The 45,125-nt window shown below is 43.1% G+C and carries 42 protein-coding genes; 22 read left to right on the top strand and 20 right to left on the bottom strand.

The features are described from left to right. Positions 1-456 precede the first annotated feature (456 nt). Positions 457-1,296, bottom strand: a complete 840-nt coding sequence (locus CXF82_RS05325; protein ID WP_257982735.1) for a choice-of-anchor H family protein — start codon at positions 1,294-1,296, stop codon at positions 457-459. A 227-nt stretch (positions 1,297-1,523) separates the two neighbouring features. Between CXF82_RS05325 and CXF82_RS05320 the strand changes: the two genes are divergently transcribed. The 4 genes from CXF82_RS05320 (at position 1,524) to CXF82_RS05305 (ending at position 5,390) form a co-directional block, all read left to right on the top strand. Beyond that, positions 1,524-1,841: a PepSY domain-containing protein gene (locus CXF82_RS05320; RefSeq protein ID WP_101092687.1), complete on the top strand. Its 318-nt coding sequence runs from the start codon at positions 1,524-1,526 to the stop codon at positions 1,839-1,841. Between the two features lie 21 nt (positions 1,842-1,862). After that, positions 1,863-2,564, top strand: a complete 702-nt coding sequence (locus CXF82_RS05315) for a response regulator transcription factor (RefSeq protein WP_102043779.1) — start codon at positions 1,863-1,865, stop codon at positions 2,562-2,564. Positions 2,565-2,596: 32 nt separating this feature from the next. Next, positions 2,597-4,051, top strand: a complete 1,455-nt coding sequence (locus CXF82_RS05310; RefSeq protein ID WP_257982734.1) for an ATP-binding protein — start codon at positions 2,597-2,599, stop codon at positions 4,049-4,051. A gap of 103 nt (positions 4,052-4,154) precedes the next feature. Further along, positions 4,155-5,390 carry a DUF3300 domain-containing protein gene (locus tag CXF82_RS05305; RefSeq protein WP_102043777.1) on the top strand — a complete coding sequence of 412 codons (1,236 nt, stop codon included), beginning with the start codon at positions 4,155-4,157 and terminating at the stop codon, positions 5,388-5,390. Positions 5,391-5,443: 53 nt separating this feature from the next. On the opposite strand, the gene CXF82_RS05300 is transcribed toward CXF82_RS05305, so the two are convergent. Further along, complete coding sequence (locus tag CXF82_RS05300; protein ID WP_102043776.1) at positions 5,444-6,817, bottom strand: leucine-rich repeat-containing protein kinase family protein; 1,374 nt, start codon at positions 6,815-6,817, stop codon at positions 5,444-5,446. A 213-nt stretch (positions 6,818-7,030) separates the two neighbouring features. Here CXF82_RS05300 and CXF82_RS05295 point away from each other — a divergent pair, with 213 nt between their 5' ends. Beyond that, positions 7,031-8,380, top strand: a complete 1,350-nt coding sequence (locus tag CXF82_RS05295) for an ABC1 kinase family protein (RefSeq protein ID WP_102043775.1) — start codon at positions 7,031-7,033, stop codon at positions 8,378-8,380. Here CXF82_RS05295 and CXF82_RS05290 read toward each other — a convergent pair. Beyond that, positions 8,364-9,086: a DUF599 domain-containing protein gene (locus CXF82_RS05290; protein ID WP_101092681.1), complete on the bottom strand. Its 723-nt coding sequence runs from the start codon at positions 9,084-9,086 to the stop codon at positions 8,364-8,366. The two genes, CXF82_RS05295 and CXF82_RS05290, sit on opposite strands and share 17 nt — an antisense overlap. Positions 9,087-9,158: 72 nt before the next feature. Further along, complete coding sequence (rsmS, locus tag CXF82_RS05285) at positions 9,159-9,323, bottom strand: pleiotropic regulatory protein RsmS (RefSeq protein ID WP_101092680.1); 165 nt, start codon at positions 9,321-9,323, stop codon at positions 9,159-9,161. Positions 9,324-9,921: 598 nt separating this feature from the next. On the opposite strand from rsmS, the gene CXF82_RS05275 reads away from it, so the two are divergent. Then, a complete protein-coding gene (locus CXF82_RS05275) occupies positions 9,922-10,149 on the top strand; it encodes a hypothetical protein (RefSeq protein WP_101092678.1) in 228 nt (75 codons plus the stop codon). Positions 10,150-10,267: 118 nt separating this feature from the next. Here the strand turns inward: CXF82_RS05275 and CXF82_RS05270 are convergent, their stop codons facing one another. Together CXF82_RS05270 and CXF82_RS05265 are read right to left on the bottom strand one after the other, a co-directional pair. Continuing rightward, positions 10,268-11,029 (bottom strand): outer membrane beta-barrel protein, encoded by a 762-nt coding sequence (locus CXF82_RS05270; protein WP_145991656.1) that lies wholly within the window; start codon positions 11,027-11,029, stop codon positions 10,268-10,270. A 233-nt stretch (positions 11,030-11,262) separates the two neighbouring features. After that, on the bottom strand, positions 11,263-12,030 hold the full coding sequence (locus CXF82_RS05265) for an ABC transporter permease (RefSeq protein ID WP_102043774.1): 768 nt from the start codon (positions 12,028-12,030) through the stop codon (positions 11,263-11,265). A 323-nt stretch (positions 12,031-12,353) separates the two neighbouring features. On the opposite strand from CXF82_RS05265, the gene pepT reads away from it, so the two are divergent. From pepT to CXF82_RS05235, 4 genes are all read left to right on the top strand, one after another. Further along, complete coding sequence (pepT, locus tag CXF82_RS05260; protein WP_102043781.1) at positions 12,354-13,586, top strand: peptidase T; 1,233 nt, start codon at positions 12,354-12,356, stop codon at positions 13,584-13,586. 807 nt (positions 13,587-14,393) lie between these two features. Then, a complete protein-coding gene (locus CXF82_RS05245) occupies positions 14,394-15,110 on the top strand; it encodes a Rossmann-fold NAD(P)-binding domain-containing protein (protein ID WP_102043772.1) in 717 nt (238 codons plus the stop codon). 100 nt (positions 15,111-15,210) lie between these two features. Next, positions 15,211-15,912 carry a tRNA (adenine(22)-N(1))-methyltransferase gene (locus tag CXF82_RS05240; protein ID WP_101092863.1) on the top strand — a complete coding sequence of 234 codons (702 nt, stop codon included), beginning with the start codon at positions 15,211-15,213 and terminating at the stop codon, positions 15,910-15,912. A gap of 171 nt (positions 15,913-16,083) precedes the next feature. Next, the gene (locus CXF82_RS05235; RefSeq protein ID WP_102043771.1) at positions 16,084-16,599 is read left to right on the top strand and encodes an NUDIX hydrolase; all 516 of its coding nucleotides are present in this window, start codon (positions 16,084-16,086) and stop codon (positions 16,597-16,599) included. Positions 16,600-16,670: 71 nt separating this feature from the next. Here CXF82_RS05235 and CXF82_RS05230 read toward each other — a convergent pair whose 3' ends face one another. The 4 genes from CXF82_RS05230 to CXF82_RS05215 all read right to left on the bottom strand — a co-directional run bounded on the left by CXF82_RS05230 (position 16,671) and on the right by CXF82_RS05215 (position 19,884). After that, positions 16,671-17,039, bottom strand: coding sequence for a DUF6768 family protein (locus CXF82_RS05230; protein WP_102038786.1), 369 nt, complete (start codon positions 17,037-17,039; stop codon positions 16,671-16,673). Position 17,040: 1 nt separating this feature from the next. Then, positions 17,041-17,577 carry an RNA polymerase sigma factor gene (locus CXF82_RS05225; protein WP_102043770.1) on the bottom strand — a complete coding sequence of 179 codons (537 nt, stop codon included), beginning with the start codon at positions 17,575-17,577 and terminating at the stop codon, positions 17,041-17,043. Between the two features lie 247 nt (positions 17,578-17,824). After that, positions 17,825-19,054 (bottom strand): sodium/glutamate symporter, encoded by a 1,230-nt coding sequence (gltS, locus tag CXF82_RS05220; protein ID WP_101092671.1) that lies wholly within the window; start codon positions 19,052-19,054, stop codon positions 17,825-17,827. 263 nt (positions 19,055-19,317) lie between these two features. Beyond that, entirely contained in the window at positions 19,318-19,884 is a 567-nt protein-coding gene (locus tag CXF82_RS05215) for a DUF4136 domain-containing protein (protein WP_101092670.1), read from the bottom strand. 163 nt (positions 19,885-20,047) lie between these two features. Here CXF82_RS05215 and CXF82_RS05210 point away from each other — a divergent pair, with 163 nt between their 5' ends. The 4 genes from CXF82_RS05210 (at position 20,048) to ruvX (ending at position 21,874) form a co-directional block, all read left to right on the top strand. Continuing rightward, on the top strand, positions 20,048-20,368 hold the full coding sequence (locus tag CXF82_RS05210; protein WP_101092669.1) for a hypothetical protein: 321 nt from the start codon (positions 20,048-20,050) through the stop codon (positions 20,366-20,368). 141 nt (positions 20,369-20,509) lie between these two features. After that, positions 20,510-20,839, top strand: coding sequence for a stress response translation initiation inhibitor YciH (gene yciH, locus CXF82_RS05205; RefSeq protein WP_101092668.1), 330 nt, complete (start codon positions 20,510-20,512; stop codon positions 20,837-20,839). A 24-nt stretch (positions 20,840-20,863) separates the two neighbouring features. Continuing rightward, positions 20,864-21,424, top strand: a complete 561-nt coding sequence (locus tag CXF82_RS05200; protein ID WP_101092667.1) for a YqgE/AlgH family protein — start codon at positions 20,864-20,866, stop codon at positions 21,422-21,424. 27 nt (positions 21,425-21,451) lie between these two features. Continuing rightward, positions 21,452-21,874: a Holliday junction resolvase RuvX gene (gene ruvX, locus CXF82_RS05195; protein WP_101092666.1), complete on the top strand. Its 423-nt coding sequence runs from the start codon at positions 21,452-21,454 to the stop codon at positions 21,872-21,874. A gap of 116 nt (positions 21,875-21,990) precedes the next feature. Here the strand turns inward: ruvX and CXF82_RS05190 are convergent, their stop codons facing one another. Beyond that, entirely contained in the window at positions 21,991-22,212 is a 222-nt protein-coding gene (locus CXF82_RS05190) for a hypothetical protein (protein ID WP_102043769.1), read from the bottom strand. Positions 22,213-22,425: 213 nt separating this feature from the next. Beyond that, positions 22,426-25,221: a S9 family peptidase gene (locus tag CXF82_RS05185; RefSeq protein ID WP_180961172.1), complete on the bottom strand. Its 2,796-nt coding sequence runs from the start codon at positions 25,219-25,221 to the stop codon at positions 22,426-22,428. A gap of 656 nt (positions 25,222-25,877) precedes the next feature. Between CXF82_RS05185 and CXF82_RS05180 the strand changes: the two genes are divergently transcribed. Then, positions 25,878-26,888, top strand: coding sequence for an isocitrate dehydrogenase (locus CXF82_RS05180; protein ID WP_101092663.1), 1,011 nt, complete (start codon positions 25,878-25,880; stop codon positions 26,886-26,888). Positions 26,889-26,977: 89 nt separating this feature from the next. On the opposite strand, the gene rlmM is transcribed toward CXF82_RS05180, so the two are convergent. From rlmM to CXF82_RS05160, 4 genes are all read right to left on the bottom strand, one after another. Beyond that, positions 26,978-28,060: a 23S rRNA (cytidine(2498)-2'-O)-methyltransferase RlmM gene (rlmM, locus tag CXF82_RS05175; RefSeq protein WP_102038790.1), complete on the bottom strand. Its 1,083-nt coding sequence runs from the start codon at positions 28,058-28,060 to the stop codon at positions 26,978-26,980. 396 nt (positions 28,061-28,456) lie between these two features. Beyond that, positions 28,457-28,843 (bottom strand): DUF423 domain-containing protein, encoded by a 387-nt coding sequence (locus CXF82_RS05170; RefSeq protein ID WP_101092661.1) that lies wholly within the window; start codon positions 28,841-28,843, stop codon positions 28,457-28,459. A 67-nt stretch (positions 28,844-28,910) separates the two neighbouring features. Next, entirely contained in the window at positions 28,911-29,546 is a 636-nt protein-coding gene (locus tag CXF82_RS05165; protein ID WP_257982736.1) for an alpha/beta family hydrolase, read from the bottom strand. Between the two features lie 91 nt (positions 29,547-29,637). Next, on the bottom strand, positions 29,638-30,546 hold the full coding sequence (locus CXF82_RS05160) for a transcriptional regulator GcvA (protein ID WP_102038791.1): 909 nt from the start codon (positions 30,544-30,546) through the stop codon (positions 29,638-29,640). Positions 30,547-30,728: 182 nt separating this feature from the next. Here CXF82_RS05160 and CXF82_RS05155 point away from each other — a divergent pair, with 182 nt between their 5' ends. Further along, entirely contained in the window at positions 30,729-30,962 is a 234-nt protein-coding gene (locus tag CXF82_RS05155) for a hypothetical protein (RefSeq protein WP_101092659.1), read from the top strand. Between the two features lie 262 nt (positions 30,963-31,224). Here the strand turns inward: CXF82_RS05155 and thiI are convergent, their stop codons facing one another. From thiI to pomA, 3 genes are all read right to left on the bottom strand, one after another. Next, positions 31,225-32,679: a tRNA uracil 4-sulfurtransferase ThiI gene (thiI, locus tag CXF82_RS05150; protein ID WP_102043767.1), complete on the bottom strand. Its 1,455-nt coding sequence runs from the start codon at positions 32,677-32,679 to the stop codon at positions 31,225-31,227. A gap of 337 nt (positions 32,680-33,016) precedes the next feature. Continuing rightward, positions 33,017-33,985, bottom strand: coding sequence for a flagellar motor protein MotB (locus CXF82_RS05145; protein ID WP_102038792.1), 969 nt, complete (start codon positions 33,983-33,985; stop codon positions 33,017-33,019). A 4-nt stretch (positions 33,986-33,989) separates the two neighbouring features. Beyond that, positions 33,990-34,757 carry a flagellar motor protein PomA gene (gene pomA / locus CXF82_RS05140; RefSeq protein WP_101092656.1) on the bottom strand — a complete coding sequence of 256 codons (768 nt, stop codon included), beginning with the start codon at positions 34,755-34,757 and terminating at the stop codon, positions 33,990-33,992. Between the two features lie 405 nt (positions 34,758-35,162). Here pomA and xseB point away from each other — a divergent pair, with 405 nt between their 5' ends. Genes xseB through dxs form a run of 3 tightly spaced genes read left to right on the top strand, consistent with a single transcriptional unit; the run spans position 35,163 to position 38,171 of the window. Then, positions 35,163-35,402 carry an exodeoxyribonuclease VII small subunit gene (gene xseB / locus CXF82_RS05135; protein ID WP_101092655.1) on the top strand — a complete coding sequence of 80 codons (240 nt, stop codon included), beginning with the start codon at positions 35,163-35,165 and terminating at the stop codon, positions 35,400-35,402. Continuing rightward, entirely contained in the window at positions 35,403-36,284 is an 882-nt protein-coding gene (gene ispA, locus CXF82_RS05130) for a (2E,6E)-farnesyl diphosphate synthase (protein WP_101092654.1), read from the top strand. A gap of 21 nt (positions 36,285-36,305) precedes the next feature. Beyond that, on the top strand, positions 36,306-38,171 hold the full coding sequence (dxs, locus tag CXF82_RS05125; protein ID WP_101092653.1) for a 1-deoxy-D-xylulose-5-phosphate synthase: 1,866 nt from the start codon (positions 36,306-36,308) through the stop codon (positions 38,169-38,171). A 189-nt stretch (positions 38,172-38,360) separates the two neighbouring features. Here dxs and grpE read toward each other — a convergent pair whose 3' ends face one another. Beyond that, on the bottom strand, positions 38,361-38,963 hold the full coding sequence (gene grpE, locus CXF82_RS05120; protein ID WP_101092652.1) for a nucleotide exchange factor GrpE: 603 nt from the start codon (positions 38,961-38,963) through the stop codon (positions 38,361-38,363). Positions 38,964-39,062: 99 nt separating this feature from the next. Between grpE and nadK the strand changes: the two genes are divergently transcribed. From nadK to CXF82_RS05105, 3 genes are all read left to right on the top strand, one after another. After that, positions 39,063-39,941: an NAD(+) kinase gene (gene nadK / locus CXF82_RS05115; RefSeq protein ID WP_101092859.1), complete on the top strand. Its 879-nt coding sequence runs from the start codon at positions 39,063-39,065 to the stop codon at positions 39,939-39,941. Positions 39,942-40,615: 674 nt separating this feature from the next. Then, a complete protein-coding gene (locus tag CXF82_RS05110) occupies positions 40,616-42,259 on the top strand; it encodes an L-lactate permease (RefSeq protein WP_101092651.1) in 1,644 nt (547 codons plus the stop codon). Between the two features lie 89 nt (positions 42,260-42,348). After that, on the top strand, positions 42,349-45,125 hold a 2,777-nt coding region (locus tag CXF82_RS05105), incomplete at its 3' end, for an FAD-binding and (Fe-S)-binding domain-containing protein (RefSeq protein WP_102043766.1).

Raw genomic sequence — 45,125 nt, 5'->3', positions numbered from 1 at the left:
GACTTGAGTCACACGTTCAAAATGTAACCAGTCAAAATTATTTTCACTCCACATAAGTAGAATGAACAATAATCAAGCAGAATAGTTAGTTGCCGCGAACATATAATGCTTATGTTCAATGCAGCAGTTAGTGATTAATAAGGAAACACCTGCATAGTTTAGTAAAAAAATTAACAAGCATTTGATACCTAAGCCACTTAAAAATATGTATTTCATTGCCTTGTAGCGGAGGGAGATATGTCTGGTTTTGCGGCGTGATGAACTCTTGCATTAGCTATTACAAATAAATAGAGAGAGAGTATTAACAGACTTAAATAGTCAAAATCACTGCCTCATATTGCTAGAAAACCTCGCTAAATGTTCGGTTAACAGCTCAATATTTCGGTTATAACATTGATAGTCAGTCCACAAATCAACTATCAATGTTTATGGTTAGAGGCCCTATCTCCAAACACACTATTTATCGTTATTGTCGTATCGCGTCCTGCGCATAAGAACAACTAACGATATAACAAGCAGTGCCCACCAAGATGTGCTTCCCGCATAATCGCTATCATCCTCAATATAGTCATGATCCCAATCGGTACTTTCCAGCGGTAAGGCGTAGAGACTATCAAAATCATTTGAGCTTACTGTCGCCACAATATCACCGTAGCCGACTTCATAGAGATCGATAAGCACGTCGTAATGATCTGGAGTAAATCCCACATCCAACGTGGTTAAGACCTCAAAGTCATCATCGGTGACATCACCAACAATACTGAATATGTCAGTGGTGTAATAATGCTCCCAAGGACCTCCATTGCGGCTAAGATAAAGCTCCGCAAACACATCCGCTCTTTCATTGAGGTATACCCCACTAACGTCCGCATCAAAGGTCACACTAAAGGTCTGATAAAAACCATCAACGTCATTATCAACAAACAAGCGGCTGTAAGCATCGTAAATATAGAAATCTCGATAGATGCCATTGGCAAATAAAGCGGGTGATGCTGTGGCTTGGCGCTTGATGATAGCCTTCTGCGCTTTATCGATATGCGTTTGGATCACTTGCTCCCTGCTCATTGGGCTTAGTAAACTTGGGCTCACCTGCAAGCGTTGCGCTGATAATAACTCTCGCTGAGCTGCTGATAATTGATGGCTCTGATCTGAGGAGATTGTGAATGCCTTATCCTGCATATATCCCGCAGAGATACTACTAGTTTGGTTATGTTCTTGTGCTACTGCGCCCATCGGCAATAAACACGTACTCAGAAAAAATGGCAATAGCTTGGTTAGGGTTTTTAATTGTTTCATCATCACCTCTAGCGATTCATTTGGTTGAGGTCATTAGAGGCCAACTCAAATGAACACAAGCTGAACGTCAAAATCAGCGACTTAACGGATCCCCATTGGGCAATTCAGGTTGGGTTCATCTTAAAAACGGTATATCTAACAAGCTAAACACGCTCTCGATGCAGGAATGATGACTAATCTAGCGGGATCTTTTAAACTGGTAACATCTCAACCCTTTGGTGCTCTTAATGAAAGCTGTTCTACTGTTGATATTAATACCGCTACTGACGCTAGGCTCCTTACCAGCCTATGCTGGCGGGCATTACGCCACTATTTCGTTAGCCTCCATGGCGATGGCAACGAATAGTGATGCCAAGTCACTTAAAGTGAAAAGTTCACAACAAGCAGCCCAATTAGTTAAAAGCCAGTATCCAGGAAAGATCCTCAAAGTTCAGTCTGCTCGTGTTAATGGTAATCCAGGTTATCGAGTCAAATTACTTTCAAAAGATGGGGTGGTTTTTTACGTCACTGTTGATGCCAAAACAGGCCGCGTGCGCCGTAACTAACTGCAACCAAAAGGAACAAATATGAGACTGTTACTCGTTGAAGATGATCTCGCACTGCAGAGCAATCTTAAGCAGCACTTGATAGCCGCTAACTATACTGTCGATACTGCCGATGATGGCGAGATAGGTCTTTTTCAAGGGCAGGAGTACAACTACGATGCCGCGATTATTGACGTAGGACTTCCCAAACTTGACGGTATTGCGCTTATCACTCAACTCAGAGCGCTAGCGATTGAATTTCCTATTTTAATTTTAACGGCTCGTGATAGCTGGCAAGATAAAGTCGAAGGTTTAGACGCCGGAGCGGACGATTACCTCACTAAACCTTTTCACCCGCAGGAGTTGATAGCAAGACTAAAAGCTTTGATACGTCGCAGCGCAGGAAAAGCCAGTCCAGTGATTAACAACGGCCCTTTATCTCTCAATACCAGTAGCTTAGAACTCACTAAAAATGGTGAACTGATTAATCTTAGTGGCTCGGAATACAAGCTATTTGAATACTTTATGCTGCATATTGGTGAAGTTAAATCTAAAACGGTACTCACCGAGCATATTTATGACCAAGACTTTGATCTCGACTCCAATGTTATTGAGGTGTTTATTCGGCGTCTACGGAAAAAGCTCGATCCTGACAATCAACTTGGAATGATCGAAACTTTACGGGGGCAAGGATACCGACTAACAAAACTAGAACCGCTCCCTGAGCCTAAGAAGTCATCATAACCATGCTCTCAGTAAGGCGGTTACCCAAAGTCATGCACTCGCTCAAAGCTAGGCTAATTGTGAGTGCGCTGCTGCTTATTTTAATATTGATGCCCTTGATTGGTTTCACCCTCAATGATGCCTTTAAACAACAAGTAAAAAGCGCATCAATGAATGAGCTGAAAGCCTATGTTTACGCTATTTTAGCCGTTACAGAAGTGAGCAGTGACGGCGTATTGATGCCTGAAGTACTACTCGAAAACCAATTCAACGTTATTCAATCAGGCCTATATGCCGCCATTAGCACTCCAAATACATCAGTGCTTAAGAGCAAGAGTCGTACAGCCTTTAATGCAAAAATTATTGAAACATCGCCATCAGCAACACCATTAAACGGCACCAATATCACTTCAAAAGACACTCAAACAATCGCTTGGCGCTCAGACTCATTACTGGGTATAGAACTGCCAAATCAGCTGCCTATACCGAATAAAGGGCAAGGCCAATTCAGTGAAATAGAGCTCAATGGCCAACCACACCTGATATACAGCTTTAGTGTCAGTTTCGAACTACCAACGGCAATAAACAGTGAAAGTCAGCACTTAAATAGTCGATTTCCGATCACCATTCATATCATTAAAGATCAAACAGAGTTTCAACAACAGGTAGATCAATTTACTCAGCAACTTTGGCGCTGGTTAATGATCCTTATGGGCTTATTGCTTGCCATACAGATGACTTGGCTATGGTGGACGTTAAAGCCGCTTTCAAGTTTAGAAACCGAGCTCAGTGCCATCGAAAATGGCAAAGCAAATCAGCTTTCTGATCGTTACCCAACGGAACTTCAAGCTGTTGCACTGCAATTAAACACCTTGCTAAGCACCGAACAAAATCAGCGTAAACGTTACCGAAATGCATTAGCAGACCTTGCTCATAGCCTTAAAACGCCGCTAGCCGTTATTCAAAGTCAGACCGATTTAAGCCCTGAGTCATTTGAGCAAGTCACTCACATAAACCGTATTATTGGCCACCAACTGAAACGTGCTCAATCGGCTGCCGGCAGTGCCTGGCATCTTGGAATTCCCGTGGTGAACATTTCAGATAAACTGGTCCGAAACCTACCCAAAATATACTGCCAACCACTCATCACCATTAAGCAGAACGTTGACCGTGAGGCCATTTTTAAGGGTGATGAAGCTGATCTTTCTGAGATTTTGGGCAATGTACTGGACAATGCCTGTAAAGCAGCGGCGAGCACTGTAATGCTCAGCATCACTCAGAATGGGGCGGCGCTAGTGCTGCAAGTGGAAGATGACGGAAGTGGCGTAAATGAAACCCTACAAGCGCAAATATTTGAGCGCGGGATTCGGGCCGACTCTTACAAAATGGGCCACGGGATCGGATTAGCCATAGTGCGTGATTTGGTCGATAGCTACCATGGTCAGCTATCCATTAGTCAATCTCAACGGTTAGGAGGCGCCTCTTTTACCATTATTTTCAAACACTAAATATAACAACACCAGCCTATAACCGCTGTTTTTCTACTTTCAGCTTATGTTCATCTTAGCCTTCCTATAATAACCACATCGTCAATTATCGATAGGAAAGCATATGAACATTTTCAAACAATGCTGTGGCTTGTCTCTGGTTATCCTGTTGCAATGGATAACGCCGACGAGCGTCTGCGCACAAGATTATGATAGTACGATACAAACTCAACTGAGCGAGGGCGAGTTGGCACAAATACTAGCCCCCATTGCACTCTATCCAGACAGTTTACTGACCCATATTTTGATTGCGGCAACCTACCCTTTAGAAGTGGTAGAAGCGCAGCGATGGCAGCAGAAAAATCAACAGCTCAGTACTGAAAATCAAGTAAACAACGCAGAAGCAATGCAATGGGATCCGAGTGTGACAGCCTTAGTCGCTTTCCCTACCGTGTTACAAAAGTTGAGTGATGATCTGCAGTGGACTCAATCACTAGGCGATGCATTTTTACAGAATGAAGCCCAAGTGCTTGCCAGTATTCAAACCTTACGCCTGCAAGCGGATAATGCTAATAACCTTGATGATATGCAAAATATGCAGGTGACTCGCGTCAATAACCAAATCGTTATTGAGCCGGTTAGAAAGGAAGTTGTTTACGTCCCCTATTATGATCCAAGAGTCGTCTATGGCGCTTGGTCTTGGTATAACTATCCCCCCGTTTATTGGGCAATGTATCCTGGTTATATAAGGCCTAGCTATGGCCATTTCTACTGGCATAGTGGCGTGCATATTAGTTTCAACTACTATTTCAGTGCGTTTCAATGGAGCAGACACCAGGTCGTAGTGGTGCATCATAAGAACTCACGCCACTACCGCCATCATGGTCGTATTGTAACCAGTCACGGTGCAAAGCGTTGGGCACATAAGCCGCAACATCGACGCGGCGTCGCCTATAGTAATAATGCATTGAAACACAAGTACAACAGGCATAGTCCGAGCCGTGCACACAGTAAGGTAATTAGAGGTCAAAAAACGCATCATGTGAACAAAAGCCGTGAGATGCAGTTTGCTAACAAATTAAAACAGCAACCCACTCAGCGTAATACTCACTATGCAAATGGCAGACCGGTTAAAAGCCATCAACAGGTTAAGAGCCATCAGCAAGCTAAGAGTCATCAGCAGACTAAGAGCTATCAACCCGCTAAGAGCCATCAGCCTGTTAAAAGTCATCAACAAGCTAAGAGTCATCAGCAAACTAAGAGCCGTCAGCCAGCAACAAACCAGCGAAGCGGCCACCACAAACAGGGTAATAACAACTCAAAGGCGAATCATCATCAGCAGAAAAGAGATAGGAATTAAGACCGAAACAACTCCATAGACCATCACCCGTCTATGGAGTAGAGATTTTGACTTTAGCTAACCATTGCTGCAGTGAACTTATTTTGGAGGGCGTTAAGCGATGCTAGCATCTCACTAAAACGTGGGCGTAATGCCAAATCCATCTGTAGACAATCTTCACTCATTTGCTTCAATCCGGCAACTAAATCAAGTTGTTCCGCTCTTGGTTGTAGTCTGTTTTCAACGAGATCATCGATTAAACATCCCAACGCTCTAATTTCGATACTCTCCATCGCTTCTTTTTGTAATTCTGGCAACAAATTCAAATTTGACGATGCACCGAAATCACCAAATAGCATTGAGCCTTCAAGATTAATCATCGTATTATGTGCATACACATCACCATGACTTACGCCATTTTGATGTAGATGGGTCATGGTGTCAGCCATTTGAGTCAGCACTAATAACACCTGCTGCAATCCAAGCCCTTCGCCGTTAACAAAAGTGTCTCTGATGCACGTATCTAGCGATGGCGGTAAACCTAAGTTAGCAAATGAGCTCGGAATGAGTTCCATCACCAGTCCAAGTTGGTCAGCTTGACTGATTTGAGCGACAACCTTAATAAGATTGTGATGGGTCCCAGATTGTAAACAACACGCAAGCTCATCACTTGGGTAACCATCGCTTGTTACCTCACCTTTAAAGAGCTTCACTGCAATATTGAGATCGCAACCATAGAGTGACTCTGGTTGCTTTAACCATTTGGCACTATAAATGACACCTGAGGCTCCTTGACCAATAACTTGACCCAATTGGATATCGGTTAATGCGACGGTTTGCATCGGCTGCGATTGCAGCTTAGCGCTTATAGGTGCACCCTCACCCTCTTTGGTCAGCGGATTACCTGATAACGCTAACCAAGCAAGCTTTGGTAATTGAAACAACCAATCAGGAAATTGCGTGAAATGATTCGCAGATATTCGCGCTAACGCTAAATGGCTGCAATTAGCCATACTGGCCGGTAAAGCACTTAACTTATTGCCCGCAAGTGCTAATTTTTGTAATTGATGTAACGACCCCATATCGTCAGGTAACGATGTTATTTGATTGTCAGTCAATATCAACCAGCGAGTTTGCAAAGGCAATGCACCTTGCGCTACGGCTCTTAGTTTATTAGATTTAAAGCTTATCATCTCTAAACGAGGACAAGCCGCTATCACTGTCGGGATCTGTTCAAACTTATTATTGGTGAGGAACAACCGTTTCAATTGCTGTAATCGAGCAAAATCATTGGGAAGTTCAGTTAACTGATTATCAGAGAGATCTAACACCTCTAAGGTATCTGCGAGCGAAAAAATAGCCTCAGGAAATACGGTAAAATTCTCTGAAAGGGTTAATCGTTTAATGCCTTTTAACTCGCCTGATGTTAACTGTGCCAATGTCTGCAAAATCTACTGCCCTACCGAATGTCCAAAATGGCGGCAATGGTAATACATCCGAGAAAAATGAGAAAGCGACGATTAACAGGATTATAAATTACCCCCTCTCGAACTGATCCATATTTACTTTCTAACGTATTGCTTTAGCATCAAATAATATTAACGACCTCACTAACGCTATCACTACTATCTGCTTACTGTCAGAGACTAAGGTTAAGTACAATGAAGCATAAACAAACAGCTAAAGTCCCTACCAGTCGCTTATCCCGATTTTCCTCCTTAGGAGGGCTAGCATCTCGCCTTGCTGGTAACGTATTAGTAGAGGGGGCTAAAAGGCTTAGCCAAGGTCAGAAGCCGTCGTTAAATGAATTAGTGATGACCCCCAGTAACATTACTCATATGGCGGACAAACTTGCCGAACTTCGTGGCGCTGCGATGAAGGTGGGTCAAATGCTGTCGATGGACTCTGGTGAGCTATTACCAAAAGAGTTGAGTGATATTCTGTCACGACTGCGCTCTGACGCTAAGGCGATGCCGCACAAACAATTGGTCACTTTATTAAAAACAAGCTGGGGGAACGATTGGCTAGACCCTTTCGCCCATTTTGAACTTAACCCTTTTGCAGCGGCATCAATTGGTCAAGTGCATTTAGCCACGTTAGCATCAGGCGAAAAACTGGCAGTCAAACTGCAATATCCAGGGATCCGTAATAGTATTGACAGTGATATCGACAATGTTGCTGCGATACTTAAATTGTCTAAGCTTATCCCGAGTAACGTTCAGTTTGACCAACTGTTAGCTGAAGCAAAAAAACAACTTCATGTTGAAGCCGACTATCAAAATGAACTCTCCATGTTGCAATGTTTTCAATCTCTTATTGCCAACAATGAGATAAATGCGGATGAATTTATTGTTCCTACTACCTATCCAGTACTTTGTAATCAAAATATTTTAGTGATGGAGTTTATCGATGGACAAAGTATTGAGTCCATCAATACGCTAGAGCAAGTGACCAGAAACAATATCGCCACAAGACTACTGAAACTATTCTTTAAAGAGCTATTTGCTTTCAAGCTCATGCAAACAGATCCCAATTTTGCCAACTACCAATACCAAGCTGAGTCTGACAAATTAGTACTGCTTGATTTTGGTGCTACCCGTGCAATTCCAAGCGCGCTATCTGATCAATATAAGCAGCTTATGGCTGCCAGTATTACTAACGACAGAAAAACGATGGGAAATGCGGCTCAGAATATCGGTTTTTTCCAAGACGCGATAACTAAAGAGCAAAAGTCTCTGGTGTTAGATATCTTCTATCTAGCTTGTGAGCCATTACGCTTTGAAGGGGATTATGATTTTAGTGACAATACATTAGCGAAAAGAATAAAGCAGGCAGGCATGTCAATGAGCATGGATCGTAACGAATGGCATAGCCCACCAGCAGATGCGATATTTATTCACAGAAAGCTAGCAGGCTTGTATTTACTAGCATCAAAAATAGGCGCTAAGGTCAACGTAAAGCAGTTGTTCGAAGCACAGTTACAGGCATCCCCTTTTACGATTGATACTTAATCTGACGCTCCGCTTTGAGCAACTCTTGGCCTTCGGTAATCGCCAATACGGCTTTTGATTTGAATTCACGTCGGTACAAAGTCACCACCACAAATATGCTAGCGGCAATAAACAGTAACGGGTGAAAAAACCAGCACAGCGCTGCCATTGAAAAATAGTAACAGCGTAAGCCGTAATTATATGAGTGAGCGGCTTGGTCTTGCACCACTGCCATCTGTTTTGCATAGCGACGTAGGTTTTCATTACGCCCCTCTTTATCATAAGGCGCGGCGCCAATCATCACATTGAGAAATCCATATTGGCGCATCGACCAAGTAAATTGGAAAAAGGCCATGATAAAGATAAAGGTTAACACCCCCAACTTGACTTGCACCAGTGCATGATTAGGATCTGCTGCATAAGGGATCGTTGCAATAATCACTTCCAACCGCTCAACCTGAGCAAAGAGGGTTAATACACCCGCAAGCACTAACATCGTCGTAGAAGCAAAAAAAGAGATATTACGCTCTAGGTTGGCTAGCAGTGCAGCCTCACCGACTCGGATCTCTCGACTGATCAACTCATACATCCAATGAATACGATGTTGATGCAAACAACGGGCAATACAATTAGTGGTTTTAGCCTTACTTTTAGCAAAGTGGGCATAGCCGACCCAACTAAAAATAAAGGTCATAATTGCAATAACATCTAATACAGAAATAGTCATAACACTCTCATGAGCACCGAATGAAAAATAGAGAACGCCCCTCACTAAACTGGGACATGCGTAGCAGCAAGATTAAGCCGTTAGCTTACTTTCTAGATCTGCACTCACTATTTTTAGCGCTGCAAGTGCAACTTCAGGTGCAATATTATTTGATTCTAAAAGGAAAATAAGGTCCACCGCCAATTTAACTTCAGCTGGCGCAGCTGCCAACCCTGATTCATTATTACCATCACTCACACGTTAGCCTCTGTCATTCTATACCTAGCTTAAGGTGTTCTATTCTATCGTGATTAAGATCAAAAAACAGATTTGATGAAAATGAAATACGTAATATAAATCACGCTGACAGTTACATCTTGCAGACATTCATCATCCCAAAACTAGATGAACGAAGCTAGATGGATTAGAAAGCCTTTTTATTCCAGACAAGACAAGTAACATCTCTAAGATAGCAGCAAAGCTGCCTGCACGCTTAGCGGATATTATCATGCTTGTAAGGCATTCATTCTTGCCAGCATGAGCATCCAGCGCCCTAGAACATTCAAATAAGGCTTTAGTATGTTGACTGCAATAAAAAGCATAATCAAGCGGCCCAATTTCAGGGGCGATGGCAGCCGCTATTTTGTACAAAGACTAAACTCCACGACCTAAAACGTAAAATTAACAGCTAAATTTCTGTTTAATCGTGTAAAAGATTAATCGCTCATAAATATAGGCACCGAGCGCGCACAGAGATAGTATCTTTCGCTTCCACATTACTTGTTGCCTAGATATACTCATTACTAATAAGCACTATCAATCAACAATACCAACAAAATACTTAAGGTGACGCCCGATGGCAAAGATGGATTTCTCAGTAATAAATGACACCACAGCTAAATCTTTTAATGAGCAAAAGAATCTTATTAAGCGAGTGTTCAAGGGAAATACCGTACTTTGTCAGACTTGCAAGCAAGTACTAGAGATGAAGTTACCGGTTAAAGGCCAAGACAAAACCGTTTCAGGGATCCGTTGCAAGAAGGGTTGTACTGATATCGAACTTGATATGGAAATCATTCTATAAAGGGTCAACATCGGCTGAATGAATAAATAGTTAGGCTGCTCTGATCCACGGTTCAATTTGGATTATTAAGCAGCCTAGTTAAACCAACATTTGGATTAGGTTTCTATCTCTTAAAGCTCTAAAACTGGTAAGTGATCCCCAAGCCAAAACCACTAGATGCCATATCAAATATAAAATCGTTATCATCATAATCAACGTCTATATACCTAAAGCTATATTTCAGCGCCCAATTTTCTGATAAATCTTGATTCATGGTTAAGTTTAATGACCAAGAGAAATCAGAACCAACGCCAAAACCTGCTACATCTGCACGGCTTATAAGATAGAATCCGTCACTAAAGCTCCACTTATTTTTAATACCGATAAGCGGATCATACCAATCATCACCAAAACTTGGCTCACGACGCTGTTCAAAAAAACTGACTTCCAACTTATTACTGATATCGATAACCCGAGCGCCAGCAAAAGCATACCACTCAATATTAGCTTGCTTTGAAAAACGGTAAGCAACCACTATATCGAGCATTTTTTGCTTCGCTGTCAGTTCAGCTGAAGCAAAATCAGTCTTGGTATCATATTTAAGTTTCATGTAAACCAAGTCAATCCCAAACTGCCAATTACCTTTGTTCGCTTGAAAATTCAATAACACTGCACCGTCTAGATTTTCAAATATCTCACTAAATGACATATCCATATCAACGATGATAGGGATGCCATTTTCATCGACATAACCGGTTTGACCTTGCTGATTAACAAGCCATAAATAGGGGGTAACTTCAAATGCCCAAGTTTCGGCTTTTGCATTATGACTCGCTAACAAAAGTGACATTAATAAGCATGACATGAGTGATTTAAATATAAGCGACTTAAACATAGACATTCCATTTCCATTCAGTCTGTAATCAAAGATAGCCAATATCACTAAGTCAATAACGGTTTATGAATAGCCTAACCTACTATTCTTAAGATTATGAATTAACGCTGTATTAGCTAGTAACAAGCCTAGTAGAATTTTTAGATATTACCCATATCGCCAGCATTTATTTACGAAAAAATGTCGTTGCCCATGTTTTCCTATTGCCAATCGTTGTTAAAGATCTTAAGTATTAGCATTCAAGACTGCCTTACTCGCCCATTAATGGTGATGGCGGTTTTAATACTCAATAATAGTGAGCTCGATACCGATACCGTCAAGGTGACAAAGATAGCCACTAAAATAACGATTTGGTACTTAATGGCAATAAGAGGATCTACGCCACCTAAAATCTGCCCAGTCATCATCCCTGGTAGTGTCACTAAGCCTGTCGTTGCCATTGACGCAAGTATCGGCGCAAAAGATTGTTGCATTGCTGATTGGACAAAAGGTAGCGCGGCTTGGTAGGCCGTAGCCCCTAATGCTAATGCTCCCTCATATTCAGTTTTTCTATCTTCAAAAGCACCAAACAAACGCTGCAAAGCAACGATATTGCCGCTCAAGCAGTTACCTAACAGCATACCCGCTGCCGGGATCAGGTATTGCGCGCTATAAAGAGGTTCAGGTGCTAGCAAATAAACAATCATCAACCAAAGCACTGGAAATAAGCCTAATGATAAACCGGCTAGAACAGGGAGATAGAGTAACTTACGCGACAACTTTGCCTTGCTCACGATGGCACTGGCACCAATGAGTAGCATCAATAATAACCATAATAGATTGACCGATAAACTATTAAGTTCAAACAGGTATTGCAGATAAACCCCCACTAGGACGAGTTGCACCATCATACGCGCCACTGCACTTAGCATTTCTTTGCTTAGCCCCAGCTTGAAATAACGTTCGATACCAACAGGGACGACCAAAATAATCATAAAACTTGCCAATTGCCACCAGCTAATATCCATACAGCTCTTCTATTAAGTTTTGAAACAGCAATAAGGCAATATAATCGCAATGGACAGTTATAGGTAACTAATTCAATAAAATCATCTAAAAATAATGACTAGGTTTAATATGGGATAATGGCGACGCTTCAACGCTATACTCATTAACGAAAACAACAAACTAGCGGCAAATTAAACACGCATTAACACCATCTCAGTCACACTTTTAACATCGTCAATTTGTATAATTAGTTTTGAATTCAAAAAAACTTGATCAATATCTAATGAATTCGTTTTGCGCCTTGGTAGACTCTGGCCACTTTTCGATATTAAAAAACTTGAATATGAAACAACATCTACGTGAGCGTTTCCTCAAATATGTCAGTTTTAACACTCAATCTGACGGCCAACACTATAGTGTTCCAAGTACTCATAACCAATTTGTATTTGCCCAATTTCTACGTCAGGAGTTAGTCAGTTTAGGCTTTGATGAAGTGCAACTTTCAGATAAGGGATACTTAACGGCCACGGTACCGGCAACGATTGATAACGTCCCCTGTATTGGGTTTATCGCTCATTTAGATACCGCACCAGATTACTCTGGTGATGCAGTTTCTCCACAAATCATCGAAAACTATAATGGTAAAGACATTGATCTAGGCTTAGAGGAAGTTCTTTCTCCAAGCCAGTTTGATAGTCTTAATCAATATGCTGGCCAGACACTCATTACGACCGATGGCACAACATTGCTCGGCGCTGATGATAAAGCCGGAATTGCCGAAATTATCACTGCGCTACATCACCTCATCACTCACCCTGACATCCCTCACGGTAGAATAAGACTTTGTTTTACCCCAGATGAAGAGATTGGGCGTGGTGCAGACCATTTTGACGTCGAAGGTTTTGGCGCTGAATGGGCCTATACCGTAGATGGCGGTCAAGTTGGCGAACTAGAATATGAAAACTTTAATGCAGCAACCGCAGTCATTACCGCTACAGGTAACAATTGTCACCCAGGCACCGCATTTGGTGTAATGATCAATGCCCAAACGATGGCCGCTCGCTTCCATGCTAAAATGCCATTAAAAGACACGCCTGAATATAGTTGCGATTACGATGGTTTTTTCCACCTTATCGGCATGGAAGGTGTCACCGAAAAAGCAACACTTACGTATATCATCCGAGACTTTGATTTAGCCCTTTTTGAGCAGAGAAAACGCTGGTTGGTCGACTTAGTTGAGAAATATAACCAAAACCTCTCCATTGGCCAGCTATCTATTGAGTTACAAGACTCTTATCTCAACATGAAGCAGCAGATCTTACCTCATCCACATATTATCGATATTGCTAAACAAGCAATGAACAACCTTGATATTGAGCCCATCATTAAGCCCATTCGCGGCGGTACCGATGGTGCTCGCCTTTCATATATGGGATTACCCTGCCCCAATATTTTTACCGGCGGGCACAACTTCCACGGCAAGCATGAATATGTCTGTCTCGAATCAATGGAAAAAGCCAGTCGAACGCTCATTGAAATAGCGAGATTGACGGCACTAGAGCAAATGCTAAATTAAAACACCTGCAAGGTGATTTAACACTGTCACGATCAAAACCTAAATGTGGATTAACTCAAGCTTAATCCACATTTAGGTGCTGTATTATCAAACCTCACGATCGCTATCTATACCCGTTCTACCTGAAGATGCAGGATTCAGTGGGGGTTTAATCAAAGCATTGATTACAAGGAATGGTCGCTCCATTGGTAAAATCATTAATGTAGAGTAAACCCCACTCTTAATATAAAAAGCATACCCATCGGAGAAGGCGTTGTGCAAGCCCACTTCGTTGTTGCACTCACTTAAAAGGGAATAAGCCATTGACAATAAGTCAGGCAAATACTCCTGGACACGCATTTAGCGCTACCGTAGTGCAAGTCAATGATATCTTTGCCCAAGGTGCAGTCATGCCATCGGGCATCTAATAAAGCCGGAACAAAATGCTCAAGCAGGGCATAGCTAGTTAAAGTCGAGCTAAATCAGCCAGAGTTAATTGCTGATATGCCTTTATCTGCTGGTACCGATGCACATGTGGCTGTCTACTCGCCTAACTGGAAAGCATTTTCAATTATCCGAAAGTCATTTTGCGTATGCAAAGCTGGCAAGGTTGGTTGTTTGAAGGCTAGCCTAAATTCTACAACACTCAAAGTACAGTGATCTCATCAGGTCTATTCCAATACAAAACTCGTTATTAATTTAATGAGTTTTGTATGGTTGTAGTGACTGATGCATAAGCGTAATCATGCAGACAAGATTAAGGGATTCAAATCCAGCTCGTTTGCCCTTAGACTGCAAGCTAACCATTTACGATAGAGACGTTATTTAATGAATGCTGCAATCATTGGCGCAACAGGTTTAATTGGTCGGCTACTTCTGCAAAAGCTGATCGATTCAGCGGCCTACAACAAAATTTTAGTCTTTGGTCGCCGTGAAGCTACGTTTGCAGCATCATTAGCAACTGAAGTCATATTCATCTCCTGCCAATTATCACAATTACCCACTGTCACTGTCGGCGAAAAAATAGACCATGCTTTTTGCTGTTTAGGCACCACGATCAAACAAGCAGGAAGCCAGCAAGCATTTATCGCCGTAGATAAAACGGCTGTTATCGACTTTGTGCAATTATGCCATGCCAGCACTAACCTCGTAGTGACGGCACTGGGTGCTGACGCCCAATCAAGTACCTTTTATAACAGAATTAAAGGTGAAACCGAATTAGCCTTAGCCTTAGCGTCTACGCTAGCCACTAACGAGCAAGCCAAAGGCGCTATCGCCAAGCTTATTTTATTTCAACCGAGCCTACTTTTAGGGGAGCGCTCTCAACACCGACCGCTTGAATCATTGGGGCAATCTGTTTTCAACCTCGTTTCTCCGCTGTTTATCGGGCCTTTAAAACGTTATCAACCCATCTCTGCCAACAGTGTGGCAAGTGCCATGTTAACGATGGCGCTCAACCCTAAAAAGTTATATCCAGTTAATTCAACTAATTCAACGATGGCTGAACGACAGGTGATAAGAGTTCACAACGAAACCATGCTGTGAATATCTATATTTACAGGTTTTATGGAGCTGATAGGGTTTAAATCAGTACAAGATAGATTAGAATGCTTTCCCATTCTCAAACCTAACATCACACATGCAAATGAAAATAAGCCAGCGACTTAGAAAGATAGCCACCATGGTGCACAAGCACTATGACCACATCTGGGATTGTTGCTGCGATCATGGCTTGTTAGGCGCTAAATTATTGGATAACAACTGTGCTGACACCGTCCATTTTGTCGATGTGGTGCCTGATTTAATGCAGGAGGTTTCAGCAAAGTTAGAGCGCTTCTATCCAGTAACTGACGGCAAAGAAAAGCGCTGGCAAGTTCACTGCATCGATGTCGCTTTGTTGCCAATAGCTGATAAAAAGCAATCCCAACTGATCATTATTGCCGGCGTAGGTGGCCAGCTTTTAATTGAGCTAGTACAGGCCATTTTGGCAAAGTATCCGCAGCATTCGCTTGAGTTTATCCTTTGCCCTGTGCATCACATCTTTGAGGTTCGCAAGGCATTAGCCAAACTTAACCTTGGGTTAATCGACGAACATCTTATTGAAGAGAACCAACGCTTCTACGAAATTTTGCATGTATCGACGCAATCTCAACAAGCGGTTTCGCTGGTTGGCAATAAAATGTGGGATTTAACTCGCCTAATTGATCAACGTTATTTACAAAAAACCTTAGCCCATTATCAACGTACTCAAGTGGGCTTATTAAAAAAACCAAGCCTAGATGAAGTCCAAAAAAATGAGATAACGCAGATCATCAACGCTTATCAAGCATTACAACCTCAAAGCTGAAATGAGCAATATAACGACCATCATTAAGGTCATAATTGATAGTGCATGAGGCTATCATCTGCACTCTTTTGTAATGGTAAGACTCACAACACAGTAGCTGTACATCTTAACCATTAAGCATGACCTGATAATTAATATTATCGGTATTAGCAACCTAACCCTAAGTGAACTATGCGCCTATTAAAATCCACCATTCACCCCGAACTCGCCTCACTTGAGGGCAAGCGATTCCATCGCCAGGCTGCACGCGGCATTATTCTTGATGGCGAAAATATTCTCATGCTATACACCGAGCGCTATCATGATTACAGCATCCCTGGGGGTGGTGTCGATGAGGGTGAAGATCTGCGCCAAGGGCTAGTGAGAGAGCTTGAAGAGGAGACCGGTGCACAACATATCGATATTTTAAGTGAATTTGGCTGCTATGAAGAGTTTCGACCTTGGTACAAAGATGACTTTGATTTAGTGCATATCGAGTCATATTGCTATGTTTGCACCATTCATCCAGAACTGGGTGAAACTCGACTTGAGCAGCATGAGATCCAAAATGGCATGCGCCCTCTATGGATTAATATTCACCAAGCCATAGCTCACAATGAACATACCATTGCCAATAGTCCTAAAAAAGGCATGTCGATAGAACGTGAGACATACCTGTTAAAACTCATTGTAGAAGAATTGCTTTAGGCTTTGAATAACGGTTCTAAATAGCAATGAAGAACCGTCACCTTAACAGTAAGCGCTTAACTTAAGTCAATTTAGCCTTGATCCCGTTTTTCAATCGCCACTTCAAGGCGCTTTATTTCCCGCTGAATGGCGTTACGGTTCATTTCATTGAAGGTCCACATCTTTATCGCTATCTGCATCATACTGCTCAATAACAGTGTCACGCCCCACTTAATTAACGCAGCTTCGCTCTCTACAACGAAAAAGAATTGATAGCCCGACCACAACATTAACCCACTGAGTAACACGGCGATAAAACTCATTAATATCATCCAGCCGCCGAGCCGTCCCTTGTAAGCATCTCCTAGCATCCCAAACAGTGTTGGGTCCTGGCTGCGTGTTGCATTAACTTGCTGTTGCTCTCTTGCCAATTCTTGACGAATTTTTTTGTCGATATTCATATTAGTTCTCCTGCTCTATCTGTTGTTTGAGCATTTTTCTAGCCCGAAATAAACGAGACTTAACGGTGCCTATTGGGACCTCTAGTATTCTTGCAATATCAGTGATGCTAAATTCTTGTAAATAAAACAGGTATAGCACCTGACCTTCTACCAGTGGGATCTGTGCTAATAATGCTTTAAAGCCATCGGTACTATTATTAGCGTTAACCTCATCGCTATCATTCGAAATCGGCGCTACGACCTCAATATTTTCAATGTTTTGATAATGCTTTTGCTGTTTAATTAAATCCAGAACTTGCCAACGTACTAACTTGAACACCCAAGCATTAATCGTGGCTGGGTCCTGAATTTTATGGATAGTTCTCGACAGCTTTAACAGAGCCTCCTGCACCGCATCTTCAGCCAAATTAACATCCCCAGCCACTTTGACTGCAAAGCCTATCGCGCTCGGATAGAAGTGATGACATAAGGCAGAGAATGACTGCTGACTACCCGCTTGAGTTTCAAGTACCCACAACTCAATTTGCGCTTGCTGCATCGTGTGATCATCTCTCCATTAGCCCATTTGTATTAAAGACGATAGATATTGATAAAAGGTTCATTTAGAAGTTGAGAATAGTCTTTCTAGCTGAACAAGATGAAAAGGTATGACAGGGTGAGACATTAGCCCTGTATCGAAAAGATTCGATACAGGGCTGGTTCTTTGATAACCAGCCAGTGAATAAGAAGCTGTAGGTCTGAAAATAAAAAAGGGAGCAAAAGCTCCCTAATCACATAGCATCAGCTTAGAAATAGACAAATAGATTAATAATCATTGCGTTAATAATGTCGATAAAGAAACCACACACTAACGGTACAATAATAAATGCCCTGTGCGCCGCGCCGTACTGTTGCGTTACCGCCGTCATATTCACAATTGCGGTCGCAGTTGAACCCAAAGTCACCCCGCCAAAACCAGAGCAGATCACTGCGGCCTCGTAGTCTTTGCCCATAAAACGAAACACTACAAAGATAGTAAACACCACCGAGAGGAACACTTGCAGCGTCATAATCACCGAAATGTATAATAAACTTCCCTCAAGTTCCCAGATCTTCAGACTCATCAGCGCCATGGTTAAAAACATACCAAGACAAATATCTTGAATTAACGATAACCCTCGCGAAGCATCTTCAATATAAGTTATGTCTTTGTTCTTACGTCGATTCAATATCACTCGACCTAAATTACCGATGATAATACCTGCGAGAAGACAAGCGACGAACATCGGCAGTTTCAGACCCGCTTCTTGCATCGCAAGATCAATAAAGTAACCGATAATAAGCGTCACGTTTAGCCATAACCAAGCACGTAACACACCAAAATAATCGACCTTCATATGTGCAGTATTATTTTGATGGCTGGCACCAATATCGAGTTCATCGTTATTATTAGCTTTAACTTGATGGCGCTTCATTAAGTAAGCAGCAATCGGACCACCAATAACACACGCTGAAATAAGCCCTAATGTATTTGATGCAATACCGAGTTCACTGGCGTTAACAATCCCTAATTCTTCAACAAACGTCGGCGTCCAAGCCATAGCGGTACCGACACCCCCTATCAATGCGATAGAACCTGACATCAAGCCCGCTTTAGGATCTAAACCAAACAAGGTCGCAACACCAACACCGGTAAAGTTCTGCAGAAATATAAACACGCTAGCTAAGACGATTAAGATGAGTAAGGGCTTTCCGCCCTTTAACAGCGTCGCAAAATCGGCTTTCAGACCAATTCCGGCAAAGAAGTAGAGCAATAAGGTATCTCTAACGGCTAGGTTAAATTCAATCTGAATATCAAATGCGTAATACAGTATCCCCACCGTAGCAGCACAAGCAAAGCCGCCAACGACAGGCTCAGGAATACTGTACTTACGTAATAATTCATAACGAGAGATAATTGCCTTACCAATAAATAAAGCAATAATCGCTAATGTGAAAGACACAAAGTCCTTTATTTCAACTAGTTGTGGTTCCATAAAACAGGTTTCCTCCCAACAAACATTCAAATTCTAGACTATAGATACATCGACTCTCAGGCGAGATAAAGTGCTTTAACAAATGGCTCCTCTAAAAAAGGCGCTTAATACCAAACCTAACACGTTTCAACTTGATAACAATAGCAACCCGCAACAAACCAGTAACACTGACCACTAAATGCAACTTTGACGATTAACCTATCCACTGCTATCCCAAAAAAGACCAAAAAAAACGGCCTTGCGGCCGTTTGTTATTGAGTCTTTTATTTCTCAGGTTGAGGTGGATAGTTTTGCAATAACGCACCAATGGCGATATTAACGACTTCCACTCTCTCTTCTGGCGTATCTTTATCGCGCATAGTGTCAGCCACTGAACCACGCCACACCAACTTGCCTGATTTTGTATCAACGAAGTCTAGAATCAGGGTTCCGACTTCATATTCACGGACCGTAGTTTGAGTATGCCCAACTCCGCCCATTCCACCCCGACCCCAACCAGCGCCATAATAAGGGTTGTAGCCATAATTGGTATTGAAGGTGTCGACATTAATCTTCTTGTCGACTTTAGTGAGGTAGTTCACCAACACATCCGCTTTATCAGCACTAACCATGCTCAGCCCTTTTAGCTGCAGCTGATCATTAACCGCAGCGCGCACACGCTGATCCATTAACCCATCGAGGTGATATGTCGCATCAGCGGTCTTTTTCTCAACCCAAGCATAAGTTTTAACATCAGTAAAATTTACGGCTGGATCATAGTCAGAGCTCGTTTTAAGGGAGCTACAAGCACTCAGTGCTAATGCAACGATAATTACCAATAACTTGTTCATGTTTTCTCCATCCACGCTTAAAGGCGTTCAACATTGTTTAAAGAAGCTTACATAGCAATCTATTAATCTACAACTCAATTTTAGAAAATACTCCGCTTGTTCAGCTTGACTTAAGCCTTTAACTTAATGATAATGATTATCAATCACTTTCTTGGGTTTTATTATGCTTTGGTTTATTGTTGCACTCACGGTTGCGAGTATTATGTTTCTGTTAACCCCAGAAAAAGTGGTTGAGCGGACTGAAAGCACCACCTCATTCTTGGATAAGTTCAGTCAGCATTCACTGCTCGTTTTGCCCGTCACCATATTAACCTGGATGGTAGTGGCCATAATGAGTGCTCCTGTGACACCTTTTGCAGGAACAGCCATCGGCTTTGTACTGACCTCATGCGCCGTAGCGCTACCACAACTGCATAAATATCTGGCCGTCATTGCGAGTTTAACCTTTGGCGCATTACTGATAGAACTGGCGTTATATTTGTAGCTGTCAGTAAGTAAACTCTCTTAGTCGATAACGCGTTTTTTGTACTCGTTATCCGCTGAGATAGATATCCTCTTTTTATCACTCCCGCTTCAACGTCATCTTTGTTAAACTAGCTCAATCAGTAAATCACTAATCATACTTATGAAATCCGATCCTAATGTCTCATTAGTTTATAGCACCGATTGCGGTAGAATCACTGCAGATAAAGCCCCTCAAAGCGCACCTCAGGGTGACGGTATTGTCAGGATCCATAAAGACAGTAAGGGCCGAAAAGGCAAAGGCGTTTCAGTGATTAAAGGGCTAGGCCTGTCAGAGAAAGATCTTAAAGCACTCGCACAAAAATTAAAGAAGCAATGCGGTTGTGGCGGCACGGTTAAAGACTTTTGTGTTGAAGTTCAAACTGATAATAGAGAACAACTTAAAACACTTATCGAAAAGCTAGGTTACACAGTCAAGCTAGCTGGCGGCTAGTCGCTTCTGTACAAAGGATGTTTTATGGATAGCTTACAAAACAATTTACTTATCGCGATGCCTTCTTTAACTGACACTTTTTTCGAGCGCTCACTGATCTACATCTGCGAGCATGATGAAAAAGGTGCCATGGGCATTATGATTAATCGACCGAGCGGCATTGTCGTCGATGAACTTCTGCTGCAGATGGAATTAACCGAAGAGCCACAGCCTGTGACATCGCTAGGGAAAGAGGTTCTCGTCGGTGGGCCCGTTAACCCTGAACGCGGCTTTGTTTTGCATACCCATCAAGATTGTTGGAGCAACAGTGAGCAAATTACGGATTCGTTGATGTTAACGACCTCACAAGATGTTCTCAGCTGTTTAGGTTCCGATAAAGCACCTGAAAAGTTTGTTATCGCACTGGGTTATGCCGGCTGGACACGAGGTCAATTAGAGCAAGAGCTCGCCGACAACGTGTGGTTATCGGTTCCTGCAACACCCGCTCTTTTGTTTGATGTTGAACATGAACTCCGCTGGCAGCAAGCAGCAGAATCTTTAGGTTTTGATATCTGGCAACTGTCTAATTTAGCAGGACACGCTTAAGCTGTAACCACAGTAATGGAATGTAATATGAGTTATCAGAGTGTATTAGGGTTTGATTACGGTACAAAAAGTATCGGCATTGCTATTGGGCAAGAGATCACAGCAAGCGCACGTCCGCTAATGTCAATAAAAGCCGTTGACGGTATTCCTAAGTGGGAAGAAATTGGCAAGATTATCACCGAATGGCAACCAGACCTTATCGTCGTAGGCTTGCCACTCAATATGGACGGTACAGAGCAAGAAATCACACTTAGAGCCAAGAAATTTGGCAATCGGCTCAATGGTCGTTTCGGTATAAAAGTAGTGACTCAAGATGAGCGATTAACAACAGCCGATGCCAAAGCAAGGCTGTTCGAGATGGGTGGCTATAAAGCGTTAACTAAAGGACAAGTCGATGCGATGTCTGCTGTGCTCATTATCGAAAGTTACTTTGAGAACCAGCATGGCTAGAGTCATTCATCGCTAGCCACCGAATTAACAGTCATCAAACTCAAATTAATCAAAGTAAAAAGCAGCTCATTAGCTGCTTTTTTCATGGAAGAACCGGTATTAAACACACATTACAGTTACTCTTTTGTGTTAGGTTCTTTGTCTTTTTGGCTCTCTTCTTGCTGCTTCAGCAACAACTCAAGCTTTTCTTTTTCCTGCTGCGCCTTTATCTGTTCCTGAGTTACTTTATTTTCCCACTCAGGCTCCCCTTCCAATGGTGCTTTGGCATTAACAGACATAGACAGGACTAACAGACATGAGGCGCAGATAACATGACTCAAGAATATGACATTTTTCATTATTACTTCCCTGTAGTTTAGAGCGACGTCCTGAAGCTCTTTATTCTGACTTGCCTTATAAACATATCAGGCTTTGCAAGAAAATCAATAACTCCAACTACACCATTTCTTATCGTGCATTCGATTTATCGCCTATGGTTGATGTAGACTCGATAAGACATAAAAAATGCCGAGATAGTTAACTATCTCGGCATTATTATTCAGGGTTAATCACTAGCCAGCTTTTTTATACTCAGTATAAGCTTCACCTTCGGTTAACCATTTTGGCGCGGGCTTACCCTTTAGGTAGTGATCAAAATATTCCATCATGCGAATACTATAATCGAGCTTATTTGGGTATTTTTTAAGATGATGTGGTTCATCTTGGTATTGAAGCAACACCACATCTTTTCCGGCACGGCGCATCGCCAGATACATTTCAATCCCTTGCTCCCAAGGTACCGCATCATCTTTATCACCAAACATAATCATCATCGGCGTTTTAATGCGCTCAACGTAAAATACCGGTGAATTTTCAATATACTTCTGTGGCGACTTAAATAAACTCTCACCAATTCGGCTTTGGCCAGTTTCATACTGGAACTGTCTCGCTAAACCACTACCATGACGAATACCACTATAAGCACTTGTCATATTCGTCACTGGAGCACCGGCTACCGCCGCTTTAAAGATATTGGTTTTAGTCACTGCAAATGCGGTTTGATACCCCCCCCATGAGTGACCTTGGATCCCGACAGCTTGCGGATCCGCAACGCCCATATCAATAAGATGCTGTACGCCTGAGGTTAATGCTTGCACTGAAGAATCACCTGGATAACCCACTTCAAAACGGATATCAGGTAGGAAAATGGCATAACCATTATCAGCAAACCAAGCAAAGTTAGGGCGATGGTTAATTTTCATTTGTGGGAACGCATGCAATCTATCACTCATAAAGCGATAGAAATAAACGAGCACAGGATAACGTTGCCCTTCGACATAGTTGGTTGGCTTAATCAGCACACCATCTAACGGTTTTCCATCGCCATTGGTCCAATGAACCAACTCCGATTTACCCCAGTTAAATGCACGCTTCTGTTTATCAAGATCAGTTTGACGAGTCGCCTTTTGTGGCGATTCGTACTGTGCAGTATAAAGATCTGGGAACAGATCATATCTCTCTTTAGAGAATACAATCGTCTTGGCATCTTCACTGCGTGCAAGCACCTTCAACTTATAATCGCCAGCGATCAGCTTCGTCACACCCGCAGTGCCAACCTGAGCTTGATAAAAGCCATCACCTTTACTGATATCACTGTAACCTTGCAGCAGCACTTGTGCATTATTAGCTAGAACGCTTGGGTAACCTTTATCATCAACTAAGCCCTCTAGACGATATTGGATCCCCGCTTTACGCCCTTTGCCCGCCGTTAAATTAAAGGCCTCATAAGAGAGCGTGTTCAACTGCCAGATATCATATTTATCATAGATTAACAGGCCTGAATCATCTGCAATCCAAGGACCAAAACCATAACCGGGTGCATTAGATGGATAATCGTGATCTTCATCAGCAAAAGAAACGTCTAAGTTTTTAGTGATATTGATGCGTCTGTCATTGGCGACTTCATACAGGAAAACATTTCCTTGCTGGTAGTAAGCAACAAACTTTTCGTTTGGTGATAATTCAGGTTCCGCATCGCTGCTTTGCTGGGTTAACACCGGGATTTTATGCCCCGTATTTAAATCTACCAGATAAAAGTCTCGATAAAATCCCGCCCAGGTGATCATCTTTCGATATGGCAGGTCTGAGCTTGCGAGTACAAAACGAGTCTGTTGTTCAACTTCCATGTCGGGTATTTGAAGATCGGCAAGCTGAACCAAATTGTTCCCAGCCACGTGTAACACGGCAAGATACGTGCGTTTCAGCTCTTTCTTATACTGTTTTACTTCATGAGGTTTTATACGTGGGTCATCACCGTGCCAAACACGTAATTCTCTCTCGCCAGTAATGATATCTTGATTATACAGGTCAGCTTCTTTTTCAACTTTTGCCAATTCAATTTGTTGACTAACTTGTGGCACGCGGCCAAAAAACAAGCGCTGACTATCATCCGAGAAACGCAGTGTTGCGTATCGATTCAAAGTCCATTCTTTCGACGTTGGTGTTGGCGTGACTTTTCCAGACGCGATATTGAATAGAGATAATCGATATTCTCGTCCAAAAGGCGCTTGTCGAGCATCACCCGCTGTGAAACCTAAATACTGTCCATCATCACTCAATGCCACTGAGCCCAGCTGTTGCTGTTTCAAACGGTGTACTATTTTGGCGGTATTGTCAGCCAATGACACCAGTCTCAGTTCGTGCTTATCAACAGCGAAATTATTAATGGCTAATGCAAAGTGTTTACCTGACTTATCAAAATTGAACGCGGTTACATCTTTAAACGTTATGGATTTCAAATTACTAAGCGACACAAGCTCAACAGTGGTGCCTTTATCATAGTCATCGACTTTGCTGTCTTTTTTACTCGTTTTAGGCTTATCTTTTGCTTTAGCGTCTTTTTTCTTATCTTCCGCTTCATACCAAATGGCAATATGTGAGCCCGTATCGTTGAATTTAAACGATTTAACACGTTCATAACGAAGCTCAACGCCAGTGCTAGTATCAACTAACACCATTCCTGACTTTAATTTCTTCTTCTCTTTCGCTGACGCCATTTCAGACGCGAGTAAAGGCACTTTATCAACAAAGGCGACGTAACGACCGTCATGACTCACCTTTGGCTTAGTGCCGCCTTTTACACTAAACTCTTTTTTAGTGCTGAGGTTTTTAACGAGGCCACGGCTATCGCCTCTATCCGGAGAGACTTCTACTGCCAGTGTTTTCCCCGTATCAGAGATAACCGGTTTACTAAGCGATTCAAATCGCATTATATCATCGGGAGTAATAGGAGAGGCAGCAGCAAGCAAACTTGCAGGCAATAAACTCGCTGTAAATAACAGCAATGATTTACTCGGTAATAACGTCAAGGTCTTCCTCATTATTATATTGATATTGGGAGCGATTACTCTTTCGAGTTTAGTTTTTGTTCGTCTCTTTATGATAAAAAATAATGGTTTTAGTACATCATTCACTACCCATTTCTGTCATAAAAGAATAACGGCGTTGAAACGAGCCCGTAGGGCCGCACTTCTTGTTAATTTTCGTGGTGTTGTGGGCCATTGTGGAAAACGACGAAACGACCTAGCCTTCGCCTTGCCAAAATAGCCAATAAACAGCGATAAAGACAACCATGAAAGGTAAACAGCCCTTAGACTAAAGTAGACTTTTTTAACCTTTAGCGATCAATCATCCTCATAAGCAGTGATTTATGCAAGTTACCCTACAGAAAAAAACGTGAGATTGCTCACTAAATCCTGTGAAAAGTGTTTAAAAGTGTTTAAAATACGTCGCACAAAAAGAAAATAATACTAAGGCATGTTGTTCTTCCTTTTTAGGAAGCTGTTGCCCTTGAATAAATGCTGGAGCTATATAGAGGTTATTGAGTCCAAATGGGCCTCAATCGCTGATAAAGCCAGTATTTCTTCAAGTGCAGCATTTACAAACAACAAGTCTTAATTCACTTACTGTGTCTTACGACATGGTCAGACAATTGCAGTAACGCCGCAGCGCGGTAGGACTATCCATGACAAAAAGAACTATAACCGTAATCCCAGGTGATGGGATTGGCCCAAGCATTATCGATGCAGCGATTAAAATTCTCGATAAAGCGGGTTGTAACTTTGAGTATGAATTTGCTGATGCAGGTTTAGTTGCTCTCGAAAAGCACGGTGAGCTATTACCTCAACGCACGTTAGATTTGATTGAGAAAAACCGTATTACGTTAAAAGGCCCTCTAACAACGCCAGTGGGTGAAGGCTTTACCTCTATTAACGTCAGCCTACGTAAGCAATTTAGCTTATATGCCAACGTTCGCCCTGTACTGTCTTTTAAAGGTACTCAAGCACGTTATGACAACATCGATATCATTACTGTTCGTGAAAATACCGAAGGTATGTATTCAGGTTTAGGCCAAACTGTTTCTGATGATGGTGCAACAGCTGAAGCCACAAGTATTATTACCCGTAAAGGTGCTGAGCAAATTAGCACTTTCGCTTATGAACTCGCACGTAAAGAGAACCGTAAAAAGGTCACTATCGTTCATAAAGCTAATATTATGAAATCGACTTCAGGTCTATTCTTGAAAGTGGCACGTGAAGTTAGCTTGCGTTACCCAGACATCACCACTGAAGAGATGATTGTCGATGCAACTTGCATGAAACTCGTGATGAACCCAGAGATCTTTGACGTTATTGTTACCACTAACTTGTTTGGTGATATCTTGTCAGATCTTTGTGCAGGTCTTGTGGGTGGTCTAGGTATGGCTCCTGGCGCAAACATTGGTAAAGATGCCGCTATCTTTGAAGCTGTACATGGCAGTGCGCCGGATATTGCTGGTAAGAACCTAGCAAACCCAACATCGGTGGTCCTAGCGTCTATCCAAATGCTTGAGTACTTAGGCATGTCAGATAAAGCAGAGCTTATCCGTAGCGCAATCACTGCTGTAATTGCAGAAGGCGACCGTACGACTCGCGATCTCGGTGGTACTCACGGTACAACTGACTTCACACAAGCGGTTATCGAACGTCTTTCATAAATAGACTTTTCATGCGCACCGCGCACTAAAAAGGCCCCAAGTGTTAAACACTTGGGGCCTTTTTTATTAAGCAGACTAAACAAAATTAGTTACGAAGATTGGGCCGGCTTTAGGCACAAATGCACGGTGACTTCGTCACGGTCATGATAAAGATGCTTAGCTGCAATACTAAAATCTTTAATACCATTCTCTTTCAAAATATCTGCCATCGTTGCCAATATCGTCGACACTTCTTTATAACGCGTCTTCATTGGCAACTTTAAGTTAAATATTGCTTCCTTAAACCAACCGTTAATCGCCCAAGCTTCAACGAGCTCTGCAACACGTGCTGGCTTTTCAATCATATCGCAAACCAACCAAGAGATGTTCTTTCTCGGAGGTTCAAAACGGAAACCATCGGCTTGATAATGCTTTACCTGGCCTGTTTCCATTAATTTTTCATCCATTGCGCCGTTATCAACAGCAGCAACGAACATACCACGCCTGACAAGTTGATAAGTCCAGCCACCAGGGCAAGCACCTAAATCAACCGCTCTCATACCACTACTAAGACGAGTCTCATGCTCTTCTTTAGGAATAAAGTGAATAAAGGCTTCATCTAGCTTTAAGGTAGAACGGCTTGGCGCATCGGCTGCTACCTTAAGACGCGGGATCCCCATAAAATAAGGAGAACTATTATTACTTAACGACAAACCAACATAGGCTTGTCCTGGTCCGACAAAACAGACATGGATTATAGGCCGTTTAGGATTTTCTTTGTCCAGTAAGGTACCCGACTTTCTCAGCGCCTGTCTTAATGGCACCGTAAACTTACGGCAGAAATTAGACAGCTCTTTTGCTTCGTTAGTATCAGGCGTTTCAACGCGTAGTTCACCCGCGTACTGGATGCCAGCTAAGGCCTCAACAATCGGCGAGATACGGTCTTGCTCTGGTAATCCCTTCAACAGTGCTTTGGCGGCAAACATCTGTCTTGCAAAAATCAATGAATCCAAACTGATCTTCTTCGCCAGTATTTCAGCATCGCCCGCTTGGAAGCACTGAAAAATAACATAGGCATCATTGGTGTTGGTTTTAACAAATCCACCAATATCGTGCTCTGCAGCACGCACTTGGATCTCTGCCGCGCAATCTTTCTCATAACCAGCACGGCAAAATAAAAATAGGTTTATCATTGAATTTCCTGAAGATAACAAATAAAAATAGCGGCCAACAAAGTTGCTGCCCGCTATTTTACACTTTTACGGCCCACTAGTGTACTGCCAGTGTGCTAATGCTTAACGGCCGTCGATTTTTCAGTGCTGTTTGTGCCACTGTTTACGGGCTATTTGGGTAAGGCGATACTATACAGCTTAGTGATTCTGCCCACTAATTCTACAACACAGCAAAAATAGTCAAGTAATGCGGTTCGGAGGCTTGGTTTAAATGCTGCTCATATTTTGCAACCACAATACGTTATGAATGCTTCGATTAAGCCGCTAAGCGAAGCATTCATATTTTTGTACTAAATCATTATTGTCTCTATGAAAATAATCGAATCGAACTCGGTTCGAAAGACCAGCCCCCCTCGCTTAGTCGAGCTCTTTTACTCTGTTACGCCACACGGCCACAGCAATAAGTAACCAGCCCAGTAGCAAGCACACTCCGCCTAATGGGGTAATGGGACCGGTCCATTTAGCCCCTAACAACGCATAGAGGTATAGTGAACCGGAAAACAGCATGGTGCCTACAATAAATAGGTAACCTGCCCAATCAAGCAAACGAGATTTAAGCCAATGACCCGCAAAAGCCACTGCGATTAACGCAAACGTATGGTAGAACTGATACTCCACACCAAGGTTAAAAATCGCAATCATCTCTGCCGTCGTCACATTCTTAAGGCCGTGAGCAGCAAAAGCCCCCAGCGCTACCGACATAAAACCACTCAACGCTGCCAACAATAAAAAACCATTACGCATTTAGCCTCCTAAATATCATCGGCATACAAGCCGAGAGAAAGATTAAGTTTACTGCCATCTCAAAGCATTACGGTTTAATGAATGCCTGAATAAGTGAGATAGCTTGATCTAGGTTAGCGGTTAGCGTGGTGCCTGACGACTTCCTTGGTTTAAAACTATGATCGCCATCCGTTAACCAATGCAATTGTACTTTGTCCATCACCGGCCAAGTCTCAACCAAGCCCTTATGACCAAATTTATCTCGCTCACCTTGAATAACTAATATAGGCGCACTGCACTTCTCGATGGGCTCTAAACGGGGCTCACCGCCTTTTAACGGAATAAATGGGTAACCTAAGCAAACAACGCCATCAACAGCGAGACTCTCAGCCAGGATGGCCGACATGCGGCCTCCCATCGACTTACCGACTAAATAGATTTTTCGAGGCTTAAATTGGTGCTTTAAAATGCTCAGTTGTAACGCATAGTCAGCAATCAGTTTCGGAGCTCTATCTGGCGGACGGCGTTTACCGTCAATAGCATTGGCGCGCATATAAGGGAAATTGAAGCGGGCAATATGTAAATTACCGCCATCACCAAGCGCTAGACCGTTCGCCATGGTGGTCATAAACTCATGATGCATATTGGCGCCAGCACCGTGGATCAATATCACTAGCGTATCGCAATCACTTAGTTTTTCGGTGCTACAATCAGGCTCAAGCAGATATTGGCTAGCATCAAATGCCAGCTCCTCAATACCTATCTCAGCCACCGCGGTTGTCAGTCTGCCATCTAAGTAAGCTTGCTTTAAATTATCATGTAAGGAGCTCACTGCGGGTCTCCTCTTCAAACATGTCTAACATCCACTCTCTAAAAGCAGCAACCTTACCTATCTCGGCATGATTCTGTTGGCTGACTAGGTAATATGCATTTTTACTGACTAGAACCTCAGGGAACGGACATACTAGACGACCGGCTTTAATATCTGGCCTTGCCAGTACACTGAAGCCTAGCGCCACACCTTGACCATGAGCAGCAGCTTGCAACACCAAAGAAGAATGACTAAATATGGGACCTTGGTTCACATTAATATCAGTAATTCCACATTGTCTAAACCATGCCTGCCAAGATTCGCGGCTAGAGTCGTGTAACAAGGTATGATTTTTCAGATCGCTGGGCTTTTCTAACGGCTTAGGACCATTCAATAACATCGGTGAGCAAACCGGAATAAGCACCTCATTACGTAGCTTATCAGCACGCATTCCGGGCCAGTTCCCTAAGCCATAATAGATGGCCACATCGACGTCATCAGTTAAAGAACCGTCTTCATTATCAACCGCTTTAATTCGCACATCGATATCAGGATTTTTCTCGGTGAATTTTGCTAAACGAGGTACTAGCCATTGAATGGCAAAACTCGGCGAAGTCGCTACAGTCAAGGAACCGATGGCACTTCTGGCAAGTAAACGGTCAGTCGCATCGGCAAGCTGTGTAAAGATATCTTTGATATCAAGAAAGTATCCTTGCCCCTCTTCTGTTAACAGCAGCGAGCGGTTTTTACGTCTAAATAACTTGAGCCCTAAATATTCTTCTAATGCCTTAATTTGATGACTTACTGCCGCCTGAGTAACAAACAGTTCCTCCGCCGCGCGTGTAAAGCTCAAATGCCTTGCTGCTGCCTCAAATGCTTTGACAGCATTAAGGGGGGGTAGTCGTCTAGCCATAGTGATCAACGTCTCATTTTTGGATTAGTTTTTCTAATGCTCATTGTTACATTTTATCGTTTGTAAAGACCAGTGATTTTGGTTAAATTCTGCGCCAACGAAATGACACTCGTTGGACAACCTCTACGACGTAATTGGGGAATGTCTAACAACCCAAATTTTAAGCCTGGAGGCTACCGAACATGTTAAACCTAAAATCTGTATTTGTTATCGCTCTTCTGTCAGCTTCTGCCACTGTTAGCGCAGATGAGATCACTATCGATACCACTGGCCTTGAAGCTACATTAACGGCTAACCTCGCAGAAAGCATGGAATTAATGCAAACACAGTTAACGACTGAGTTAAACACTATGCTGGTTGCTGATGAGCAAAAGCAAGAAGATAAAGAAACTGCTTCGATTCAGTTAGCTGATTAATACACTTATTACGCCTAAACATCTGACTTGATATAGTCAGACGTTACACTGTAATAAGCGCAGCATGCGGCTCTCTGGCGCTTTAATTGCACATTAAAGTTAGCGCCATAGATGGAGCCTAGTCTCAGTCTTGCTGTTATCACATATAGAAACCACCGCTTAAGGTGGTTTTTTTGTGTCTATCGAAATACTTTCAGATTTTATTCCATAAAAAAAGCGACTTTAAAAGTCGCTTTTTGATCGGGAAAACTAATGACTATGACTAAGGGCGATAAACTTTTACATTACTGTAACCTTGATCCTGTAGATACAGAGCTTGTAGCTTGCTCATTACTCCACGGTCGCAATACAATAAATAAGTCTTCTCTTTATCAAGATCGGCAAATTGTGTCGACAGCTTATAAAAAGGAATCGCTTTAATTTCTATCCCCTCTATTACAAGCGGATCTTTCTCTTCCTCTTCCGGTGCACGCACATCAATGATGATTTCATCAGCATTGATTGCAGCAACCGTTTCAGCTGCGGTTATTTTAGTGTCCATTTGAGCGGCAATATCTCTAATGTCCATAATAACTGCGTCGTCAATCACTTTATCAAGCAGATCGTCTGAAAACTTAGCTTCTTCAGCTTCAATTTTTGCCAATACAGCTTTCACTGTCGGTTTTTTCGAAATCACGCCACAATATTCAGGGATAGTTTTAGCAAAGTCTTCGGTACCGATTCTGCGACAGGTATCAATAATATCTTGTTTATCCATCGCGATAAGCGGACGCAATATTAATAGCTCTGTGCAACGGTCAATAACATTAAGATTGGTCAACGTCTGGCTAGAAACCTGCCCCATCGCTTCCCCTGTCACTAATGCTTGAATACCCATTTTATCAGCAACACGGGCTGCTGCGCGCATCATCATACGCTTAAGCACAACGCCCATTTGCCCATTATCGACGCGTTCTAAAATTTCTTGTACAACGGGATCGAACGGCACAGAGATAAACTTAACTCGATGTGATTCACCGTATTTCTGCCACAAATGGTAAGCCACCTGCTTAACACCAATTTCGTGTTGATCGCCACCTAAGTTAAAGAAACAATAATGGGTACGAGAACCACGCTTTATGAATTGATAACTCGACACACCAGAGTCAAAACCACCTGAGATTAATGACAACACATCTTCTTGAGTGGCCATGGGGTAACCACCAAGGCCTGGAATACGCTTATCAACAAGGTAAAGTTGCTCGTTATCAATTTCAAGATTTACCGTTATATCTGGATTTTTCAAGCGAACGCCAGCAGCTTCAGTAAATTGGTTTAGCCCACCACCAACATAACGTTCAACTTCAATTGAGTTAAAGTCATGTTTACCAACACGCTTAACACGCACGCAGAACGTCTTACCTGCGAGTTCTTCTTTATAGACTGCCAATGTTTGCTGATAGATATCATCCATAGATTCAAAGGTGCTCACTTCGACTTGCAGCACATGCGCAATACCAGGAATACAAGCGAGACGTTCAGCAAAGGCTTCAACCAAATCGGGTCTATCATCTGGCACCATAACCATGATTTTGTCCCATTGGCGCTGTACTTTCGCAGACTCATCTACTTTTTTAAGTACATTACGAATATTGGTTTCAAGCATTTTGGTAAAGCGCATTCTTACCGGCTTGCTTTTCATCATGATTTCAGGAAACAGTTTTACGATAAATTTCATTGGTCTTCCGCGGGAACAAGTTTAAACAGCAATGGCGAGATTATAACAATATCCAAGCACAATTGCGTATATCAGATCAGACATTATCCACGATATATTGCAAACTGAGACCATGAATATCGCACTTATGCTCAATAAGGATATAAAGCTGACGATTAATGGGGTAGGAAAGTAGCCACTCTGTGTACAGCGCAAACAATAACAGCCATAAAGTGAGCGCTCACTCTTGATGATAAGAGCCCGAACGTTCACAGCCTGCTAAAATCCAACAATGGGCAAAACTACGATTGTTGCCATCGATGTAATAGCAACAATTTATCGAGGATCAGATTGAGTATTACGGGGAAACTTGGATTTCGTCTGACTCTTTAGGCTTACCTTGTTCGATAGCAATTTCAACACGGCGATTACGTGCTCTATTGGCCTGAGAGTTGTTTTCAACTAACGGCGCAGTCGAAGCCATCCCCACCACTTTTAGCCGCTGCTGATCAAAACCTGCTACTTTAATCATTTCATGGGTGACTGCGACGGCACGTTTACTGGATAGATCCCAATTTGAGCTATACAACTCATTTGAGATATTTAAATCATCTGTGTGTCCTGACACCGTTACAATACCGGGAACATCTTTTAGTAACTCGCCAACACGCCTAACAATCGGCTTAAAGCGTGGCTGCAAAAAGCCTGAGCCTGACGCAAATGCGCCTTTCTCACGGATCCGAATAATAATCTGTTGGCCTAGCGACTCAATTTCAATGGCACCGTCAACAATCTCTTTGTTGAGCTCTTGAGCCATCTTCTTAACTTGTTGATTGATTTTATCCTGCGCAGCAGCTTCTGCTTTTTTCGCTTCGCTTTCAGAATCTGCGGTTGATTTAGCTAACGCTTTTGCATCTTCTTGCTCTTGCGCTGTCGACGATGATTCACCGCCTCGCTGTTGACCGCGTTGCTGCTGTACACCGCCGGCACTATCATCTTCACCCGCTTGAAACTCTAGCATGGGCTCGGTCATTTCATTGGTTTGCTGATTAATAATTTCAATTGGAGTCGATTCTGGGCGGCCCGGTCTAAACTCTAATGCAATCACCGATGTCCCTTTGGGAATATCTTTCACTTCGACTTTATTCTGTACCCCAAATGCATACTTCATTGAACCCGCAATCTGCTTGAACTTCATCACGTCCATTTCAGAAAAAGCCAACAGCAACACGAAAAAACACATTAGCAGAGACATTAAATCAGCAAACGTGGCCAACCAAAGCGGCGCACCAGCAGGTGGACATTCACATTTGGCTTTTTTAGCCATCGCGCTATGCTCCGTCCATGGTATTGATGGTACGAGACTTTTCAGAGAGATAATTTTTGAGAAAACCTTCAATGACTCGAGGGTTTTGACCATCTTGAATCGCCAATACGGCATCCATAATCAAATTACGGTTTAGCATTTCTTCGTTCATTCGAAGCGATAATTTATCGGCAATGGGGATCGCCACCATGTTAGCGACCACGGCGCCATACAGCGTCGTCAGTAGTGCAACCGCCATTGCTGGACCAATCGATTTAGGATCATCCATGTTTGACAACATGCCCACGAGTCCAATTAGCGTACCAATCATGCCCATTGCTGGCGCAACATCGCCTATCGATTTAAAAATACCAATCCCGGTTTTATGGCGTTCTTCGGTGAGCGCGATATCTTTTTCAAGTGCGTCTCTGACAACATCGCCATCATGACCGTCGACTAACATATCAATCGCTTTTTGCATAAAGCTGTTGCTAATCTCAGCCTCTTCCAACGCTAAAAAACCACCTTTTCGTGCGGCATCAGCCATCGTAATAGACTGTTCAATCAGTTCTTCAGGTTTATCGATTTTAAAAATAAATGCTTTGGCTGCAATTTTAGCAGAGCCTAAAAATTGCTTGAGGTTATATTTCATCATTACGACAAATAACGAACCAATCATCACAATTAAGATAGAAGGTACATTGATGAAAATACCGATCCCGCCGCCACTTGCCATCGCCATGATAACAAACCCAAACGCGCCAATCAGTCCTATTAGGGTTGCTAAATCCAAAACCGCTCCTCAAATACCAATCTATTCGCTATACAACTTCAATCGAATGCTAACAACATTCAAAACTCACACGCAAGCGTCTACTCAAAAACAATAGCGACAATATTACGCCTTCACTGTGACAGCAAGCACCAACTAAACAAACGGCTAAATAGCGTACAAATTTTCAATATTGCACCTTATATAGCGACCGAAGTTAAGATCTCTTGAGTGATATTTCCCGCAATTGTTGCGCTATTTCCGTTAAAATAGATCCCAACTACATAAACAACGTATTGCAGTAACAAGCCGATAGCGGAATTTATGCACGAAAGCGTGCTTTCACGCAAATACTCAACGGCTTAGTTTGACCCTTGTGCCCTGCTGATATACTTTGTGTATCGCTTAATTCTAGGAATCATCATCGTGGCAAAAAAACCTGAAAATCTCTCTTTTGAAGAATCGCTTTCCGAATTAGAAAAAATCGTTGCGGACTTAGAACACGGCGATGTGTCCCTCGATGATGCGTTAAAACAGTTCGAACGTGGAATTAAACTGGTAAGAAATAGTCAGAGTAAGCTTGAAAATGCACAGCAAAAAGTAGCGGTGTTAATGACGGATGAAGGTGTCGACACCTTAAAGCCTTATGAAATAGAGGGTGAGTAATTGTTAGCAGAGGCACTTGGTAAATACCAACAACGCATTAATCTTCAGCTGTCATCTCGTATAGATGCACTTGCCGATACCGATCCTCGTCTAAAAGCGGCCATGAAACATGGCGCATTAATTGGCGGGAAACGTATTAGGCCATTTCTCGTCTATGCTATTGGCGATATGCTAAAAGTTAAGCTTGAGACCTTGGATGAATGCGCTGCGGCAATCGAATGTGTTCACGCCTACTCTCTCATCCATGACGACCTACCCGCTATGGATAATGATGCACTTCGTCGTGGCCAGCCAACAGTGCATATTGCCTATGATGAAGCGACGGCTATTTTAGCAGGTGATGCTTTACAGGCACTTGCATTTGAAATCATCAGTGAGCCCATCAAAAACATCACCCCATCACAGAATTTAGCGATGGTTAAAGCCTTAGCGAATGCCTCTGGGTATAATGGCATGTGTGGTGGCCAAGCGATGGATTTAAGGGCGACAAATAAACAGATAGAGCTTGCAACACTGATTCAGCTGCATCAGCTTAAAACAGGTGCATTGATCCGTTGCGCAGTCGAATTTGCCATTATTGCCGCTCAAGTTAATGATGAAGAGCGACAAGCTTTACTTGATTTTGCCGATGCCATTGGTCTCGCGTTTCAAGTACAAGACGATGTATTAGATATTATTGCCAGTACCGAAGAGCTTGGAAAACCTCAAGGTTCTGACACAGATTCAAATAAGAGCACTTATCCAAAGTTGCTTGGTTTAGAGGGCGCCCAAAAAACTGCTACAAGTTTGATTGAGGACGCACTATCAGCGCTGGCTAAATTACCATACAATAGCCAGTTAATTGCCGAATTCGCCCGTTATATCATTGAGCGAAGAGTTTAATAAAAGACAAAGAATCTCGTTATGAGTTTTGATATTTCTCAATTCCCTGTGCTTGCACAGGCAAACACCCCTGATGAGCTAAGACAGCTCCCTCAAGCCGTTCTGCCACAACTGGCTGACGAACTTCGAGGTTTCCTTTTGAAGTCAGTGGCTAAATCAAGTGGCCATTTTGCCTCAGGACTTGGCACAGTTGAACTGACTGTGGCCATTCATTACGTCTATAACACACCATTCGATCGATTAATTTGGGATGTAGGCCACCAAGCTTACCCGCATAAAATCTTAACGGGTCGTCGTGAAAGAATGCACACCATCCGTCAAAAAGGTGGGATCCACCCTTTTCCTTGGCGTGAAGAAAGTGAGTACGATACCTTCAGCGTAGGCCATTCTGGTACCTCTGTAAGTGCTGCGCTCGCGATGGCAATTACTGCGGAAAAAGAGCAAGCCGGACGCAAAGTAGTCTCCGTTATCGGTGACGGTGCGATGACTGGCGGCATGGTATTTGAAGCCATGAACCATGCAGGCGATCTTCACAACGATATGCTGGTGATCCTCAACGACAATGAGATGTCTATCTCTGAAAATGTGGGTGCGCTCAATAATCACCTTGCCCAGCTAATGTCGGGGCGTTTCTACACCACTATTCGTGAAAGCAGCAAGAAAGTCCTTAAGGGCATGCCTGTTATCAAAGAGATGGCAAAACGCACTGAAGAACACCTTAAAGGCATGGTCGTTCCTGGCACCATGTTTGAAGAGCTAGGCTTTAACTATATTGGTCCCATTGACGGCCATGATGTTGATGCGTTAGTTGAGACATTGCGTAATATGCGTAACCTCAAAGGGCCACAGATTTTACATATCATGACTAAAAAAGGTCGTGGTTACGAGCCCGCTGAAAAAGATCCTATTGGTTGGCATGCAGTGCCTAAATTTGATCCCTCTACATTTGAAAAACCGGTAAGTAAACCGAGTAACCCAACCTTCTCACAGGTGTTCGGTAAGTGGCTTTGTGATGTTGCCGAGAAAGATGAAAAGCTACTCGCTATCACCCCTGCCATGCGTGAAGGCTCTGGTATGGTTGAGTTTTCACAGCGTTTTCCAGGGCAGTATTTCGATGCTGCCATCGCCGAGCAACATGCAGTGACCTTAGCAGCAGGCTTTGCGTGTGAGGGTTACTCACCGGTTATTGCTATCTATTCAACGTTTTTACAACGTGGATACGATCAACTCATTCATGATGTTGCACTGCAAAAACTGCCGGTGTTGTTCGCGATTGATCGCGGCGGGATTGTGGGTGCCGATGGCCCTACTCACCAAGGCGCGTTCGACTTAAGCTTTATGCGAACGGTGCCTAACATGGTGATCATGACGCCGTCTGACGAGAACGAATGTCGACAAATGCTCTATACTGGCTATCGCTATAAAGCAGGGCCGACAGCAGTGCGTTACCCTCGTGGCAGCGCTACAGGTGCTAAACAGGTTGAAACCATGACCGAGGTACCTATCGGTAAAGGCTTGATCAAGCGCCGTGGCCAGAAAGTCGCTATCCTAAACTTTGGCACAACACTCGCCAACAGCTTACAGGCAGCCGAAACGCTTGATGCCACTGTTGCTGATATGCGTTTTGTTAAACCACTTGATGTCGATCTGGTCAAAGCGTTAGCTGAAAGCCATGATGTATTAGTGACCGTTGAAGAAAATGCCATTATGGGCGGCGCAGGTTCAGCGGTGCTCGAGTTACTGCAAACGCTTAAATTGCCAAAGGCGGTATTGCAGATTGGTCTGCCCGATGAGTTTATTAAGCATGGCGCGCCAGATGAGATTATTAGTGAGATTGGATTGGACGCTGCAGGTATTCAAAAGCAAATTGAAGACTATCTAGCCTAAGATTAACGTCACTAAGACGATGAGCTTAACCGCATAAAAAAGGACTGCATTTGCAGTCCTTTTTAGTTTCAAAATATGACTCTTAAGATGTTAATTTCGAAATGTTATTGTCGAAATACTAGCGTCGAATGAATCGCTCTGACTCATTGAGACTGAGCGATTGCCTCTGAGCTATTTACCCAGAATGAATTAACCTTGAGAAACCATTACCATTGCCGGGCGCAATAGACGCTCGTTAAGGGTATAACCTTTCTGCATTACCATCATTACCGTATTGGCAGGAAAGTCAGTGCTAGGTTGCATACCGATAGCCTGATGAAGTTCAGGATTAAAGGTATCACCTTGTGGATCAACTTGAGTCAGTCCAAATTTCTCAACGGCATTCACAAAGCTCTTTGCGGTGAGTTCAACACCTTCGTAAATAGCTTTAGTTGCTTCAGCTTCAGCGTCTGTACCTTGAAGCGCGCGCTCCATATTATCTAATACAGGAAGTAGCTCGTTAGCAAATTTCTCAAGTGCAAACTTACGTGCCTTCTCTACATCAATGGCGGCGCGGCGACGAATATTATCGACTTCTGCAGCTGCACGGATCACAGAATCTTTTTGTGAGTCCACAGTTGATTGTGCTTCTTGCAAAGATTTCTCTAACTCTTCAACGCGAAAGTTCGCTTGAGTCAGTTCGTCCATTAAAGAAGCTTCACCGCTACCTTCGTTCAGTAACTCACCTTCTATAATTGATTCAACTTGCTCGTCAATTTGGTTATCTTGTGCTTTATTTGTTTCGTTGCTCATTTTTGCTCCAGCTAAAAATGCTTTGTTTCTGCATGCTCTGGGCATATTATGGGGATCAATTCTGAGGTTTCAAGCCCTAATGCCGGATCTGACACAAATATGAGCAATCCCTTTCACACTATCGGACTTATTGGTAAACCTAACCATGAAGGAACCAATCTCACCCTAAAGAGATTGCATCACTGGTTAACAATGCAAGGCTATAGCGTTTTGGTTGAGGAGCGAGTTGCCGCCGATGTTGGCTCACATACTCATTCGGTTGATTTACTAGAAATTGGCGCTCAATGTGATTTAGCCATTGTGGTCGGTGGTGACGGTAATATGCTGGGCGCAGCACGAGTACTGGCGAGGTTCGATATCGCGGTCATCGGCGTCAACCGCGGTAACTTGGGTTTCCTTACCGATTTACCCCCTGACTCTTTTGAAGAAGCGTTATCCAAAGTACTTGAGGGGGAGTTTGACACTGAACAGCGTTTTTTACTTGAAGCGGAAGTTCACCGTCACGGTGAGTTAAAATCGAGCAACACCGCGGTAAATGAAGCGGTTCTCCACCCTGGTAAAATCGCTCACATGATAGAATTTGAAGTCTATATTGACGAAAAGTTCATGTACAGCCAACGTGCAGATGGAATGATTGTATCAACGCCAACAGGATCTACAGCATATTCGTTATCAGCAGGCGGGGCTATTCTCACCCCCAACTTAGAAGCGATGATCTTAGTGCCAATGTTTCCACACACACTGTCTTGCAGACCCATTGTTGTCGATGCGGGTTGTATAATCAAGTTAGTGGTCTCTCCTCATAATGGAGATAATTTGGAGGTCAGTTGTGATGGCCACGTCAACCTACCCGTTCTACCTGGTGATGAGATTATCATCCAACGCAGCCAAGATACCTTAAGATTGATACACCCTAAGGGGCATAACTACTTCCATGTGTTACGTTCTAAATTAGGCTGGGGCAGCAAGCTCTTTTAAAACCAAGAAGCAAGGTCGGCAACATCGCTGACCTTGCTCTGTTTCATTCCTATCCGTCCAATAAAATCAAAGTGACATACAACAGTATTCATGGATGTTGAATATCGTTAAAGCAAATTTAAGCCGTCATTTAAGTGCTAAATTGTCTTATAGCAACAGACTAAATGCGAATGATTACCCACATCAACTTTACCTCTAAAGCCACCATAAAAACTAAAACTCTTAAATAACATAGCATTACAAGCAAACTAACGATGAGAGAAAACACAGCATGAAAAAATACGTGATCATGCTCACAATACCAGTTTGTAACTCCAATTCAAGCTAACAATCAAAACCGAAAAACCCAGATCAAAATAAGGCATTTTATTCAAAAAATCAGCTCCCACATCAGTTACGTTACCTATAATTAGCAGCATTCAGCTTTTTATATAACTTTAATTACATTTAACAAACAAAAGCTCGAGATCTAGATCACACTCGGAAATAAAGTAAGCGGCGATACATCCCGCTACGAGTATTATCAGTCACAATTCAGGTACAAACTGATCTAGATCATATTAGGGTTAGCCTAATTAACGTCTAGTACGCATCTCAGCCCGCCATAATCAATAATTAACCATTAGTCGGGTAACAACAATTGAAGTTAGCAACCCATATAACACGAGGCAAGCATGACCTTTATTCAACTACTCGCAAGCTTAACGCCGATTATCAGCGTAATGCTATTTTTAGTACTTTTACGGATGCCAGCATCAAGGGCCATGCCTATTTCGATGGTTTTCACCGGATTGGCAGCCGTCTTTGTCTGGCAAATGGACACTACTTTCCTTGCCGCATCAGTCGTTGAAGGCCTTCTTTCAGCACTAACACCGTTAACGATTATCTTTGGCGCTGTGTTCCTACTCAACACACTGAAGTATTCAGGTGCCATGGACACCATTCGTGCTGGCTTCACTAATATTAGTGCAGATGCCCGAGTGCAAGTCATTATCATTTGTTGGTTATTTGGTTCATTTATCGAAGGCTCAGCAGGCTTTGGTACTCCTGCAGCCATTGGTGCACCGTTACTGGTACTTTTAGGTATTCCACCGATTGCATCGGCTGTTGTCGCACTCATTGCTGACTCAACGTCCGTATCGTTTGGTGCTATTGGTTTACCGGTTTTATTCGGTATGGAACAGGGTTTGACTACCGGTGGCGTGAATATGGCTGCAGAGCAGATAGCGCAACACGGTGGTAGTTTTGCTGATTTCGCGCAATTTATTGCGATGCACATGATCACTATCGATCTGGTGACGGGTACCTTAATTCCATTGACGATGGTGGCGATTCTTACTGGTTTCTTCGGTCGTAATAAATCATTTAGAGAAGGGTTAGCCATTTGGAAGTTTGCCCTTTTTGCAGGTCTTTCTTTCACTATACCAGCGTGGTTAATTAACTACTTTGCCGGCCCTGAGTTCCCATCCGTTATTGGTGCTCTCGTAGGTATGGCACTTGTTATTCCTGTCGCAAAGAAAGGCTACCTGTTGCCGAAAGAACCTTGGAATGATTTTGCCGAAAATGATGGGCAAGAGCGTAAAGAGATCGCAACGAAAGCACAATTCTCGCAAATTGCCGCATGGTCCCCCTACATAATAATGGCAGCACTGCTTGTTCTATCTCGCATTGTGACTCCGTTAAAAGTCTGGCTCACTAGCTTTAACATCAGTTGGACCGGTTTGTTGGGGACTGAACTGAAAGCGGGCTTTGCCACATTTTATGCTCCAGGTGCATTCTTTATATTGGTGTGTATTTTAGGTTTCTTCCTCTTTAAAATGAAATCACCTGCGATTAAAGAGTCTATTACCGTTTCTTGTAAGTCTATGGTACCCACGATTATCTCACTTGGCGCATCAGTGCCAATGGTGAAAATTTTCCTCAACTCTGGTGAGAACACATCTGGCTTAGCCTCTATGCCAGTCGCGCTTGCTGATACTTTGGCAAATAGCATGGGCTCAGTATGGGCTTGGGTTTCCCCAATCGTCGGTATTTTTGGCGCCTTCCTATCGGGCTCTGCCACCTTCTCAAATATGATGTTTTCCGGTCTTCAGTACAGCGTTGCTGACAATATTGGTGCCAACCATGCGCTTATATTAGCCATGCAGGGTATTGGTGCTAACGCCGGTAACATGATGTGTGTAATGAACGTTGTTGCTGCTGCAACCGTAGTGGGAATGGCTGGACGAGAGTCTGAAATTATCCGTAAGACGATGCCTGTGGCACTGGGCTATGCTTTAGTAGCAGGCACCATCGCCGCGGTTTGGGGTGGATTTTAATCCCAGCGCTATAAAAATAGAATAATAATATCGAAAGCCGCATTGTCTGCGGCTTTATTCACTTTAAGTACGAGTGTAGAGATAAATCAATGTCGATTAATTATGAAGCTGTATTAACAGATTTACGTAGCCAAATTGGTGAAGATGCAGCCACTAACGATCCTGTGCGCCGCTTCGCTTGGTCTACTGACGCAAGTTATTTTCGTATCGTGCCAGAAATAGTGGTTCATGCAGATACACTAGAGCAAGCTAAACGCACGCTTGCCATCGCGCGCAACTACGGTGCTCCAGTCACATTCAGAGCCGCTGGCACCAGTCTTTCTGGGCAAGCGATTGGTGAAGGCATTCTCCTTATCTTAGGCCATGATGGTTTTAGAACGCTAGTCGTAAGCGACGACGCTAGCCAAATCACTTTAGGTACAGCCGTCATTGGTTCTGATGCAAACGCTGCATTGAAACCGCTAAATAAGAAAATTGGTCCAGATCCAGCCACCTTAGCATCAGCAATGATTGGTGGCATAGTGTCGAACAACGCCTCAGGTATGTGCTGTGGTACTGCGCAAAACAGTTATCAGACGATTGCCTCAGCCAAACTGCTGTTTGCCGATGGAACTGAACTTGACACTGGGTGTGAAACATCAAAAGCCGCCTTTGCGAAATCTCATCCAGAACTTATCAAGTCGTTGCTCGACTTGGTCGACATGACACTGAGTAATCAAACGCTGGCCGATAGAATTCGCAAGAAATTTTCAATCAAAAACACCACCGGCTATAGCCTTAATGCATTGGTCGACTTTAGCGATCCATTTGAGCTTATCAACCACCTTATCGTAGGCGCAGAAGGTACATTGGCCTTTGTTGAAGAAGTGACCTACAACACCGTTGACGAAGCGCTCTTTAAAGCCTCGGCCATGGCGGTATTTTTCAATATGGAAGATGCGGCAAAGTCCATCCCACCTTTAGTCGGCGACAGTGTTGCCGCGGCAGAATTACTCGATTGGGCATCAATCAAAGCCGTAACGGGTAAAACGGGGATGCCATTATGGTTATCAGAGCTTCCTGAAGGCGCTTCAATACTGCTGATTGAATCTCGCGCTAATGATAAAGACACTCTTGAAAGGCATACTCTAGACGTTATTGATAAGCTGGCTCATATTGAAACTGAACGTCCGATTACTTTCAGCGACGACCCCGTCGTGTTTGGTCAATACTGGGCAATGCGCTCGGGACTCTTCCCCATTATTGGTGGTGAGCGCCCTAAAGGCACCTCGGTTATTATTGAAGATGTCGCCTTTGAGCTTGAACATCTTGCCGCTGCCGCTAACGATCTGACGGAGTTATTCCATAAGCATAACTACCCAGAAGGCGTTATTTATGGCCATGCTTTAGCGGGTAACTTCCACTTCATTATCACACCAACGTTCAACTCTCAGGCTGATATTGAGCGCTTCCAGGCATTTATGCAGGATGTCGCTGAGATGGTTATCAACAAGTACGATGGATCAATGAAAGCCGAGCACGGGACGGGACGTGCTGTAGCACCGTTTGTTGAGATGGAATGGGGCAGCGATGCTTACACCTTAATGAAGCGCATTAAGCAAATATTTGACCCTGAAGGCTTGTTAAACCCTGGGGTCATTCTGAACGACGACAATCTAGTTCACGTTAAGAACATTAAGCCATGCCCGGTAGTTGATGACTTCATCGACAAATGCATTGAATGTGGTTTCTGCGAAAAGACCTGCCCAACATCTGCGCTAACGATGTCACCACGCCAACGTATAGCGACACTGCGTGAAATTGAACGTCTAGAGCAATCAGGTAATAAGCAAGCCGCAAGCGAAATGCGTGCTGCAGCAAAATACGATGTAGTCGATACTTGCGCGGCTTGTCAGCTTTGTACCATTGCTTGCCCAGTAGACAATAGTATGGGGAATCTTGTGCGTAAGCTTAGAACCCCCTACATAACGACTACTGAACAAAAAGTACTCGATTTCCAAGCCAAGCACTTTGGCGCTGTGAACCAAGTTATCAGTACAGGATTCAGTGTCCTTGGCACCATTCATAAAATTACTGGTAGCGGCATCACTGGCGCCATTATGAAAGCGGGTCGAGTGGTGAGTAAAGAGGTCCCTTATTGGAATCCAGATTTCCCTAAAGGCGGTAAGTTACCTAAGCTTTCTGCGCCAATACCAGGGCAAGAAACCGTCGTCTACTTCCCCGCTTGTGGTGGACGTACCTTTGGTCCAACACCGAAAGATCCTGATAATCGAACCCTGCCAGAGGTGGTGGTTACTTTACTTGAACGTGCAGGCTATAACGTCATTACTCCAGAGAAAACACGCGACTTATGTTGCGGTCAAATGTGGGAGTCTAAAGGTGATTTTAAAAATGCAGACGCAAAACGTAAAGAGTTAATTGAGGCCGTTTCTGCCATGACTCAAGGCGGTAAGCTGCCAGTCATTATTGACGCACTGTCTTGCACCTACCGTACCCTTGCAGGCGACAAATCGTTAGCTGATAAGGTCGAAATTGTTGATATGGTTGATTTCATCCATGATAAATTACTCGAAAAGTTAACCATTAACCGCAAAAAACCCGCGGTAGCACTTCACTTAGGCTGTAGTGCTCGTAAGATGAAGATTGAACCTAAGATGGAAGCGATTGTAGATGCGTGTAGCAACAAAGTCATTCGCCCTGCTGGGATTACTTGCTGTGGTTATGCCGGTGAGAAAGGGCTTTATAAGCCTGAGATTAACGCCAGTGCACTGCGTAACATCAAAAAGCTTATTCCAGTTGATGTCAATGAAGGGTATTACGCTAACCGCATGTGTGAAGTGGGCTTAACCCAACATAGTGGTATGTC

The organism is Shewanella sp. GutDb-MelDb (assembly GCF_002836075.1).
GTDB lineage: Bacteria > Pseudomonadota > Gammaproteobacteria > Enterobacterales > Shewanellaceae > Shewanella.
The sequence above is the reverse complement of the archived record's forward strand: the minus strand, read 5'-3'. Positions and strand labels throughout refer to the sequence as shown.

What these genes read in the sequence shown, in the direction of transcription:
- CXF82_RS05325 (WP_257982735.1), bottom strand. Translation starts at nt 1,296, where the DNA reads ATGAAACAATTAAAAACCCTAACCAAGCTATTGCCATTTTTTCTGAGT.
- CXF82_RS05320 (WP_101092687.1), top strand. Translation starts at nt 1,524, where the DNA reads ATGAAAGCTGTTCTACTGTTGATATTAATACCGCTACTGACGCTAGGC.
- CXF82_RS05315 (WP_102043779.1), top strand. Translation starts at nt 1,863, where the DNA reads ATGAGACTGTTACTCGTTGAAGATGATCTCGCACTGCAGAGCAATCTT.
- CXF82_RS05310 (WP_257982734.1), top strand. Translation starts at nt 2,597, where the DNA reads ATGCACTCGCTCAAAGCTAGGCTAATTGTGAGTGCGCTGCTGCTTATT.
- CXF82_RS05305 (WP_102043777.1), top strand. Translation starts at nt 4,155, where the DNA reads ATGAACATTTTCAAACAATGCTGTGGCTTGTCTCTGGTTATCCTGTTG.
- CXF82_RS05295 (WP_102043775.1), top strand. Translation starts at nt 7,031, where the DNA reads ATGAAGCATAAACAAACAGCTAAAGTCCCTACCAGTCGCTTATCCCGA.
- CXF82_RS05290 (WP_101092681.1), bottom strand. Translation starts at nt 9,086, where the DNA reads ATGACTATTTCTGTATTAGATGTTATTGCAATTATGACCTTTATTTTT.
- CXF82_RS05275 (WP_101092678.1), top strand. Translation starts at nt 9,922, where the DNA reads ATGGCAAAGATGGATTTCTCAGTAATAAATGACACCACAGCTAAATCT.
- CXF82_RS05270 (WP_145991656.1), bottom strand. Translation starts at nt 11,029, where the DNA reads ATGTCTATGTTTAAGTCGCTTATATTTAAATCACTCATGTCATGCTTA.
- CXF82_RS05265 (WP_102043774.1), bottom strand. Translation starts at nt 12,030, where the DNA reads ATGGATATTAGCTGGTGGCAATTGGCAAGTTTTATGATTATTTTGGTC.
- pepT (WP_102043781.1), top strand. Translation starts at nt 12,354, where the DNA reads ATGAAACAACATCTACGTGAGCGTTTCCTCAAATATGTCAGTTTTAAC.
- CXF82_RS05245 (WP_102043772.1), top strand. Translation starts at nt 14,394, where the DNA reads ATGAATGCTGCAATCATTGGCGCAACAGGTTTAATTGGTCGGCTACTT.
- CXF82_RS05240 (WP_101092863.1), top strand. Translation starts at nt 15,211, where the DNA reads ATGAAAATAAGCCAGCGACTTAGAAAGATAGCCACCATGGTGCACAAG.
- CXF82_RS05235 (WP_102043771.1), top strand. Translation starts at nt 16,084, where the DNA reads ATGCGCCTATTAAAATCCACCATTCACCCCGAACTCGCCTCACTTGAG.
- CXF82_RS05230 (WP_102038786.1), bottom strand. Translation starts at nt 17,039, where the DNA reads ATGAATATCGACAAAAAAATTCGTCAAGAATTGGCAAGAGAGCAACAG.
- CXF82_RS05225 (WP_102043770.1), bottom strand. Translation starts at nt 17,577, where the DNA reads ATGCAGCAAGCGCAAATTGAGTTGTGGGTACTTGAAACTCAAGCGGGT.
- gltS (WP_101092671.1), bottom strand. Translation starts at nt 19,054, where the DNA reads ATGGAACCACAACTAGTTGAAATAAAGGACTTTGTGTCTTTCACATTA.
- CXF82_RS05215 (WP_101092670.1), bottom strand. Translation starts at nt 19,884, where the DNA reads ATGAACAAGTTATTGGTAATTATCGTTGCATTAGCACTGAGTGCTTGT.
- CXF82_RS05210 (WP_101092669.1), top strand. Translation starts at nt 20,048, where the DNA reads ATGCTTTGGTTTATTGTTGCACTCACGGTTGCGAGTATTATGTTTCTG.
- yciH (WP_101092668.1), top strand. Translation starts at nt 20,510, where the DNA reads ATGAAATCCGATCCTAATGTCTCATTAGTTTATAGCACCGATTGCGGT.
- CXF82_RS05200 (WP_101092667.1), top strand. Translation starts at nt 20,864, where the DNA reads ATGGATAGCTTACAAAACAATTTACTTATCGCGATGCCTTCTTTAACT.
- ruvX (WP_101092666.1), top strand. Translation starts at nt 21,452, where the DNA reads ATGAGTTATCAGAGTGTATTAGGGTTTGATTACGGTACAAAAAGTATC.
- CXF82_RS05190 (WP_102043769.1), bottom strand. Translation starts at nt 22,212, where the DNA reads ATGAAAAATGTCATATTCTTGAGTCATGTTATCTGCGCCTCATGTCTG.
- CXF82_RS05180 (WP_101092663.1), top strand. Translation starts at nt 25,878, where the DNA reads ATGACAAAAAGAACTATAACCGTAATCCCAGGTGATGGGATTGGCCCA.
- rlmM (WP_102038790.1), bottom strand. Translation starts at nt 28,060, where the DNA reads ATGATAAACCTATTTTTATTTTGCCGTGCTGGTTATGAGAAAGATTGC.
- CXF82_RS05170 (WP_101092661.1), bottom strand. Translation starts at nt 28,843, where the DNA reads ATGCGTAATGGTTTTTTATTGTTGGCAGCGTTGAGTGGTTTTATGTCG.
- CXF82_RS05160 (WP_102038791.1), bottom strand. Translation starts at nt 30,546, where the DNA reads ATGGCTAGACGACTACCCCCCCTTAATGCTGTCAAAGCATTTGAGGCA.
- CXF82_RS05155 (WP_101092659.1), top strand. Translation starts at nt 30,729, where the DNA reads ATGTTAAACCTAAAATCTGTATTTGTTATCGCTCTTCTGTCAGCTTCT.
- thiI (WP_102043767.1), bottom strand. Translation starts at nt 32,679, where the DNA reads ATGAAATTTATCGTAAAACTGTTTCCTGAAATCATGATGAAAAGCAAG.
- CXF82_RS05145 (WP_102038792.1), bottom strand. Translation starts at nt 33,985, where the DNA reads ATGGCTAAAAAAGCCAAATGTGAATGTCCACCTGCTGGTGCGCCGCTT.
- dxs (WP_101092653.1), top strand. Translation starts at nt 36,306, where the DNA reads ATGAGTTTTGATATTTCTCAATTCCCTGTGCTTGCACAGGCAAACACC.
- grpE (WP_101092652.1), bottom strand. Translation starts at nt 38,963, where the DNA reads ATGAGCAACGAAACAAATAAAGCACAAGATAACCAAATTGACGAGCAA.
- nadK (WP_101092859.1), top strand. Translation starts at nt 39,063, where the DNA reads ATGAGCAATCCCTTTCACACTATCGGACTTATTGGTAAACCTAACCAT.
- CXF82_RS05110 (WP_101092651.1), top strand. Translation starts at nt 40,616, where the DNA reads ATGACCTTTATTCAACTACTCGCAAGCTTAACGCCGATTATCAGCGTA.